This window comes from Paenibacillus algicola (assembly GCF_005577435.1).
Lineage (GTDB): Bacteria > Bacillota > Bacilli > Paenibacillales > Paenibacillaceae > Paenibacillus_AQ > Paenibacillus_AQ algicola.
In genome coordinates this window covers 82501-132500 of record NZ_CP040396.1, presented here as the reverse complement: position 1 = coordinate 132500, position 50000 = coordinate 82501, and the positions used below count along the sequence as shown (strand labels likewise).

The window sequence follows — 50000 nt, the reverse complement described above, 5'->3', positions numbered from 1 at the left end:
CTTTCATATTTAGGACATGAAAAGCCAGGCGGGCGGCCGTTTTGGGCCCCACACCCGGCAAGCGAGTAAACGCCTCGATCAGCTTGGCGATCGGTTCGGGATAGTACAAAGTCGCAACGACTCCTTTTGGGCCTAGTAATTAAAACAAGCCCGGGATTTTCATACCGTTCGTGAATTTGCCCATATCATTGTTCGCCAGCTCATCCGCTTTAGCCAGCGCATCATTCACCGCAGTCAACACCAGGTCCTGCAGCATTTCTACATCATCAGGATCGACCGCTTCCGGTTTGATGGAAATGGATTGAACCTGCTTGTGACCAGAGACGGTTACTGTAACTACACCGCCGCCTGAAGTGCCTTCAACGGTTTTGGACGCGAGCTCCTCCTGGGCTTTCATCATTTGCTCCTGCATTTTTTTCACTTGCTTCATCATTTGGTTCATATTATTCATGATCATCTCTCCTTCAAATATAATTCCTAATCTTTTATGACAATGAGGTCTTCGCCAAAAAGCTGAATCGCCTCATCGATCCACGGGGTTTCTTGTGCTCCATCCTCTTCATGCTCCAGCTTCAGCTCTTCCGCCTGCGGCTTGCCTGCTCCCTCAACTGCTTCGCTCCAGTCACGCAGCATCATGGTCACCAAGCGGTGCGGTATGCCCAGCTGTGATTCGAATACCCCTTCAATAACCTGCTTGTTCGCCGGCTTCTCAGTGGTTTCGCGATGAATGTTGTTCTTAAATGCAACGAGAATGTTGTCTTCCCATACGGATACCGGTTCTCCATCCATAAACCAGGCATGGACGGTAACCTTTTCCTCCTTCACACGCTGCAGAATTTGAGCCCACTGTCGCTGAACGGCCTTGAAGCTCTCCTGAGTGCGTGAAGCAATATACTGATCCATGTGCTGCGGGGTTTTCGCGGCTGAAGAGGCCCGGGGCGCGGGTGTTCGGACTGCAGGCTTGGACACTTCCCGTCCACCCTGTGCAGAAACTCCTTGCTGAAGCAGCTGCTCCAGCTTCTTCTCCACAGCAGCCAGCTGCCCTTTCAGACGCTCTACTTCTCCCGAAGGAGCCGCACCAGTCTCCTGAGTGCCTTGCCCACGACGGTCTGACACACTGCAGAGCTTCAGCAGCGCCACCTCAAACAGTGTCTGCGGCTGGGAAGCATACTTCATATCGCTCTGATAGCGATTTAGAGTATCGATGACCGCAAAAAGCTCCTCTTTAGAGAATGCATCGGCCATTTCCTTGAAATCCTCCGGATTCAGGATCCGGTCTGTCATCTGGTCCGCCTGAGGGACCATCTTGATCATGAGCAAATCGCGGAAATAGTATAGCAAATTCTCCATGCACTTGTCCGCACTCTTGCCCTCCTGCATAAGCTGCTCCACCTGCTCCAGCACAGCCCCGGGCTCATTATTGCGAACGGCACGGGCCAGACGCCCAAACTGCTCCGAGGCCATACCGCCGGTCATTTCCATAACCTGCTGATAGGATACATGTCCCCCGGTAAAAGATGCAATCTGGTCCAAAATGCTCAGCGCATCGCGCATACCACCATCCGAAAGACGCGCAATGTATTGAAGGGCCTCAGCATCCGCTGTAATGCCTTCTTCTTTACTGATCTGCGCCAAACGTTCCTTCTGTTCCTCCAGGGAAACACGCCGAAAATCAAACCGCTGGCACCTTGAAATAATAGTCGCCGGCAGTCTGTGGGGCTCCGTGGTTGCCAGAATGAACATAACATGCTCCGGAGGCTCCTCCAGCGTCTTCAGCAAAGCGTTAAATGCCTCTGTTGTGAGCATGTGTACTTCATCAATAATATAAACCTTGCGGCGAACCTCAGTGGGAGCATATTTCACTTTTTCCCTGAGGTCCCTGATCTCTTCAACTCCCCGGTTGGAAGCAGCATCGATCTCCTGTACGTCCATTACCGCACCGGACGTAATCCGCCGGCAGGCTTCACATTGGTTACAAGGCTCCTTCGCCGGACCTTTTTCACAGTTCACGGCTTTGGCCAGAATCTTGGCGGCACTGGTCTTCCCCGTACCCCGCGGACCGCTGAACAGGTAGGCATGGGAGACCCGCTGTTCACGGATCGCGTTCTGTAGAGTCTGGATAATATGCTGCTGTCCCACCATGTCTCCAAAAGACTGCGGTCTCCAGGCACGATATAACGCAATATGTTCCACTACGCTTAACCTTCTTTCAACTTCCGCCTTCTACGGTGTGCAGGCCGTTTATCACCTGCATCCCTGTACTTATTATACTACATTTCCATCCAATTTCCTTCGCTTTCCGCAAAACCTTTAGGGCTTCTTGACTTTCAAGCCATCAAAAAAAGCGCCCCTGTCACATTGACAGAAACGCTTCTCGCAGTCGGTATTATGTATACCGTGCACCTGTTATTGATAATTGCGATCCGAGCGGCCACCCTGAGCTACAACTCGGGCTAGGCTACCCTCCGGCACAAGAGCGCTCCTGCTTATGGCTGCTTCCTTCCGGACCTGACCAGGTTCACAGGTGCTCATTGCGGAGGACCCAGCCGTCAACATCGAGCTCAGGGACCAGCCTCACATCGACAATACCTCTAACAGGAATTCAACCTCGCTACAGCGGATTGCGAGTTACAGGGCACCGCTACCTCCCCGTCTAGCACGGCGAAATTAAGTATAGCGCATGCCTGTCCAAAATGCAACCGAAGGCAAAATTTGCACTTCCGTCCGCCGTCTCTTGGGCGAACAGCCTTCATTTATGACATTGACCTGACATGAAGACTGTACAGCAGCTATCAAAGACACCCGCCCCATTCCACCACGCGCCAGAAGGTGTGCGCGGTGGCCATATAAAAACGGCTGTTTCCGAAGGAGAGAATGGACTCTCTTCAGAAACAGCCGTTGAATAATTACATACCGTATTTCTTCTTGAAGCGATCGACACGGCCGCCGGCATCCAGGAATTTCTGCTTTCCTGTGAAGAATGGATGGCAGCTGGAGCAGATCTCTACGCGAAGGTCAGGCTTAACAGAACCTGTTTCAAACGTATTACCGCAAGCGCAAGTTACCGTAGTAACATGATATTTCGGTTGAATATCTTGTTTCATTAGACTTTCACCTTCTTTCCGCCCTGAGCCTCATGCGGGCACAGAGTAAATGGACACATAATCGGATTATAGCATACTACTCGTCTATATGCAATACATCTAATCCATTCATGTGGTATGTGATGAGAGCATCGTCCTCAGAGATCAGCGGGAGGATAAAGGACGCTTGGCACGGCGCAGGTTCTCCGGCGGCACATGAGTATACGACCCGATCACGACATCCGGCAGCTCCTCCTGAAAAATCTCGATCGCCTGCTTCATCCCCAAAATATCTCCGCGAGCAGGAGGAATCAGCTCCAGATAGCTCTCTGGATCAATATTCAGATTGCGCAGCTGAATCAGACGCAGCCCGGTACGGCGCGCAAATTCCACCATCGCCTCCACCTCTTCCTCCCGATCTGTAACACCCGGGAATATAAGATAGTTGATCGAGGTGTATACTCCTTGGTCTGTAGCATATTTCAAGGACTTCTCTACATGGGACAGATTGTAGCCGCGCGGTTTGTAGTACGCATTATAATGATCATCCAGCGCACTGATCGTGCTGACCCGCATCAAATCAAGGCCAGCATCTACGATTCCCCGGATATGATCTGTAAGCCCGGCATTCGTATTGATATTAATGTAGCCCATATCCGTTATGGAGCGCACCTCACGCATGGCTTCAATAATAATCTTGGCTTGAGTGGAAGGCTCTCCCTCGCACCCTTGGCCAAAGCTGATGATCGACTCCGGCGTCTTCAGATGCTCCAGCATGATCTGCACCAGCTCATCGGTACGGGGACGGAAGTTCATCCGCGTCTGCGGAGCTACGAACCCGCTGTCATCCGGCTGCTCCGAAATACACCCGAAGCATCCGGCATTGCAGGAATACGAAACCGGCACCGCGCCCTCCCATCGGTTCAGGAAGGTATTCGAGGCAGTGAGACACTCATAACCCAGCGCGCAATTGGAGAGATGCTGATATAAACGGTTCTCGGGGTATTTCTCCGTCAGCTTCTTTACCCCCAGCTCCAGTTCCTCCACATCACAGTTCATAGGATTCCATTTCTCAGGGTCATCGCTTAACCTGGCCGCGGTATAGAATGCTCCGTCTTTCCACACTACCGCAGAGTATCCGAACAGAGGCAGCTTATATTCCTTATCTGTCTTCATATAGCCGGGAATACACAGCCGGGTAAACCCTTGCGGCAAAAGGGCGCCGACCGCCGTTTGTCCAATTGGCAGAGCCTTCATGTCTCCGGTAGCCGGATCCATGCCAATGGCACGGGTATTCGGCAGGCCGACCAGCGTAGCTCCTTCCGGCAACGGAATCAGCTCTTCTTCTAGAATTTCTACATACATCTCGCCGCTGCGGGCAAGTCCAAACCACTCTTGATGATCAAAGACGTTGCCCTGTTCATCTGCATACACCAAATACATGTTGTTCTCCTGTTCTTTTCGTGAATTTGGGATTATAGCGAAAGGGCCTTAGCTTTGGGAAGCTGATGCTGCGGACGGACGGGAGGTCCGTCTCGGCGCCGAGGTGCCGGAGGAAGAGCCGCCGCTACCGCCGGAGGAAGCTCCCGAAGCACTGACATCAAAGGAAGCCAAGAATTCGGCATTGGTTTTGCTGTCCCGCATTTTTTTGAGGAAGCCTTCCACAAAGTCTGCACTATCATTCATATTCTTGCGAATCGACCAGATCGTATCAAGCTCCTCTTTGCTCAGAAGCACTTCCTCCCGGCGCGTTCCGGAGCGACGAATGTCGATAGCTGGAAAAATGCGGCGTTCTGCAAATTTACGGTCCAGATGCAGCTCCATATTACCGGTGCCCTTAAATTCTTCGTAAATAATATCATCCATTCTGGAGCCGGTATCCACCAGCGCAGTAGCCAGGATCGTCAGGCTGCCGCCTTCCTCCACGTTACGGGCTGAGCCAAAAAACCGCTTCGGCCGATGAAAGGCCGCCGGATCAATACCACCGCTCAATGTACGTCCCGATGGAGGAATGACCAGATTGTAGGCACGCGCCAATCGTGTGATGCTGTCCAGCAAGATCACTACGTCTTTTTTGTGCTCGACCAGTCTTAATGCCCGCTCCAGCACCAGTTCAGCCACCTTGATGTGGTTCTCAGGTAGCTCATCAAAGGTGGAGGCTACGACTTCACCCTTCACCGAGCGCTGCATGTCCGTCACTTCTTCAGGACGTTCATCGATCAGGAGCACAAACAGTTCAATATCGGGATGGTTGGTTGAGATACTGTTAGCCAATTCTTTCAAGAGGAGAGTCTTTCCTGCTTTGGGCGGAGCCACAATCAAACCGCGTTGTCCCAGGCCAACAGGGGCCAGCAAATCCATAATTCGGGTGGACAACTGATTAGGGGATGTTTCCAGAACCAGCTTATCTTGCGGATAAAGAGGAGTTAAGGCTGGGAAGTGCAGCCGTTCTGAGGCAACTGCCGGGTTCTCGCCATTGACCGCGTTAACCTGCAGCAGCCCGAAATATCTTTCATTCTCTTTCGGCGTCCGGCATTTGCCGGATACCAGGTCTCCGGTTCTCAGATCAAATTTGCGGATCTGCGACGCTGAAATATAAATATCCTCGGTGCTTGGAAGATAGTTGATAGGCCGCAGAAAGCCATAGCCCTCCGGCAGCACCTCGAGTACGCCTTCCATAAACATCAGGCCGCTTTGTTCAGCCTGCGCGCGGAGTATTGCAAAAATCAGTTCTTTTTTCTTCAGTTGACCGTAGTACGGGATTTGATGCTTCTTGGCCAGCTTGTAAAGGTCGGTCAGCTTCATTCCTTCCAAGTCGGATATCTGTAGATCCATTCCATAACCACCTATTCCATTGTGTTCTCAATATACATTGCTTCTATACTAAATCTATCATTCTATGAGGATATCACTAGATAAGGATTACCCAATCTGGAGGGAGATATGCAGACATAAAAGGTTTTTATGGAATATATTTCATTCCTCCTTCCACGATGCCTGCTACTCTCAGCCTCTGAGGGTAATCCTTGCCATGAACCCGCTATTCAGTTTCCCGCCATACGTCAGCGCCAAGCTGCCGGAGATTCGTGACCAAATGGTCATACCCCCGGTCGATAAACTCGACACCGGTAATTTCTGTTACCCCTTCGGACACCGTGAGTCCGGCAATGACTAGCGCCGCACCGGCACGCAAATCAGCAGCCTTCACCTTTGCTGCGTTCAAGGCCGAGCCCTCCACGATGGCAGAGCGGCCTTCAACGCGAATCTTCGCGCCCATGCGAATCAGCTCCGGCACATGCTTGAACCGGCTGCTGTATATAAAATCACTGAGGACGCTTACGCCGTCAGCCTGTGTCAGCAGGCTCGTCATCGGTGACTGCAAATCCGTAGGAAATCCAGGATACACAAGAGCCTTGACGTCTACATGCTCATAACGATCCTTGCCGATGACCCGGATGCTTTCATCATGCTCCTGAATGCCGACGCCCATCTCGATCAGCTTCGCGTTTAGAGCCTCCAGATGCTTCGGAATGACGTTATCCACCAGCACATTTCCGCGCGTGGCCGCTGCTGCAATCATATAGGTCCCTGCTTGAATCCGGTCCGGTATAATAGAATGCCTGCAGCCATGCAGCGAGGACACGCCTTCAATCCGGATTGTCTCTGTGCCCGCTCCTTTAATGACGGCTCCCATGGAATTTAACAATGTTGCTACGTCTATAATTTCAGGCTCTTTGGCCGCATTTTCAATCGTTGTGGAGCCTTTGGCCTTAGCAGCCGCCAGCATGATATTTATGGTTGCCCCAACACTGCTCACGTCCAGGTAAATCTTAGCGCCGCGCAGCTCCTTGGCGTGCAGGTGAATGGCACCGTGCTCATTGGTTACGGTTGCACCCAGCGCTTCAAAGCCCTTGATATGCTGATCAATAGGACGGGGCTCAAAGTTACAGCCGCCCGGCAGACCGATGACAGCCTCATTGAAACGACCCAGCATCGCACCCATCATGTAATAGGAAGCTCTCAGCTTCTTGACAGGCCCGTTGGGCATCGGTATGGACTTAATATCAGAAGGGTTGATGTTCATCTGTTGACCGTCCCAGGATACCTGTCCGCCCAAGGCTTCCAGGATTTCCGCGTAAACGGCAACATCACTAAGTAAAGGCAGATTATCCAGCACGACTTCACTATCCGCCAGGATGGCGGCAGGAATCAAAGCAATTGCACTGTTCTTGGCACCACTGATGGTTACAGTGCCCTGCAGCGGGCGTCCACCGCTGATCATCAATTTTTCCATATGCTTAAGGGTCCCCCTAGATCACATTGCTGCATAAATGGGTCTGATCGCCAACCAGCATGGCGTAAATTGCAGAAGATTGTCACACCTGATTAAAATGGAAAAACACCGGCAAGCGGTGTGAGATTCCAATAAAGACAAGTATTAAAGCAGACGGCCCGGTGGGCCGCCGCTTGATATTACTAAAGCTTACTCATTAAGCCTTGTTGTTGGATCCAAACTCACGCATTTTGCCAATGACGGTTTGCTTGATTGCTTCACGGCCTGGCTTCAGGAATACGCGCGGGTCATAAGCTTCCGGCTTGTCGGCAAGCACCTCACGAACGACCTTGCTGAAGGAGATCTGGTTCTCGGTGTTTACGTTGATCTTGGACGTACCCAGGGAGATGGCCTTCTTGATGTCATGAGTAGGAATGCCTGTCCCGCCATGAAGCACGAGCGGAAGGTTCACAGCATCACGAATTTCTTCCATCTCTTTAAAGCCCAGGTTAGGCTCGCCTTTGTAAGGTCCGTGTACAGATCCAAGAGCCGGCGCCAGCGTGTCGATACCCGTTTCGTTAACGATCCGTACGCAGTCGTCCAGCTTCGCATACATAACGTCACCAATAACGTCATCTTCTTGACCGCCAACCATGCCGACTTCTGCTTCAACAGAAACACCTTTGGCATGTGCGTACTCTACAACTTCCTTCGTAGTAGCAATGTTCTGGTCAATCGGGCTGTGGGAATCGTCAATCATAACGGAAGTGAAGCCAGCATCAATCGCTGCTTTACACTTCTCCACACTGGAGCCGTGGTCGAGGTGAATGGCAACCGGAACGGTAACCTTCAGGTCCTCCATCAAACCTTGAACCATCTTCACGACGGTGTTGAACCCGCCCATATAACGTGCCGCACCTTCAGAAACACCCAGAATGACCGGGGATTGCTCTTCCTGTGCTGCTTCGAGAATAGCATGAGTCCACTCCAGATTGTTAATGTTGTACTGGCCCACGGCGTACTTTCCTTCAAGGGCGTTGTTAAGCATGTCTTTCATTGATACTAATGGCATGGTCCATCCTCCTATTGTAGGTATATCTAATATATAGCCGAAGTTCGCATACACATCGTATTATACCACATTGAAGAATAAATACTAACTCCCCAAATGGTGAAAATCGGGCCTGCATGATGGTAAAAATAATGCTGTCCGCGCGCCTCGCTCCAAACCACCTGAGGAAGCAAGCATTCTGCTACATCGCTTTGGTGCGCAGCTGCATATTCACAGCCATTCGCATTTCATCAATATCAAAAGGCTTCGTAAAATGCATCAAAGCGCCAAGATCGGTCGCTTCCTTGATCATATCCAGTTCCCCGTAGGCGGTCATCATAATGACCTTGATCTCGGGATTCATCTGCTTGATGTGCTTCAGTATTTCAAGACCGTCCATGCCGGGAATTTTCATATCCAGCAGCACCAGGTCAGGAGCCTGACTCTTCACAATGTCGAGCGCAATGCGGCCATTGGCAGCCTGAAAGGTCTCATACCCTTCGCTGCTGAACACCTCCATTAAAAGAATACGGATTCCATTTTGATCATCGACGATCAGGACCTTGTGTTTAATCATGTAACACCTTCCCATTCTGTTTCATGTTTGGCTTATCGACGAACCGGCACTCCCCCTGAACTTTCCGGAACATACTGCATGGTCCTAACAGTATTCGCCCGGAGAAGGTGGAAATCCTGCATTTTAACCAAAAAACACCAAGAAAAATAAGCCTTCACAGAAGGAAACGCTCTCATAGCTTACGCAATGCTGACAGATATTTATATATAAAAAAGCCCCCCATACACGGGAGGCTTAAACGTTATGCCAGATGCTTCAAGGATGCTTTAACAAATTCACGGAACAGCGGCTGTGGACGGTTCGGACGGGAGGTAAACTCCGGATGGAACTGAACAGCCAGGAACCATGGATGGTCTGGAAGCTCAACAATCTCCACCAATCTTCCGTCCGGCGACGTGCCGGAGAAACGGAAGCCGGCCTTTTCCATAGCCTCGCGATATTGATTGTTGAACTCATACCGGTGACGGTGTCTCTCGTAGACGAGCTCATCCTGGTAGCAGGCTTCAGCCAGCGAGCCGGGAACCAGCTTGCAAGGGTACAGTCCCAAACGCATGGTGCCGCCAAGATCCTCAATATCCTTCTGCTCTGGAAGCAGGTCAATGACCGGATATTCCGAAGCCGGGTTAATCTCGGAGCTGTTCGCGCCTTCCATGCCTGCCATCGAGCGAGCATATTCGATGACCGACACCTGCATACCCAGGCAGATGCCGAAGAATGGAATATGGTTTTCCCGCGCATAGCGGATGGCTGAGATTTTGCCCTCGATGCCGCGGTCACCGAAACCGCCGGGAACGAGAATACCGCCTATGCCGCCCAGCATGTCCTTCACGTTCTGATCGGTAATCTCCTCGGCGTTCACCCAGCGGATCTTCACTTCCGCGTTGGCGTCAAAGCCAGCATGGGACAGCGATTCAACCACACTCAAGTAAGCATCATGAAGCGCGACATACTTGCCGACAATGGCAATTTCAACGGTCTTCTCCAGCTTGGACACGCGGTCAACCAAGGCCTCCCACTCCGTCATATCCGGCTCTGGAGTATCCAGCTTCAGATGGTTGACTACGATTTCGTCGAGGCCTTCCTGACGAAGGTTCAGCGGAACCTCATACAGGGTTGAGGCATCGCGGCATTCCACGACTGCATTGGCATCAATGTCACAGAACAGGGCAATCTTCGCCTTCATTTCAGTGGAGAGCTCGTACTCGGTACGGCATACAATCACATTCGGCTGGATGCCGATGCTGCGCAGCTCCTTCACGCTGTGCTGGGTTGGCTTGGTCTTTACCTCACCGGCAGCCTTGATGTAAGGAATGAGCGTCACATGAATGTACATGACATTATCGCGCCCTACCTCGCTCTTGATCTGACGAATCGCTTCCAGGAATGGAAGGCTTTCGATGTCGCCTACCGTGCCGCCGATTTCAGTAATGACAACGTCAGAGCCCGCTTCACGGCCCGCGCGGAATACGCGCTCCTTAATTTCATTCGTAATATGAGGGATAACCTGCACGGTGCCGCCCAAATATTCTCCGCGCCGTTCCTTGCTGATCACAGAGGAATACACTTTACCGGTGGTCACATTGCTGTTCTTCGACAGGTTAATGTCAATGAACCGCTCGTAGTGACCCAGATCGAGGTCCGTTTCGGCGCCGTCATCCGTAACAAACACCTCACCGTGCTGGTAAGGGCTCATGGTGCCGGGATCTATGTTAATGTAAGGATCAAATTTCTGGATCGTCACCTTCAGCCCTCGGTTCTTCAGCAGTCTGCCTAGCGAAGCGGCCGTAATTCCTTTGCCCAGGGAAGACACGACCCCGCCCGTTACGAAAATGTACTTTGTCACAGTAATACCCTCCTAAATAAATTCGAAAAATCAGGCGACATATGATGTTTATGGTAACCCTATTCCTAGAGATTCATCATCAAAAGGACATAAAAATAAACGGTGCCCGCTTTACGGATAAAGCGAGCCGACCGATTTCTCATCTCATCATTTCTTCGTGAAATGACCTCTTTCACCACTAAAAAAACCCAATAAAAACAAAAAAAGTGACCCGCAGTACGGGGCACTTCAATTCTCACTTATAAACCTTGATCATAAGCCCAAGCAATAGTTTACTCCGCAGCTGCTCTCCTTGTCAAGAGAGGAAGAAGGCTTAAATCTCTGAACAAGCGCAGGGCGCAGCGAGGGAGAAAGGACGAGGCTGCAGGCAGCCCTACAGGTCGTCCTCGTCCAGGTCGTCGTCCTCAGAATCGCTCTCTTCCTCTTCGTCCTGGGAATCCTCATCGTCCAGATCCTCATCGTCCAGCTCGACGTCCTCATCCACCTCATCCTCGGAATGATCCTCATCGCCGTACATATCATCCTCGTCATCATCGTGGTCATCTTCATCTGCGCTATCGTAATCTTCATCAGATTCATCACCGCTGTAGGTATCTTCCTCCTCGGTGAAATCATCCTCCAGATCATCATCTTCATCATTGATAATACGCGGACGCTTCGCATTGGCTACTGGATCATCAGAACGCTCCAGCGGATACCAGCGCTTCAAGCCCCACAGGTTCGTGCCCACACAAGCAAAACGACCATCAATGTTAATTTCTGTATATAACTGGGCAATCGTTTCGTTAATTTCTTCTTCGGTGAAGCCGCGAAGCTTAGCGACCTCATTCATTAAGTCACGGTAATAGTACGGCGTATTTGCCGCCTTTAATACCATAAAAGCCAGGTCAACCATGGGAACCTCATGGATTTTTTCCGGGTCGATTTTTAAATTGAGCGGATTACTCACTAACGACACTTCCTCTCATGCAATCTTCGCTTTGCACTGCCATGATTTCAAACATATCCATAACAAACCTAAGTAAAACCTATTTGCTGTCAAAAATCAAGTTTTTATCATGCTGCTCAGCACAGGCTTTTACGAAAAAAGAGAAGGCAGCCTCCGCGATGAAGCCATAAGAAAAAGCGAAGAGCAGGCTGCTCTCCGCTTTCCGACTGTATCCGCCCCAAGGATGAACTCCTTGCTGGATGGTGAGAGAGCGCGTGAGCTCTCTCCACTTATCTTATGTTTCAGGTCAGCATTTGACACGGCCTACACGCCTATTTGAAACAAAAAAGGCTCTCTCCCATTCCGGCTAACGGGATAGCTCATACAATACTGAAGCAACGGTTGATCCGAAAAGGGGGATGCCTGGCATGAATTTCACCCGGATCGTACACACACTGCACCCGCCGTGTCATGGCGACAGGCTTCAGCAGCAAAACACCCGGCATATCCTGACATTTCATGACCCCGGGCTGTATGCAGCACTGCGGCAGCAATGGCTCACCTCAGCACGCGCGGGAGCTGCTTCGCGGGTCTTCTGGGCTCCACTTGCCCAATGCATCATCGCTCCTTCACCACTAGCAGAGCAAATCGAGAAAAAGTGGCGTCATGAGGCTGTCACGGAAGAAGACAGCACTATTCATCTCAGCGGCTTATCCAGCCGTACGGGAGGAGGACCCGGCATTCCATGGGGCGTAAAAGCCATCAAAGCTCCACAGGCCTGGTCTATATCGACGGGATACGGCATCAAGGTCGGCGTCATCGATACCGGCATTGATGTTGGCCATCCCGATTTGCAGCACTCTCTCGGACGGGGGATCAATCTCGTTCACCGGGGCTTGCCGCCCTTTGATGATAACGGGCACGGAACCCATATCTCCGGAACGATCGCTGCCGCAAACAGCACTCGGGGCATGATAGGCGTTGCCCCCAGATCCATCATCTATCCGGTAAAAGCATTCGATGCCAATGGCTCGGCCTATGTATCAGACATCATCGCCGGAATTGACTGGTGTGTCCGGTCAGGGGCAGATCTGATTAATATGAGCTTCGGAATGCAGACCCGCAGCCGGTCTCTGCTGGATATTGTCAACCGAGCAGGCCAGGCTGGCATCGTCGTGGTCGCTTCCTCCGGCAATGACGGCAAACGCCGCGCCATCGACTACCCTGCACGCTACCCCCAGACGATCTCCGTAGGTGCCACAGACCGCAAGCGAAAAATCGCCTCCTTCAGCAACCGCGGCCAGTACGTCGACATCTATGCTCCCGGAGACAAGATTATGTCTGCCTGGCTGCATGGCAAGTACCATGAAATGAGCGGCACCTCCATGGCAACCTCTCATGTGAGCGGTACCATAGCCCTCTTGCTCGCCCAAAGGCCTGGCTTGAAGCCGGCCGCGATTAAAGCGCTGCTCCAGCGAACCGCGGTTCCGCTCCGTCTGCAGCGGGGCATTTCCTCCTCTGAAGGAGAGATCAATACACTAAAATTCATACGCGAAGGCCTGAGGGGCTGAGCCGCTGATGTTCCATGAAGCCATAAGACATGAAGCAGCATATTGTGACACCCTAACCCAAACAGCCGCCTCTACCGAAAGAGAGGGCGGCTGTGATTTCAAATCTTGTGATCCATCTGTGCAGCAGTGACTACATACGCTCCGGCGCCGAAACACCCATCAAGCGCAGTACGTTTGCAATTGTAATGCGGACCGCTGACAGCAGGGCAAACCGGGCCTGCGTCTGATCCTGCTCCTCTGTAATGACACGCTCTGCCTTGTAGTAGCTGTGGAACAGGGAGGAGAGCTCGTAGACATAGCGGATCAGCCGATGCGGCGCATAATGGTCAGCAGCGGTAGCTACCTCCTGCGGGAGCTCACCGATTTTGCGAAGCAGATCATACTCATGCTCGGTCGTAAGCAGGCTCAGGTTCACCTCAGACAGCGGCAGCAGTGCAATAGCCTGCTCCTCTGCCTGACGGAAGACGCTGCAAATCCGCGCATGGGCGTACTGGACATAGAACACCGGGTTCTCATTCGAAGTGGAAACCGCAAGGTCCATGTCAAAGTCGAGATGGGAATCCATGCTTCGCATGGTGAAGAAGTAACGGATCGCATCCACGCCGACCTCATCCATCAAATCCTCCATGGTCACGGCTTTGCCGGTACGCTTGGACATCTTGACCTTCTCGCCGTTCTGGAACAGGCTGACCATCTGGGCAATCAGCACGGTCAGCTTGGCAGGATCATTGCCAAGAGCCTCCATTGCAGCCTTCATGCGCGGTACATACCCGTGATGATCCGCTCCCCAGATGTTAATCATCTCATCGTAGCCGCGCTCATATTTGTTGAGGTGGTAGGCGATATCCGGGGTCAGATAGGTGTAGGAGCCGTCATTTTTCACCAAAACGCGGTCCTTGTCGTCACCATAATCCGTGGTGCGCAGCCAGGTTGCTCCCTCCTGCTCATAGCTTTGTCCCTTCTGATCCAGCGCTTCCAGCGCTTTAATAACGAGACCGTTCTCGTACAGGGAGGTTTCGCTGAACCATTCGTCAAAATTCACCCGGAAACGAGCCAGGTCGCGCTTGATCTTGCCAAGCTCCTTCTGAAGGCCGTAGGTCCGGAAAAAGGCAGTCCGCTCGCCTGGTGTCAGGGACAGCAGAGAGTCTCCTTTTTCAGCTACCAGCTCCTTGGCGAAGCCCTTGATGTCCTCACCGTGGTATCCGTCCTCCGGCATTTCAGCCGGCTGGCCCAGCTCCTGAAGATAACGGGCCTCAATGGATTTGCACAGATTCATAACCTGATTGCCCGCATCATTAATATAGTACTCCCGGGTCACTTCATGTCCGGCAAAATCCAGCACGTTACAGAGCGCATCGCCCACAGCAGCTCCCCGGGCATGTCCAAGGTGAAGGCTTCCGGTGGGATTGGCGCTTACAAACTCCATCTGAATGCGGCGGCTGTCGCCGCGGCTCACGCGGCCATAATTCTCGCCCTGCTCCTGCACGAGGCCAATGACCGGATACAGGTAGCTCTTGTTGAGCGTGAAGTTGATGAAGCCGGGTCCGGCAATCTCTGCCTTCTCAATGGATGCCTTGCCTGTCTCCAGATGGGCTACAATATCCTCGGCAATCTGACGCGGGTTCTTCTTGGCAATACGGGTCAGCTGCATTGCTGCGTTCGTGGCGAGATCGCCATGGGATTTATCCTTCGGCACCTCCAGCGTAATCGCCGGCAGCTCCTCGCGGGTAACCAGGCCGGCCGTGACTGCCGCATCCGCGACCGCCTCTGCAACGAGCTGGTGAATGTGGTCAAGTGGATTCATATTCATGCTTCATGTGCCTCCTGAATAGTCAAACTGATTGCAAAATGTCCTGAGCATTCTTCAAATACATATAAATCATATTCCCAGGCTGCGCAGCCGGACATTCCCTCCAGCTGAAGCTCCATGCGCTGGGTATGCGTTGAAAGCTGAAAGGAAGTGAACGGAGATCGGTAATACCCGGGCATCTGCTGCCCGAGCCGAAACGCCTGCTCCGACTGCACTTCACCGTGGCGGATAATCTTGAACTCGTCCGGCGACAGCTTCACGGTCGCCCGTGTACTGCCCTGGTGCGGACCGAGCTTCGGCTCCTCGTAACGGACGTATAGAGCCTGTCCTTTGGCAAACACCTCTGCCGACAGCTCCTGCACCGTACGCTCTCCCTCATGCTGACTGGAAAGCGTAATGACGGTTTGTATGCGGTGTGACATGATGCGCCCCTTTCCTTACCTATTGTACTACTATATCCAGTATAGAGCGCCAATTCAATTCTCATTTTCAAAAGCAGCCTGATCCGTGGTCAAGGATCAGGCTGCTTTTGTTTACAGCGGTAAAAGCGCTACAGTATCCCGCTTCTCCAGCTCGGCCACCATGTCACTCCAGGCCTGCGGCTTCTGCGGCAGCACCGCATAGTACCGCTTCAGGAAGCTTGCGATCAGCTCTGCCGGGAGCGTGTCCAGTGCATCGTCCGTCGGCATGAAGCAGAAGTCCAGCCCGCTGACGGCCTCCCCGTCGTTATTCCAGGACGGATGCACATACGCCAGATCTGTCCGCTTGTATCCCAGATGTGAGAGCACCTCGCGGCGCACGAACGGATCCATCGGCTTGACGCCGCCAAATGCGTGATCCTCTACGCGGTACGGATCGTATATTTCTGCGAACATGCCCAGCAGCTCCTGACCGCCGTTTCCTTGGGCCAGTGACATCAGGTCCTTCATCCGATTCTGTGCGAGGAAGCGGCCAATGGACAGCCCTTCGCGGCCGATAATGGTGAAGTCTGTCATAGCGACATTCCAGTCCTCGTAGTAGCGGTACTCTGTCGTGCCTACGACCTCCCCTTCATGCAGCGCCACGAAAACGCGAATGCCAGGGTCCTCCAGCGGCTCCTTCCACAGGCTGTATTCCAGCACCTCCTCCGGTGGGAATACCTCCTTCATCAGGTCGTGCATTTTGCGAAACAGCGGGTCCTCAATATGGGTAATACGGATATATTCCATCATGCGTTAAGCCTCCTTTATGGATGGTTTATGTATCTTATGCCTTCAGCCCGTCAGCTCTTAAACGGGTTCTTCCATTCCATTAACACGGCGTACCCGCAGGATTCCTCATCCTCCAGATAATCTGCAGCAATGCCGGCCGGAGTCCGTCCGCACCGCAGCAAAAAGGTGATGACCGGGTCCTTGATTCGCCCCGACACCACTTCATCGACGTACTGGGCAGCCGTCAAGTCTGCGGCATGCTCCTGATAGCCCGGCATCCGCCCGCCGCCGAGCAGGCGGTCCAGGTCCAGCTCCACGGTAACATGATACAGCGCCTGCAGCAGCCATTTGCCGAGACCGAGCTTGCGAAATCTGGGCCGTACACAAATGTCGGCGATATACAGTGTATTGCCTTCACGGCAATGGGTCCGGATATAGCCATGATCCGTGACCTGGCTCCAGGAGCGATGAGCTTCCCCGGGCTTCTCGTTCACAATGAGGGACGTGATGGACCCCGCCAGAACGCCGTCCACCTCTACACAAAGCGCCCCTTCGGGAAAGAGCTCCACATGGTTGTGGAGCTGCTCCTCATTCCACCACTGCTCCGCCGGATACGGCGGCGGAAAGGCCTCAGACTGGATCACAATCAGTTCTTCAAAATCCTCCGGCGTATAGCTTCGGATCAAAGCCGGAACGGGTGTACTGCCGTCAAACACATAAAAGGCTTGACGGTAAGCTGGTTGTGGCATCGTACACTGCACCTCCTGAGCGTGATGAGTATGAGCTTACTATCATGCAATAAAAGCTATTCCCAATCCGGGTAGAGATCCGTGCGGCGATCGCGCCAGGTCGTCACTGACCCTTTTTCCCGCACCTGGTACAGCAGCTCCAGATCCAGATCTGCGGTAATGATCATATCGTTGTTTAGCTCGCCCTCGGCCAGCAGACCCTGCGGCGGGAACGGAATATCATTCGGCGTAATCACGGCAGCCTGGCCGAAATTGGCACGCATTAAATCTACCGTAGGCAGTGATCCCACCGTGCCTGTCAGCACGACATAAACCTGGTTCTCGATCGCGCGGGCGTGGCTCGTATAGCGAACACGGTGGAAGCCATGCCGATCATCAGTACAGGACGGACAGAAGATGACATCAGCCCCCTTCGCTTTCGCCATCCGTACAATTTCCGGGAATTCAATGTCGTAGCAGGTCAGCATCGCAATGGTTCCTTTTTCCGTCTGAAACACCTGCAGTCCCTCGCCTGCACCCATATTCCAGCCCGTCACCTCGGACGGAGTAATATGAAGCTTCGCCTGCTCAGCCACCCTGCCATCAGGGTAGAACAGGTGAGCGACATTGTACAGCCTGCCCTCGCGGCGGATGACATGGGTTCCTCCGATAATGTGAATTCCATATTTCTGCGCGAAGCCCTGAAACAGCTCCCGGTAGCGCTCCGTGAAGCCTGGCAGGTCATTGATGCTTAGTGCCTGGCCCTGCATATCGCCAATGGACATCAGCTGCGTGGTAAAGAATTCGGGAAACAGGACAAAATCAGCCTCAAATTCCTCAGCAGTCCGTATATAATGCTCGCACTGGGCAGCAAACTCATCAAAGGAAGAGATGGTATGTAAATGATATTGAACGGCGGATACACGAAATTTCATAGTGCGCCTCCTTGGGTCTAATGGATTCAGATGTCTTCATTATAGCAATTTCCGCCCTGACCCACGCAAGTTTCCTATCAATGAAAAAAACCAGGCCCCTTCCTTATTCAGCTTGAATCGCTGAATAAGGAAAGGCTTGGTTTTATGAATAAAAGCCTGCGCCTAGCGCACGAATCCGAGCAGCATTTCGCGGATCAGCTTCGCGGCCACAATCTGCGTCTGCTCGCTAGGATCATAAATCGGAGCGACCTCCACCAGGTCACAGCCCACAACGTTCACATCGGAGTTCGCGATCAGGTGCACGGCCTCCAGCAGCTCCTTGGAGGTGATGCCGCCCGCTTCAGCCGTACCGGTGCCCGGCGCAGCCGATGGATCGAGCACGTCAATATCAATGGTCACGTACACGGGACGATTGCCCATGGAAGGCAATGCTTCCTTCAAGGGCTTGGCCACCTCGAACGGATGGAAGTGAATATGCTCACGTCCGTACTGAAACTCTTCACGCGATCCGGAACGAATGCCGAATTGATAAATGCTGCTGCCGCCCATCATCTCGGCCGCCTTGCGTACCGGTGTGGAGTGAGACAGCGGCTCACCCTCATAATGCTCCCGCAGGTCTGCGTGGGCATCAATATGGATGAGAATCAGGTCGGGATATTTCGCGTACATCTTCTGGATGATCGGCCAGGTTACGAGATGCTCGCCGCCGAGACCGACCGGAAACTTGCCGTCATCCAGCAGCTTGCCGATGTAATCTCCAATGACGTCAAGGCTGCGTGCTGCATTGCCGAAGGGCAGCATCAGGTCCCCTGCGTCAAAATAGGTCATGTCCTCGATGCTCTTGTCCAGATAAGGGCTGTACTCCTCCAGGCCGACCGAGGCCTGACGGATTCGCGCCGGGCCGAAGCGGGAGCCGGGACGGTAGCTGACGGTAAAGTCCATCGGCATCCCGTAGATCACCGCTTTGGAGGCCTCATAATTATCGGAGCTCAAAATAAACACATTGCCGGAATATCCTTGTTCCAGTTTCATTCGCTGTGTGCTCCTCTCCTATTTCACCAGGTCTTCCACAAATTTAGGCAGAACGAATGCCGCCTTGTGCAGGCGAGGTGAATAGTACTTGGTATCCAGGTCAGCAATACTGGACTCGTCCACTTCCAGCGGATCATGCTTCTTGCTGCCCATCGTGAAGGTCCACAGACCGCTTGGGTAGGTTGGAATGTTCGCGCCGTACACCCGTACGATCGGGAAAATTTCCTTGACGTCGTTGTTCACCTTTTGGATCAGGTCTGCTTTGAACCAAGGGTTGTCGGTTTGGGCTACGAAAATGCCATCTTCCTTCAATGCCTCATAAATCCCTTGATAAAAGCCGCGCTCAAACAGCGGAGCAGCAGGGCCTACCGGCTCGGTGGAGTCCACCATAATAACATCATATTCATTCTTGTGCTCATGGATATGCATGAAGCCGTCATTAACCAGCACCTCGACCTTCGGGTCATCCAGCTTACCGGCAATTTCCGGCAGGTACTGCTTGGAGTATTCGATAACCTTGCCGTCGATTTCGACGAGCACCGCTTTCTCAACGTCCGGATGCTTGATGACTTCCCGAATGACGCCGCCGTCTCCGCCGCCCACAACGAGCACCTTTTTCGGATTCGGATGCGTATTCAGAGCGGGGTGAGCGACCATCTCATGATAGACGAATTCATCCTTTACCGTCGTCATGACCATACCGTCCAGTACGAGCATCCGCCCGAATTCCTCCGTGTCGATCATATCCAGCTGTTGAAACTCCGTCTTCTCATGTACAAACGTTTCCCGAATCTTCGCTGTAATGCCGAACGTCGGGGTTTGCTTCTCCGTAAACCATAATTCCATCGTCTCTACCTTCTTTCCGCTAGAATAAATGTTCAGCCGTCCAGATCCAGGCCGCAAAACTTGATGCCGGCAGGTGCCGCGTATTGTTGTTTCACATCTTTTTCTATTGTACCAAACAAATTGTATTATATTAAATCAAGCCCAAAATGCAACCAAATTATCTAGCCTTTTCCCCGTCTGCCTCAATGCACTCACGTCCCCATGAATATCCTGCCAAGAGAAGCCCCATAATGAATAACAGGATCGGCCTGGAAAAAGCAGTGGGCAAACGATAAGTGCACTGAAGTCACACCCAGGCATCGTCCGCAAAAATAATGAAGGAGCTTCCGCGATGAACGGTTCGCAGCCTTTTTCCCGTAAACGCCGTAAGCCCTGGCCCCTCCGGCTCGCCATAAGCTTGGCTGTTGTCTGCCTGCTGGCCGTCCTCGCCGGCGCTGGAGTGCTCGGCTATTTGTATATTACACCCTTGCCAGTTGCCAAAACGGAGCGTGCCTCCCGGCTGCTGGACAGCCAGGGCGAGGTCATTGCCACGTTCTCGCCCGATGGACGCACCTCGGACCGGGTGGAGCTGTCTCACATCTCCCCGCTGCTAATTCAGGCCACGCTCGCCGTGGAGGACCGGAAGTTCTACCAGCATCCCGGGTTCGACCTGAAGGGCATGGCCCGTGCCGTGCTGGTGAATCTCCAGCACTGGAACAGCAAGCAGGGAGCCAGCACGCTGACCCAGCAGCTCGCGCGCAATCTGTATCTCTCCCACGAGAAGACGCTGGAGCGCAAGCTAAAAGAAGCTCGTTATACCGTGCAGCTGGAAATGAAATATTCGAAGGACGACATTCTGGAGATGTACCTGAACGAAATTTACTACGGACACGGCGCCTACGGCATTGAATCGGCTGCCCGTCTGTATTTCGACAAGTCCGCGAAGGAGCTGAATCTGGCCGAAAGCGCGATGCTGGCAGGCATTCCGAAGGGGCCTACGTATTACTCTCCATACAATCACCTGGAGAACGCAATGAACCGGCAGAAGCTGGTGCTGCAGGCGATGGTAGAGTCCGGAGACATTACACAGCAGGAAGCAGAGAAGGCTTCTTCCGCACAGCTTGCCCTGCTGCCTCAGGACCGTCAGGAGAACAAGGCGGTCGCCTCTTACTTTCGGGATTATGTCAAAGGCCTGCTGACCAGCACCTTTCAAATTACAGAGCAGCAGCTCCAGCAGGGCGGACTGGATATTTATACGACACTCGATCCCCGCGCTCAGGCAGCCGCAGAGGCGGCGGTGGCAGCGGAGCTGAAGGGGGACACCGAGCTGGAGACGGCCCTGGTGTCGGTCGATCCGCGGAACGGCCACCTGAAAGCGATGGTCGGCGGCCGGAATTACCGCCAGAATCAGTACAACCATGCCCTGGCTCAAACCCGCCAGCCCGGCTCTGCCTTTAAGCCGATTATGTATCTGGCTGCGCTATCCTCGCGGCAGATGACCAGTGTCACCCTGTTCAACAGCCAGCCCACCCTGTTTCATTATGATGATAACCGCAAAACCTACCAGCCCAGCAATTTCGGGGGCAAATATTGGGGCGAGATCAATATGAAGCAGGCGATCGCGGCCTCGGACAATATTTATGCCGTGAATACGATTATGCAGATCGGTACAGATCAAGTGACGGACATGGCGCGCCGGATGGGCATTACGAGCAGCCTGGAAGAGGTGCCCTCGCTCGCTCTGGGCACCTCTCCAGTCAGCCCGCTGGAGATGGCTTCCGCCTTCTCTACACTGGCCGGCGGCGGGCGGCGCATGCCGGTGACCGCCATCCTCAGCATTACGGATGCCGCCGGACGCAAGCTGTACACGGCTCCAGAGGCAGTCGGAGAGCAGGTCGTAGAGCCGGCGGCAGCTTATATACTGACCCGCATGATGGAAAGCGTCTTTGAGGATGGCGGAACCGGCCGAAGAGTATCGGCGCTGATGAAGCGTCCCGTTGCTGGCAAAACCGGCACCACCGACACGGACGCCTGGCTGGTCGGGTACACGCCGGAGCTTGCAACGGCCGTTTGGGTCGGTTATGACAAGGGGCGCGAAATTTCAACGAGTGAGGCGCGGCATGCTGCCCCTATTTTTGCCCAGTTTACGGAAGAGGTGCTGGAGAACGTGCCCCCGAAGATTTTTCCGATCCCGGAAGGAGTCGTCAGCTTGTATATCGATCCCACTACCGGTTTGCGGGCCGGACCGGACTGTCCTGCCAAGACGCTGGAGGTATTTCTGCCCGGCACGGAGCCGTCCGAGTATTGCAGCCATGGCGGTGAACCGGCTTCTGCAGAGAAAGAGGATACCCTTGGAGATGCCGAGAAACAGAAGCAGCAGGAGCATTCCTGGTGGTCTCATTTCAAGCGGTGGTGGGTAGAGTAAAGCGTACAATGGATTGTCAAAAAGGAGCTTCCCTCGGGTTCGGGGAGCTCCTTTTTGGGCGGTGCTATGAGATCAATCAGAATCCTAGTCCGTTAACGATCATGCTCATCAGCGACCTGCCGATGAGCATGTTGGTAACGAGCAGGGCCGCATAGACCAGCAGAATACTGTACAGCACATCCATGTTGCCTCGCCCTGCCTGATTGAAGTACCCTGTGATGATCAGGGCAGGGACCGTGAAATATGCACCGACCAGACCGATGATGAGCAGCATACTGCCCAGGCTGGTTCCCATGGAAATCAGCAGTGATGAGATCATCATGAGGGCGATAAACGGCACGAGCAGCGTTCCGTAACGCGCAATGACTTCTTTAATATGTACGTTTGAAGAGCTGGACAGCTTCACCGCGCCCGCAGTGTACACCGCGCTCAACCCCGTCAGCACGAGCAGCCAGAACCATGGCTTGAGGACAATTTCTGTAAAAGGACTGCGGCCTATGGAGTATTCGATCAAATTCCGTCCGTTACTGCCGATCATAATATAAACCAGCAACGGAATGAGCAGGGTAAATAAAACGATAGAAATGACGCCGTTGACCAGCTGCTCGCTGCCAGTTCTTTGTGCAGCGGCTAACGGACTTTTCAGAACCTCCAGGGCATAGCTTATGTATATTCGAGAGCCGTCCTTGGCCTGATCCAGGTAAGCGGCCGCCTTGGACGGCTCTGGCTCCTGTTTCGACGAGGAAGAAGTATGTACAACGGGCGCTGGCACCGATGAAGAGGGTGAATAATAGGTCTGGCCTGCCGACAGTTCCCGCTCCGGATGCTCGCTGTGCTCAGCATCGCCCCGTATTTCTCACAATACGCTCCTCTGACCTGCTGCTCTTGTCCGCAAATTGGACAATTCATGGTATGCCTCCTTTACCGATTTCTTTGCCCCTCCCTCCAGGCTGTAACCTGACGCTTTGACACGCCGGGCTTTACTTGAAAGCGTAAATTGGGGACGATTCAGGTAATAGTATATAGATGCTTTTCCGGGATGAAAAGTATTTTCTGCCCGGTAAACGATACTTCATTTTATAGGAAAGGAAGGACATTCGTTGATGGACACATTACGCTACAGCAGCCCTGACGGGCCTGAAGATCATGAGCGCGCAGGCAGCGGGACAGCTGCAAATTCCTCAGCTCCCCATGCCCCGGCCTCCCCGCAAGCCTTGCCTCCGGAGCTATACAGCCTTCCGGCACTAGAGGCCGCCCCGCGGCTGCTGAATCAAATTCTGGTGCGGCGCACGGAGGACGGTGAAATCCGCTGCCGTATTGTCGAAACCGAGAGCTACGGCGGGGTGGAGGATAAGGGCTCGCATGCTTATGCCGCCCGCCGAACCCCCCGGACAGAAACGATGTTTCATCCGGGGGGAGAAGCCTACGTGTATTTGATATACGGCATGTACCACTGCCTGAATCTTGTGACGGGGCCAGCGGATGATCCTCAGGCCGTTCTGATCCGTGCGGTGGAGCCGCTCACCCCGCATGATGCTGCCCTGATGCAGCGCTACCGCGCCCGGATTCCCGGCGGTAAAGCCGTGAACGTAAGCAACGGCCCCGGCAAGCTGTGTCTTGCGCTCCGCATTGATAAGAGCCTGAACGGCTGGTCTCTGATACAGCCTGGCGGTCCCTTGCACCTGGAGCAGGGCGGCGACGTATCCTCCCTGAATATTGTGCAGGCACCGCGCATCAACATTCCGTATGCGGAGGAGTATGCGGAAGAGCCGTGGCGTTTTTATATCCAGGACCATCCCTATGTCTCGATCCGGGACAAGAACGCCCGTCCGTTTCATTTTTAACCGCATTTCTCCTTCTCCTGGCCTTTGCGCCCCTGGCGGTCCTGTGATATGTTTAGCTTCAAATGATTCAAACATTGAACTCAAGGCTGGAGGGGCATGAACGTTGAAGCAATGGATGAAGGATTTTAAGAAATTTGCACTGAAGGGCAATATACTGGAGCTGGCGATCGGGGTCATCATCGGCGGAGCTTTTGGCAAAATTGTAACCTCGCTCGTCAATGACCTGCTGATGCCGGTGCTGGGCTTGCTGCTTGGCGGCCTCGACTTGTCGGCACTGCAGTACACGTTTAATGGCGTGGAGCTGAAATACGGAGCTTTTTTACAAACGGTGCTGGATTTCGTCATCGTGGCGTTCTCCATCTTTATGTTCATTAAAGGACTGAGCATGCTGAAACGCAAAGAGGAGGAAGAGGAAGCGAAGCCTCCTGCACCGCCAGAGCCATCCAAGGAGGAGCTGCTGCTGGCCGAAATCCGCGATATCCTTAAAGAGCAGCAGATTCGTCCATAAAGAAGCAGGGGTACTCGGCATGTCGGGTACCCCTTTGCTATGGCCAGCAGTAGGATTCTGCAGGCTTGTATGAGATATCGTGAAACTTTTTCCACTTTCAGGCCGTCTACGTTAATAATGCCAACTATATGACCATTTTATTTGAATGGAGGCCTCCTGCCATGAATATTCCAAAAGCAAGCAAGATCGCCGGCGCAGCCGTGCTGGCCCTCTCGATCGGGTTCACTCCTGCACCTTCCACGCTGACGGGCTTGAACACGCATGCCGCGGCTGCTGCCTCAGAGACCAGCCCATCACCATTCCAGCTGCGGCTGGAGCATTCGCCGTTCAAGCTGAACGGCCAGGTATATGTACCTTTAAAAGAGCTGTCCGCGTCACTAGATCTCCTGGTCACGCCGTCGAATGATAAAAAGAACGTGCTGGCGCTGGGACCAAAGCAGTCCCTGACACTGACACCCGGCCGTTCCAGCGCTGTGAACGCGACAGGGCAGGTGGTAAAGCTGGACGGCGCCGTAATTGTAAAAAAGGGAGTTACCTACGTTCCTGCTTCCCTGCTATCCCGCTACTTTGGGGCTAACGTCCAGTGGAGCGGCGGCACGAGCGTCAAGCTCACCGCCCAAGCCCCGCGTTATGTCGCTGCCCGAACCGGTAATATGATCTTCTGGCTGGACAAGGAGAGTGGCAAGCTGCTCCTGGGCAGCCAAGGAAAAGCCATGTCTCCCGCCGGAAGCATCACCCTGCGGCACCCGGACCTGCTGGATCTGTCAGTCCGTAAAGTGAACAAGGACAGCTACGTCCTGGATCTCCTGAATGCTTACGGCGAGCCGCATATTCATGAAACACGCCATCGGGTGCTTGTTTATCAAGGTCAGACCATCAAGGAAAGCAGCACCTATTATGGCAATTTCAGTGGACGACCCATTTTACCGAGTGTCGGGGGCTTTAAAGGACATATTCCCATGATGGACGGCAGCAAGCTAGAGATCGTACACCCGACAGGCAAAACGGTCAAGACCTACGATTTGGCTCAAAGCACCGGCCTTTCGGGGGATTTCTCGGTGGAAGTCATCGAAGAGAAGTTTCTGCTGGTTCGTCCTTTAAAGGAAGCCGTCCTGTATCTTATTCATCCTGTGACCGGGGAAGCCAAGCTGCTCTACCCTGAGCTGCTCAGTGATCAAGCGATCGAGGTCATTCAGACCTATCCAACAAATGAATCCGATTTTGATGGCGATGGCTTGGCCTATACCGGGTATCGTAACGGAACCCTGACCTTTCAATGGAATTACAGCACATTCCTTCTGAAAGAGAGCGGCACGTTTACGTACAAGCTACCTTTCTAAACGTATGACCATACCAAAAGACGCCGGGCATCCATCACCCCGGCGTCTTGCTGTTATTCCTCGAGAGCCTGCTTCACATACTCCGGTGTAGCATCCCACCACTCTTGATTCTTCTCAATAAGCAGCTGCTTCAGGGCCTGCTTCTCCTGACTTCCCAAGCCTTCGAGCATCACTTTGCGCTTCAGCGAAGCATCCAGCCTGTTCACATGCTCGGCAAGAATTTTCCAGCCGCGCTTGTTCTCCTCGTCAATCAGCATCTCGCAGGCGGTCATGCCGCCGTAGTGCTGTCCTTCCGGCGTCCGGTCTACAGCGACCCATACAATCCACACCTGGCGTCCGTTGGGCACCTCTTCCCGGTCCGTAAAAAATTTAATGCCCCGCTCCACTTTGCTCTTGGCGTGCATGGCCCCGATCTCGATCTTGGCTTCCCCGCGGTCAATAATGACCGGCGACACACTATTAAGGTCAATCGACCCTGCTCCGAATCCTTTATGCTTGCTCTTACTGTTTATGATGTTCAAGGCAATCTGCTTCTTGCCCTGCGGCTCCTGATTGTCCATGCTTCTTTAACCCTCCTGTAGGTACAGTGAAGAACACTGTCTTTAGGCTGCAAGGCTGTCATAGGCCCTGTCCGTAATTAATTTTATTTTAACTAATAATCATCCCATTGCAAACATATACATGCTGTACATGCTTGTCAACGGGAGGTTATTGAAATGGTCCCACCACGTATCCAGGTCTTTCTCTCATCCATGCTCGCGCTCGTCATGCTGGCAGGAGCATTCCTGCTCATTGCCCGGTTCAGCGGTACGGCCGACCCCGCTTTCGGTCCGGAATCCGGGACAGCACCGTCTGCCGTCAAAGCACCGCTGTCCCCGCCCAAGGTGCAGCCCGATCTGCCGGCCCCTGCCCTCAGCAACCGGCTGGTGGAGTATCACATGGATGTGCGCCTGACGCCGGAAGAGAACCAGTTGACCGGAACACAGACCCTGACCTGGACTCATCCGGGAAAAAAAGCCGTCACCGAGCTTTATTTTCACCTTTATCCCAATGCATTTGCTTCCAAAGATACAACCTTTATGAAGGAATCCGGCGGACGTCTCCGTTCGGATACCATGCCACAGGACGGCTTCGGCTCGATGAGCATTACCGAGGTCAAGACGACAGACGGACTCTCACTGCTGCACCGGCTTCAGTACGTACAGCCGGATGACGGCAATATCAACGATCAAACGCTGGTCAAGCTTCGCCTGCCCCGGCCGGTAAAAGGCGGGGAGAGCATCACCCTGCATCTTGGATTTCAAGTGGAGCTGCCTAAAATATTCGCGCGAATGGGAAGCGCGGGGGATTTCACAATGGCCGGGCAGTGGTTTCCGAAGCTCAGTGTCTATGAGCCGGCAGGAACGCGGGGAGCCTCTGAGGAGGGCTGGAACCTTCATCAGTATCATGGAAATTCTGAATTTTATGCCGATTTCGGCATCTACAGCGTACGCATCCGTGTACCGGAGCATTATATCGTCGCCGCGACCGGCTTCCCGACCAAATCCGCAGTCACATCGGACGGCGAAAAAATATATCAGTTTTATGCCGATGATGTCCACGATTTCGCCTGGGTGGCATCCCCTGATTTTATCGCTGCCGAAGAAGCTTTTTCAGCACCCGGGGTGCCGGGAGTCAAGATTAAGCTGTATCTTGATCCGCTGCACAAGCATCTGAAGGACCGCTATTTCGATGCAGCCAAAGCGGCTCTGAAATCCTACAGCAAGTGGTATGGGACGTATCCATACTCCACTCTGTCCATTGTCGTGCCTCCCGAAGAGGGCAATGGCGCCGGCGGCATGGAGTACCCGACACTCATCACAGCCTTCGGGGCCAAGGATGATTCCCCTGGCTATGAGCTGGAGCGCACAGTCATTCATGAGATCGGCCACCAGTATTTCTACGGCATGATTGCCAGCAATGAATTTGAAGAAGCCTGGCTCGATGAAGCCTTCACTTCTTACGCGGAGGAAAAGGTGATGGAGCTGGAATACGGCCTCACTCCGAACACGGCAGCCCAGGCTGCGTCCATTGCCAAGCCCTCCTCCCTGACGCAGGAGGCATGGAAATACGGCTCCCACCAGCATTATGCCCAAAACGTGTATACCCGTGGCAAGCTGGTGCTTCAGGACATACAGCGGCACGTCGGTGCGAAGACGATGGAGAGGATCATGAAAGCCTATGCCCAAAAATATCGCTTCAAGCATCCCACTACAGCGGACTTCCAGCAGGTTGTAGAGCAGATCACCGAATCATCATGGCAAAGCTATTTCGACCACTATGTGTATGGCGCACAGATGATGGATGTTGCCGTGGAAAGTATTGAGGGGGCCTCCACCGGTACAGCAGACCATCCTTCCTATACGACCACAGTGACGCTGAGCAGCCGGGGAGGACCGGTTCACCAGGTGCCCGTGACGTTCGCTTTTGAGAATGGAGAAACGATCCGCCGGGTGTGGGACGGCAGCAGCGAGGCTGCACGCTTCAAGGTGACCTCCTCCTCCCCGCTGATCTGGGCGATGGCTGATCCCGACTACACGATGGTGCTTGAGAACAAGCATGTGAACAACTATTTAAAGGCCGGCATGGAGGCCAAGCAGGTGACACGCTGGAACCTGAGCGTCACCAAGCTGATCGAGACGCTGTACGGAGCGCTGTCATGGTAGGGGGGATTATATGAGAACATACGCGGGTTTAGGATGGGGAAGTGTGAAGGATCAGTTTTATGTCATTATTCTGCTGTTTGTATATCGGCTGCTCTGGGGGTACTGCCTGTATCGCCTCATTTCCTCCATCGTCGTGCCGCTGCTGCTGCGATACCCCGATCCCGCTCCGCATGAGCTGAGCAGACTGCTTTATTTTTTTGAAGGAGAGCTGGCATTGACCCGCGGCGGACTGCTTTCCGGTGCTGTATGGATGCTGATTCTCCTTGCGGCTGTGCATATTCTGCTGACTCCCTGCATTCGGGCCGGAATGATGTATCATCTTCACCGGGAAGCCGAGGGGGAGCGGGGGCTGTTTCTTTTTCAAGGCATGCGGAAGCTGTGGAAGCCCTTGACGCTGTTCTATATCCTGGAGCTGATCCTGCTGGGGCTGCCCTTGTATTGGTTACTTCCGGAGGCCCTGCCTTCCTTCATTGAAGCAGCCCGTCATCCGCAGGCGCTGCTGCAGCCGGGACTCTGGGTGCTGGGATGGCTTCTGTATGTATGGATCATCCGTCTGGCTTTGCTGTACATGCAGTTTGGATATACGTCCGGCACAGGAACTCCCTCAGCCCTGCTCTTGTTCCTGCGCCGCCTCGGCAGCGCGCTTCCGCTCTCCCTGCTCATTGGCGGCCTGGCCCTGCTGTCCTCGTTACTGATCGGCGGGATGTCCTTATGGTGGTCGGGCCTGATCGGCCTATTGCTGCAGCAGGCTTCCTATTTCCTGAAGAGCCTTTTTCAAGTGTGGGGAATGGCCTCACAGTATCACGTATTTAAATCATCATCTACAAAATAAAAAGTTATCGGTCCACTAAAAAAGGAGCTGCCGACAAGATTGAATCTTGTGGCGACAGCTCCTTTTTGCTGCTTCCCGGGACATCCGTTTCTTTTTTTATTAAATATCGTTCCTTTGTTTGCCAAAATGTAAATACTCTGCTAAAATAACGAAAGTGATAGTAACAAATTTGTCATCTTGATGTCATCATTTATGTACCTAGCCATATTGTCGTTGAGTCCAATACTTTAACATTTTTCAGAAAGCCGAATTTCCGAATGTAAGGAAAACGGGGGATCCGTCCTGGGTGAATTGACCTTGTAACAGAGGGGTCATAGGTTAACCTTCTCAACCGAACCCTTAAGCTAACCTCGCAGGCTTGGAAGGAGCTTTTCACGTGAAGAAGAAGTTGGCTGCAGTCTCACTTGGTTTAGCGCTCGCGCTCAGCATTACTGCCGGAAGCGCTTTCGCAGATTCAAAGCTTACCAGCACGATTAAGCCGGTCATGGGCGTAAGCTATAAGATGGGTGGAACAACGACGAAAGGCTTTGATTGTTCCGGATTTACAAGTTATGTGTTCAAGAAGCTCGGTGTCACCTTACCGCGTGTTTCTTCCGCTCAATATAAGGTGGGGACCTCTGTGTCCAAGAGCAGCCTGAAGGCCGGTGATCTCGTATTCTTCAATACGACAGGCCGCGGTGTTTCCCACGTTGGGATTTATGTAGGCAACGGCAAGTTTGCTCATTCCTCCAGCTCCAAAGGAGTCACTATTACCAGCCTCAACTCCAGCTATTTCGCCAAGCGTTATGTCGGAGCCAAGCGGGTCATGAGTGAGAGCAAGTACAAGGCCGTCGCCGTGAATTACAACTAATCCAATTCATGTCATTGACTTGCCTCGAAGCAGATGCGCCAACATCTCTTCGGGGCTTTTGTTTGTGCTATACTTCTATAACGCAGGAAGAAGGCAAAAGGTTTTTCATTTTACAAAAAAATATGTAAAAGCCACAACTTTTTATCTTCTCGTGCGTCTTACTGCTTTAATACCCGTATCCCTGAGTATGAAACACATTTTGGAAAATAATATGTTGTATATTTTCAAAGCGTAAACAACCCTTTGCCGTGAGGTGCCTCCCATGATTGACTCATACCCTTTATTTCGAGCAGTTCCCATGACCTTTGAGCATGCAATCGACGTATGCAGCTGGCGTTATCCAGAGCCCTACAATATTTATGGCTGGCTCCCGTGGGAGCAAATGGTTCAGCTTGGCGTGGAATTCGGCGATCCCCTCATTCGGGAGGAGCAGTATCTTTCTGTAGTGGATGAGCAGGACAGACTATGGGGGTTCGCACAGCTATTTCCCTTGGACCGGGTCATTCGCATCGGTCTCGGGATGCGCCCTGATTGGTGCGGACATGGAATGGGTAAGCGATTTGTGGAGGCCATTGTAGACGAGGCCAAGCGCCGTTATCCAAGCGGCCCCTTAGATCTGGAGGTTCTGGCCTGGAACGAGCGCGCGATCCGCACCTACCGCAAGGCCGGCTTTGGCATTACGGATTCTTATGAGAAGCTTACGCCTTCCGGGATGGCCGAGTTTTATTGTATGGAATATGTGCCGGGCTAAAGACTGCATTTTGTCACGATTCTGTGATATTATAGCTTTCAGATGAGCATGTCTGTGCTTTTTTTGTCACAACTGCTTTGCTGTCCCGACAGGATCGTCTATAATAGGAATACATGCACATACATAGGAAAGGACGATTTGACGATGCAGAAATGGATCATGAGCGGCATTTTCTTCTTCTCATGCGCGTTGGCTCTTGTATTGTTGTTCACGCTTCCAGGTAAAGAAGAGGCTGCAGAAGAAGCGAAGCCGACCATGCCGGAGGTTACTATGGTTGCAGCAGACGCTGAAGCCGTACTGAAGAGCAGCTGTATTACCTGTCATGGAGACCAGCTTCAAGGCGGTGCAGGCCCGGCTCTGAATCAGGTAGGCGCTAAGCTGGATGCTGAAGCCCTCTTCACTGTGATTTCTAAAGGCCGCCCACCAGGCATGCCTGCTTTCAAGGATTCGCTGTCGGAAGAGGAAATTGCTAATGTGGCGATGTACCTCGCCGAGAAGAAATAATAGCTTCACACGAAACACGCTTGGTCTCATGCAGACCCAAGCGTGTTTTTTTAATGTATAGGTGGTGATTGGATCTTCCCCATGGACCCTCGTTATCCGTTCTCTGCGGACCTTCTTTTCTCGTATACCTCGTTAAACTGCTGTGCCTCTTTAATATCGAGTGCGGTAATACCACCCTCATTCCAGGAGGTCAGCCGCAGCGTAACCGTCTTGAAATCAATGGTGATATAAGGATGGTGGTCAAACGCCTCCGAGATCGCTGCTACCTCATCCACAAAGGCAATGCCTTTCATAAAGGAAGGGAACGTATATTTTCTTATAATCCACCGCCCCTGCTCCAGCTCCCATCCCTCCAGCTTCTCCAGATGGGCTTCTACCTCCTGCTGTGTGTACAGCATGCTTATCTTCCTCCCCCGTAATTCCTATTCCAGCAAGCTCTCCTCAGATTAGCGAGACCACATCCAGCTCTTCCTCACCAATCAGTACATTGATGCGATGCTGCTTCGGATCGTGGATAACGACTCCGCTTCCTACCGGGATTACCGGCTCCGTACCCAGCGCATAAAATAAATCCTCTGCCAAGGCCTCATGGACCTCATTCTGCTCGGTCGTGTTCAAATGCTCCCAATCGCTCAGATCCATTTCAAAAAAAACATAGCTGTCCGGAATGCGTCCGACCGATACCGTAAAGTCAGCAAGAATCTCACCGTAATCTCTACCATGCTTCACACCCATTGACTGTTCACTCCTTTGATAAGCCCTCATCATGCACTTAGTTTTCCCCTGTCTCTATTATACCGGAAAATACCGCTAAAAAAAAAAGCCCTTCCTGACGATAAATAGGGTAGTACCCATGCCACCCCTTATAAAGAGGCGGCCAGCGGGTAAACGAATGGATTCGTTACTTATTTTCTCATGGATGAGGTGTGCTATGGAAATCGCAACAGTCATAGGCTTAGTTTTGGGTTTTCTGTCCGTAATCGTCGGTATGTTTTTGAAAGGTGCCCCCGTTACGTCACTGGTGAACCCGGCAGCCTACCTTATTATTTTTGGAGGAACGGCAGCAACCATTTTTATCGGCTTCCCGATGGCCGAGCTGAAGAAGTTCCCCAAGCTGGTCAAGATGACCTTCTCCAAGCAGAATCTGATGGATAAGGCCGAGCTGATCTCCACGTTCATGGACTGGGCTTCCATCACCCGCCGCGAAGGCCTGCTTGCTCTGGAAGCGAAGGTGGAAGAAATAGACGATGCCTTCCTCCGCAATGGAATGCGGATGATTATTGACGGCAACGATCAGGAATTTGTCAGCGATGTGCTGATGGAGGATATTCATGCAACCGAAGAGCGCCACCGTTCGGGGGCTCTGATCTTTTCACAGGCGGGCATGTACGCGCCTTCGCTCGGGGTATTAGGAGCCGTTATCGGCCTGATTGCCGCGCTGTCGGATATGAGCGATATGAACGAGCTGGCCCACGCCATCGGTGCTGCATTTATTGCAACCCTGCTCGGTATTTTTACCGGTTATGTTATTTGTCACCCGCTGGCCAACAAGCTTAAGCGCATGTCCAAGCGGGAGGTCGAAATCCGCATGATGATGGTTGAAGGACTGCTGTCCATTCAATCCGGCGTATCCACTATCGCGATCAATCAGAAGCTGTCTGTGTTCCTGACTCCGACGGAGCGTCTGCAAATGAGCGAAAAGGAGGCGGGGGCTGGTGAGCAAAAAGACTAGGCATGAGCCCCATGAAGAGCATGCCGATGAATCCTGGCTGCTGCCTTACGCCGATCTTCTTACACTGCTGCTTGCGTTGTTCCTCGTGCTTTACGCCATGAGTGCCTCCGATGCCAAGAAGTTTCAGGAGATGAGCGAGGCCTTCAGCTCGGTCCTGAACGGCGGCGCCAGCGTGCTGGAGTACAATAATACGAAGCCGAGCCAGGAGCCTGCAGATGTAGGCAAGTTTAACGCAGTCACCAATGTCAAAACAGAGGCGCCCAAGCCTACCGAGCAGGCTGCCCGCGAAGCGCTCATGAAGAAGGAACAGGAAGAGCTGGAGAAGCTGAAGCAGCAGCTGGATAAATACATCAAAGACAACGGCTTGACGACCGAGCTTAGCACCAAACTGAACCATTCCCAGCTCATGATCACGATTCGTGACAACGCGTTGTTCGCTTCCGGTGAAGCGGTCATTAAAACAGATTCCCGCAAGCTGGCCGAGGAAATTTCAAAAATGCTGCAGCAGGTTCCGGCCTACGATATTATCGTGTCCGGTCATACGGACAACGTCCCGATGAACAGCGCCAAGTACCCTTCCAACTGGGACTTGAGCTCGGACCGCGCCCTGCAGTTCATGAAGATCCTGCTGCTTAATAAATCGCTGGACCCTAAGCGCTTCATGCCGATTGGCTACGGGGAGTACCATCCGATTGCGACCAACGATACATCAGCGGGCCGTGCGAAGAACCGACGCGTTGAGGTGTCCATTATCCGGAAATATCAAGATAATAACGCTTATATTAATGTAACGAATACGAAGGACGAGAAATAATTCCAGGTATAATTGATAAAAGGGGCGACCGGCACATTACAATGCCGATCGCCCCTTTTGGCGATATCGCGTTCATGTATACGGGAAGCAGCGTTCTCAGCTCAGTGAATAGTTCAGCAGCCGTCCCAGCTCTGACTTCTCTTCACCGGTCAGATCCCGCCAGCTGCCGGTTTTCTGGCTGCCCAATTCAATATTCATAATGCGGATGCGCTGCAGCTTTCTGACTTCATAGCCGAAAGCACTGCACATGCGCCGGATCTGGCGGTTCTTGCCTTCAGTCAGAATAATCCGGAAGGTCCGCTCCGTCATTCTTGTCACCGTGCAGGGCAGTGTCATCTCACCCAGAATGCGTACACCGCTCGACATGCCCTTGAGGAATGACTCTGTAATCGGCCGATCCACGGTAACAACATATTCCTTCTCATGCTTGCCTTCCGAACGTAAAATCTTGTTAACAATATCACCGTCGCTGGTCAGCAGAATTAATCCTTCGGAGTCCTTATCCAGCCGTCCGATGGGAAAGATTCGCTCTGAATGACCGACAAAATCAACAATATTACCTTTGATATGCTGCTCGGTCGTACTCGTAATGCCCGTTGGCTTATTCAAGGCAATATATACATGCTTCTCCTTCTTGTCCAGAAGCCGTCGTCCGGAGATACGAACGTCATCGCCTTCCTCCGCCTGGCTGCCCAAGACTGCCTTTACTCCGTTAATCGTGACCTGTCCGCTCTCGACCAGCTTGTCTGCCTCCCGGCGGGAGCAGTATCCGGTCTCGCTAATAAATTTGTTTATTCTCAAGGTTGTATCCTCTCCATTTTAGCTGGTTTCTTCTTCGGTTCCTTCGGGAACAGCCGGAAGCCGAATGGTCACAGTAGTACCGATTCCTTCCTGGCTGTTAATGTCCAGCGTACCCTGATGCGATTGAATAATGCGCTGACTGACCATTAAACCCAGCCCCGTGCCTGTTTCCTTGTTCGTAATAAATGGCTCGCCAATATGCGGAAGCAGCTTCTCCGGAATGCCGATACCGTGATCAGAAATGGTCACAGCCACTTGATTCTGTGCATGCTTGGCAATTTCAATTTCCACGGTTCCGCCGTCCGGCATCGCCTCTACTGCATTTTTCAATACATTGATAAATACCTGCTTCAGCTGATTCTCTTCACAATATACGAGCATTTCCTGGTCCATTTTCTTCAGCGTAAACATAACCCCATAGAGATGGGCTTGGGTTTCCAGAAGCGACAGCACATCTTTAATTATATAACGGAGCGCCTTTTTTTGATAATGGACGGCTTGAGGCTTGGCCAAAATGAGAAATTCACTCACGATCAGGTTGATCCGCTCCAGCTCCGACAGCATTAGATCAATATGCTTGGGATCATGCTTCTTGGTTTGCTGCTGCAGCTGCAAGAAGCCCTTCAGCGTCGTCAACGGATTGCGAATCTCATGCGCCACGCCGGCAGCAAGCTGTCCGACGGTCGTCAGCTTCTCCGATTGCCGTAATAGCTCTTCCATCCGGTTCCGCTCTGTGACATCCCTCGACACACTAACCAGTGCCGTGATTTGCCCCGCTTCATCCCGGATTGGAGAGGTGCTGACGCTGACCTCAATCTGACTGCCATCCTTGCGCCTGCGGACCGTTTCAATCGGTGCCAGCGCTTCTCCATTTAGCAGGCGCCGCTGATGCTCCTCCTCTTCCTCTCGCAGTTGCTCAGGCACCATGGGCAGCCGCCGGCCGACTGCCTCCTCCGCCTCCCAGCCGTAAAGCTGCTCAAAGGCTTTGTTTACACTGAGAATGCGGCCTGCCTGATCTGTCGTGTGAATCGCATCTGCAGTCTGGTTAATGACCGACTCCAGATATTCCTTAACCGATTGGTTCTCATCAATCATTTGCTCCAGCTGGCGGGTATAGTGGCCCAGATTACGGGTCATGGTATTAATCCGTCCCGAAAGTCTGCCGAGCTCGTCCCGGCTTGCCACTTCTAGCCGCCGTTCAAAGTTGCCATCAGCCACCTCATTCACCGTCGCCAGAATCGCTTTGATCGGCTTCGTGAAATATGCGGCCACGATATAGCTGCCAATGACGACAATCTCCAGGAGCACGAGCGAGATCGCCACCAGGCTGATCATCTGCTCGCGAATGACGGACGAAATGACTTCATAATCCATGACCACACTAATAACATAGGATGGTGCGTCCTGGATTTGAATGGGGATAAAGCTTTTCATCACCTTTTTGCCCTCGATCGTACTGACAAATACGACACTATTGCCTGAGCTCTGCGCCTTCCTGACCGCAGCGCGATCCGACGCCAGCGCCCCGTATTGATAGCTGCCAAATTTGATGGGGCGACTATCCAGCTTGAAATGAACGGAGTCTGTACCATCCTCCTCCATTGTCGAACCACCGAACGTCTGTGGGTTAATGCCGGTAATTTCTAAAATATGCTGGCTTGCTGCGATGGTGCGGTCCACAACCCGGTCCGGGCTGGAAATGTTGGAGAAGTCCTTGATATCCACACCCCGAAAATAAGGATTTATAATATAGTTGCGCTTGCCATCATAGTAATTGCCCCATTTGGCTGTTGTCTCGGGACTGGAGGAGGAGAACTCAAAAGGTCCCGACCAGAAATGATTGGCAGTCTGCCCCTGATCCACCGTCCGCACCTGCGTGTACTGAAACAGCTCCTGCAGTGCTGTATGCCAGTAACCCCAGTTTTTTGTAGATAAGCCCAGCTCTTTCGGATCTGAGGAGCGCTCTACGACAATATCATCCTCCGTCTTGACAAGCAGAGATAAATGATGAACGCCCACCTCTTCAGCCACACGGACCAAATCGCCATTCGAAATGTTCTGGATGTCCGGATCCAGCCGTTCCGCTGCTAGTATGGAGGCCTTCCGAAGCAGATCACTGTATACACCCTCAACGTATTTCGTGCTGTACTCCGTCTGCTCTACCGTAATGGCAATCTGAGTCGCGGCAATGACCATTTTGGCCTCGCTGTCTTTACGCAGATTCTCCTGTGTTGTATAGAAGCTCAAGGTAATATTCAGAAGCAGAATGAACAGAACTGATACGGTGATGATGGAGGAAAGCTTTGTTTTTATAGACAAAAGAGATGACACCTACTCTCTCGGAGAAACTCAGGTCTCAGGTACAAATTTCCACAGCCTGTCACTTTTATGATAACTTCTGACTTACGGTTTGGAAAGGAATTTCAGCTCATGCTGCTGCTGCTGCTCATTCATTTCGTGGTTTAGACATATATTGCACTTCTTACAGCCATTCTCTAGAATAAAAAGAGTTCATCTGCAGAATTTTCGCTTGCCAAGCTTGTCCACAGATTGCTAACAATCACACAAGCTTTCTGTGGAAAATGTGTATAAGTCTGTGCATAAGCCGAAACTTATCCACAAATATGTCCACACCATGTTAACAACCGAATGAATGTTCGTAGAACAAGCTGTTATTTTAAAGATGAAGGAGGACTATCCACCTTGTTATTGTCTAATGACCCTTCCTCTACTGTGGATCAAGACGAGCATGAGCACTGGATGCGCGAAGCGATCTTGGAAGCCCAGAAAGCCGAGGCTTTGGGAGAAGTTCCAATCGGTGCGGTGATCGTCCGGCACGGGGAAATCATCGGACGCGGCTACAATCTCCGCGAATCGACCTTTGATGGTACAGCGCACGCAGAGATTATCGCCATCCGCGAAGCGAGCCGCCAGCTGCAGGCCTGGAGACTGTTGGATTGTCGTCTCTATGTGACTCTGGAGCCTTGTCCCATGTGTGCCGGAGCCATTGTACAATCGCGCGTACCCATGGTGATCTACGGTACGACCGATCCAAAAGCCGGATGTGCCGGGACGCTCATGAATCTCCTTCAAGAGCCACGCTTCAATCATCGCACGGAGGTGATCCACGGGGTTCTCCAGCCGGAATGTGCGTCCCTGCTCACACAGTTTTTTCGCAAGCTGCGCGGCCGGAAGGATGCTCCCCCGCTTCCTTAAGTGCTGTGCTGCCGCGCAGATACCTCACTTCTCTCGTAGAGAAAGACCAGGCCATAGCGGCCTGGTCTTTCTTGTCGGTACATCTATACATTTATGATTTCGTATTGAAGATAAAGATTACCAGCCCATTTGCTCCAGCTCATCCAGTGTGACTACATTATCACCTTCTGGAATGCCCACAACAAAGGTCTGTGGCTCGTTGATCTTGCTGTACTGTGTGCTGCCCTTCACAGCAATCTTCATGGACTCATCCGTTTCCGGCTCCGTGATCTCAACATTCATCGCCATGTCTTGATACACCGGGAAGTCATCCTTATTCACTGCTGTGTTGATGTTGAAATTATTGATCTTCAGATATTGCTGCATCTCTGTCATAGCTTCCTCGAACTCGCCTTGATCGACGTTGTTCAATTCTTCTTTAGCGATATCAATATCTTCTTGCGTCAGGCCCAGCAATGTGCGGTACTCTTCCTTAGCGGCAATGTCTAGAATCTTCGGAGCAGCCTGGTTCACCAGGGTATCAATGGCTTCCTTGATATTGTCATTGGTGACGAAGAATTGTACCACTTGCTTCGCTTCTACACCTTCTGGCAGATTGGCATCCTTCACGGCTACTTCCTTGAAATACTTCTCTTGGTCATATTCGCTAAGCAGCGCGTTCATCACTTCTGTTGCGAATTTCTGATTCTTCTCGGTATCCAGCATCGCAGGATCAAACTCTTCACCCGCTTCTTCCGCCAGCTCCTTCAAGTCAATCGCCAGGTACTTCCCAACCAGATCCTCCGGAAGAGGCATTGTTGGAATGTTCGGAACCTTGACATACAGCATATCTGTGGTCATGACCATATCAACATTGAAGGTCATCGCCAAGTCACCCTTAAGATTAATGCCCATACGCATTTCCGTTTGCTGCGGTTCTGCCTGATATACTCCGCTCAACGTGAGCTCGGCATTCTTCAGCATCGTCATCGCTTGCGTCATCGTCGGGTCATCCTCAACCATGCCTACGTTCATCTGCAGATCTTCAATGATGAAGCTGCTCTTCATTTCATAAGATTCCATGCTCATCGCTTGCTGTGCTGCCTTAGTCATCGCCGCCTTCGGCTCTTCGTTCTTTGCACAGCCGGCGAGTACCACTGTCATCACCATCAGCACGGCCAGCATAAGTGACATAAACTTTCTGTTCATTCGTTTCGCTCCCCTCGGTTCTTCCAAACCAAAAATTACCTCGAAAAAATAACCGACCCTTTCATCATAAACCATTTACACGAAATGAGAAACACTTTATTACATTTTTGTAAATGATGCTGCCCATTCCGTGACATGACCAATCCCCGTGCTATACCGATGTGCATGATCCTATCTCATTAGCACTGCATTCTAACACTGGTTGAATCCCAAGGCTTCCGATATCTTTGTTCGAGTCTTACTTCATGCTCCTCTTCTACGGAGAAGGCTGGAGGAAGTTTCGTCTTTATGAATATTTTACATCCCTATTGTTATAGACGTTTTAACCTTTCAAAAAGTTTTATGTACATTCATTTTCATTTCACAAATAGCGTTTTCCATGAAAAAAGCCTCCGCCTGTGCGGAAGCTTCCATTCACGGTTTAATGAAGCGTGCTAGCCTTCCGGGTTAAAATGACCCGATTGCTTCGCAATTTTTGCACGATGTGAGCCTGTATTCGGCTCTTGATTGCCGCCATGGTCATTATCCTTACGCTGTCTGCGAGGCTCTTGCGCCTCTGGCACAGGAATCGCTTTTGGCTTGCTCATGGAAAGGCCTCCTTTTCAAAGCGTTTAGTACGCTTCTGAGATGACTGCATCTGTATACAGATTGCAGCAGCACAGCCGATTACGGATGCGTGATCTGCTGCAGTGCTTGAGCGCATTCATGGATGTGCCGGGTATAATCGCCTGCCATGCCTTGCACATTCTCATTTCGCTCATCCACCACCACACCTGCGCGCTCCACGTCTACCAGCTTGACCTGAACCTCCCGTGAATCCACATAACGGCACTCAAAATCAAATGAATAATCCTGCCTGCCCGCCGCTTCAATGTGAATACGCAGTCCCTGCGGATTCGCCAGATCGGCCGCTACCTGTGCCCGGTCGCCTGGCTTCAGAATGGTTGGCAGACGCTCCTGCCATGCACCAACCAGCACCTCTTGTCCTACATTCAGCTCTGAGTTCATGTTTGCTACACCCCCCTGATCCTTAAGGTGCGGCGACGAACCCTTTTTTATGACATGTAATATATACAAAAAAACGCAACTTGCCCTAACCAGCAGCCGATGCGTTAGCTGAAGACACGCCATTCACGATATGACTTCTATCATACGAATCGCTGATGTCGTAAAATAAAGGAATAGCGTTCACTGTTTAAAACAGCTATTTCAATGACCTGTTGTGTTGATAACGTATTGGTATGAGGCATATCTGTTTAGTTAGTACTCATATGGAGATGATAAATTGAGAGTAGGATATTCTATTTTAAAAGAAATTCACAACAATGAATTTACCCCAGAGGCTAAGGATTATGGACTTGAGGACCATGAATTTATCAGGATGGTTAAACTTTTAGAGAAGAAAGGCTATCTAGAGAACATTTTAATTGTTGGAGATTTTTTCTCGTTAAAACAAACAAAGCTCACAATCAAAGGTATTCATTTCTTAGCAGAACACTCTGATTTAGACATCCATTACCCTACAAGTAGATCTGAACGAATTGCTTGGATTCAAGAAGACAAGAGAATGTACTCTAACGGTGCAGAGTGATACCGTAAGTACCGATGTTCGTCAGGATACAAGGGAACTCATAACGAAAAGGTTTACTTGTGTTAATACATGGCTAACGGTCACAAACACAAAAAAACGCACCCGACCGCTGTTAACAGTCAATTGCGTTTCCGTCATAATTGCCGCAAATCCCTGCGACAAAGATTTAAGTATGTATGGCGGAGAGGATGGGATTCGAACCCATGTGGAGTTGCCCCCTAACGGTTTTCAAGACCGCCCCGTTATGACCGCTTCGGTACCTCTCCAAAAAGATACAACAATTAATCACGTGCATTAATTATTGTATCACACACAGATCCTTTAAATCAACTTAATTCTACTTTCCTTCGCCGCCGATCACGCTCCGGTTGCCCATATAAGGTCTTAATGCCTCAGGAATCACGATGGTGCCATCCTCCTGCTGATAATTCTCCAGAATGGCTGCGACCGTTCTGCCAACGGCCAGTCCGGAACCGTTCAGCGTGTGCACAAACTCTGGCTTTGCCTTCGCTTCCGGACGGAACCGGATGTTGGCACGGCGAGCCTGGAAATCACCGATGTTGGAGCAGGACGAAATCTCGCGGTACATGCCGCTTTCCGGCAGCCACACTTCCAGGTCATAGGTTTTCATCGATCCAAAGCCCATATCGCCTGTACACAGAGCCATTACGCGATAGGGAAGCTCCAGCAGCTGCAGCACGCGCTCGGCATCCTGCGTCATGCTCTCCAGCTCTGCAAAGGATTGATCCGGATGAACCACCTTTACCATCTCGACTTTATTGAACTGATGCTGACGGATCAGACCCCGGGTATCCCGGCCGGCTGCACCCGCTTCCGAGCGAAAGCAGGAGCTGTAAGCGACATATTTCTTTGGAAGCTCCTCGGAGCTAAGAATTTCTTCACGGTGATAATTCGTGACCGGCACCTCTGCCGTAGGGATCAGATAATAATCCGTATCGCTGATCTTAAACAAGTCCTCTTCAAATTTAGGAAGCTGACCGGTACCGTAGAGGCTGTCCCGATTCACGATATACGGAGGTAGCATTTCCTCATAGCCATGATCACTGTGCAGATCCATCATCAGGTTAATAAGAGCACGCTCCAGCCTGGCTCCCAGTCCCTTATAGAACGTAAAGCGAGAGCCCGTAACCTTCGCTCCAGCTTCAAAATCCAGGATCCCCAGCTCCTGCGCCAAGTCCCAGTGCGCCTTCGGTGTAAACTCAAAGCTTCTCGGCTCAGACCAGCGGCGCAGCTCTACATTCTCCTCTTCAGAAGATCCGACAGGCACACTTTCATGCGGTATATTGGGAATAGCGAGCGTGAGCTCGGCAATGTCAGCTTCAACGAGCCGGACCTCTTCATCCAGGCTCTTGATCCGGTCCGACACCTCTCGCATTTCCAGAATGAGATCATCGGCATTCTCCCGGTTCTTCTTCAGCCTGGCAACCTCGGCGGACACCGTGTTGCGTCGGTTCTTCAGCGTTTCGCTCTCCTGCAGCAGCTCCCTGCGGCGTGTGTCCAGCTTGGGGAAATCAGCGATCAAATCCAGGGATTTGCCGCGGTTCTTCAAAGCTTCCTCCACACGTCCGAACTCGCTGCGCAATATCTTCACGTCTAACACAGTAACCCTCCTAAGTAAAAAAACATCGTATCCACGTCATTCTACTTATTTTATTGAATATTTGCCAAAAAAACAACAATCCTGGCCCTTAAAAAGAGCCAAGATTGTAATTTTAGCCTATTTATAGCTTTACCGCAGCCTGAGCGTCCTTTACCATGTCGGCAAAGTACTGATGCAGTGCGTAATCCTCAGTCAGCTCCGGGTGGTAGGAGGCCGCGAGCAAATGGCCCTGACGAGCTGTAACGATCTCATCCTTATATGTGGACAGCACCTCTACGCCCTCGCCGGTTTCCAGAATCAGCGGCGCTCGAATGAACACTGCCCGCACCGGCTTCTCCATCCCCTTCACCGGCAGATCGGTTTCAAAGCTCTCCCGCTGCCGTCCAAAAGCATTCCGTGCCACCTGAATGTCCATCAGCGCGAGATGTGGCTCCTCGCCGCCTGCGATGTCCTTCGCCAGCACGATCAAGCCGGCACAGGTTCCAAATATCGGCTTGCCTTGTGCTGAGAAATTACGAATGGGGTCGATGAAGCTGTATTTTCTCATCAGCTTGCCAATCGTTGTACTCTCGCCACCCGGAATTATCAGTCCGTCGAGCTCCTCAAGCTGCTCCACCTTCTTGACGGGAACGCCCTCTGCCCCCGTCTGATTAATGCTCCGAATGTGCTCAGCTACAGCGCCCTGCAGCGCCAATACTCCGATCTTCATGAAGCTTTCCTTCTCTCTTACCAGCCGCGATCCGACATCCGCTCGGCCGCAGTCAGCTTGGAAATTTCGATGCCTTTCATCGGGGTGCCCAGGTTCTTCGACACTTCCGCAATCAGCTTGTAATCTTCAAAATGGGTCGTTGCCTCTACAATAGCGCGCGCAAACTTCTCCGGATTGTCAGATTTGAAAATACCGGAGCCGACGAATACGCCGTCAGCACCCAGGTGCATCATCAACGCTGCGTCAGATGGGGTAGCGATACCGCCGGCTGCAAAGTTTACTACCGGAAGCTTGCCGGTTTCCTGAATCCCTTTCAGCAGCTCATACGAAACACCCAGGTTCTTGGCTTCAGCATACAGCTCGTCCTTGGAAAGGTTCTGGACCTTCCGAATCTGGCTGTTGATCAGACGCATATGGCGAACCGCTTCGACAATGTTGCCGGTTCCCGGCTCACCCTTCGTGCGAAGCATGGAAGCTCCTTCACCAATACGGCGCAGCGCTTCTCCCAGATCCTTGGCTCCGCAGACAAAAGGAACCGTGAACTGCCATTTATCAATATGGAACACTTCATCAGCTGGCGTAAGCACTTCACTCTCGTCCAGGTAGTCTACACCCAGAGACTCCAGTACCTTAGCTTCTACATAGTGTCCAATACGAGCCTTCGCCATAACAGGAATGGAAACCACCTTCATGACTTCCTCAATAATGGTCGGATCTGCCATACGGGCAACGCCGCCGGCTGCACGAATATCGGAAGGCACGCGCTCCAGCGCCATGACTGCAGTAGCTCCGGCCGCTTCAGCGACTTTAGCCTGTTCTGCGTTCATGACGTCCATAATGACGCCGCCTTTTTGCATTTCTGCCATGCCTCTTTTTACTCTGGATGTTCCCGTTTCCATGTTAATTAGCCTCCCGATCAATATCAAAATATGTTAATCCGTCATCAATTACGGTATGATTCTAACTTCAAATTTTACTCTACACCCGGGAAATATACAACCCATTTACTCGGGATTTCAATGATTTAGAACAGATTCTTGATGGATTGAAACAAATCTGCAAAAAATTGCTGAATTGCTCGCAAAAACAGCTTGAACCAGCCGGCCTTTTCCGCTTCCTCTGCTGCAATGAGATCGACAGTGGCCTTTTGGATATTCTTTACGCCATCAATGTGATAGCTATACGTCACTGTCCCTACCTTGGTGCCCTTCTGGACCGGAGCGGTCAGCGTCGGGTTATCCAGCTTCGCTTCCACGGTGTAGCTCTTGCCCTCCGAATTCTTTGGCACCATGAAGGATACCGACTTGTCGATGGCAAGCGGAAGAGACTGCTCCTTGCCCTTGCTCACCGGAATGGTTTCGAAGCCTTCAATGGTTGAGCCTGCATCAATGACCTGCTTCACCTCGAAGTTGTTAAAGCCGTAATCCAGCACCTTCCGGGTTTCTGTAAAACGGGACGCCTTCGTTTCTGCACCCATTACGACACTAATGAGACGCAATCCATCACGCTCGGCCGTCCCGGCGAACGTATTCAAAGCCTCTTCCGTAAAGCCGGTCTTCATACCGTCCAGACCCTCATACGCGAAGGCGCGGAAGTTCGGCACGTCCTTATTGGCTTCCAGCATCCAGTTCAGGTTCACGATTGGCGCCTGATCACGCTCGCGGAATTGATACGTTTGAATCGTTGTATACTTTGAGAAGTCCGGATGCTCCTGGACGATGTACTTTACGAGCTTGGCTGTATCCATAGCGGACAGCACCGTTTCCCGAGGATCTGCAGGACGGTATTTCTCGGGCATATCCTTGATGCTCAGACCCGTCGCATTGGCAAAATAAGCGGTTTCCATCCCCATTTTTTGCGCATAGTCGTTCATCATCTTTACAAACTCTTCTTCAGAGCCAGCAATATACTCCGCCAGCGCGACCGTCGCGTCATTCGCCGAGCCTACGGCCATCGCAATATAAAGCTCCTCTACAGTATGCTGGTCCCCTTGGGCCAAAAATATCCGGGAGCCTTGATTTAAAGACGCATTCTCCTGCACCGTAACCATCGTGTCCCACGTCAGATTGCCCTGCTTGATCTCATGCTGGACGATATACTCCGTCATCATCTTGGTCATGCTTGCCGGAGGGAGCGCATTATCGGAATTAAGAGACATCAACACTTGTCCCGTAGTTGGCTCCATGAGCACGGCTGATCTGACCTGCAGGCCCAGTGAATCTACACCCGCCACTTTATCAAGCTTCTCGGGTTTTGCTGTTTCTGCCGGACTAGCCGTCGTTTCTGTCGTTGTAGCCGCCGGTGCAGGTTCAGCTAGTGCAGCCGCGGCCGGTATAGCCGAGAAGCATAATATATTCAGTAACATGACCGATGCCAGCGTTCTCTGAATGATCGGACGTTTGGTTACAGGCTTTACGTTGTGTTTCATCTTATAGGAGATTTGCTCTTTCATTTTGGACTCTTTCAAGGTAATACTCCTCTCTCGCACTCTTTTTGCTTGTTCTATTCTATCAGAAAAAAGACAAGCCGGATACCTTTCAACCGGCTTGTCTCTGTAAGCATGATTAGAGTCGAGAATGTGCCCCGAATCTTCCCCTTACAGGGAGTAGTTTGGTGCTTCCTTCGTAATTTGGATATCATGTGGATGGCTCTCGCGCAGGCCTGCCCCTGTAATCCGGATAAACTGGGTGTCGTTGCGGAGCTCTTCCAGGTTACCTGTCCCGCAATAGCCCATACCGGAGCGAAGTCCGCCAATCAGCTGATGAATAGTATCCGCCAAAGGACCTTTGTAAGCAACACGGCCCTCGATGCCTTCGGGAACCAGCTTCTTGTCATCGTCCTGGAAGTAACGGTCTTTACTGCCTTGCTTCATGGCCGCCATGGAGCCCATACCGCGGTATGCTTTGAAACGTCGTCCCTGATAAATCTCGGATTCGCCCGGGCTCTCTTCCGTTCCGGCAAACATGCTGCCCAGCATGACTGCGCTGGCACCTGCCGCAAGAGCTTTCGTAATTTCTCCGGAGTATTTAATGCCGCCGTCTGCAATAATCGGAACATTATATTCTTTAGCGACGCTGGCGCAATCGTACACCGCAGTAACCTGTGGTACGCCGATCCCGGCGATCACGCGAGTTGTACAGATCGAGCCTGGGCCGATACCGACCTTGACTACAGATGCACCGGCTTCGATCAGATCACGGGTAGCTTCTCCTGTAGCCACGTTGCCCGCGATGATGGTGAGGTCCGGGTAAAGCTTGCGCAGCTTGCTGACCGCTTCAATAATGTTAATATGATGTCCATGGGCAGAGTCTACAGTAATAACGTCTACACCCGCTTTGACAAGCGCCTCTGCACGATCAAAGGTATCCTTTGAGATCCCAATCGCTGCGCCGACCAGAAGGCGTCCTTGCTTGTCCTTGGCTGCGTTAGGGAATTGAATCGCTTTCTCAATATCTTTAATGGTAATAAGACCCTTTAGGACATTATTCTCATCCACCAATGGCAGCTTCTCAATTTTATGCTTCTGCAGGATGGTTTCTGCATCTGTCAGCGTCGTGCCCACTGGAGCAGTAACGAGGTTCTCGCTAGTCATGACTTCGCTGATTGGAGTAGAATAGTCATGAACAAAACGAAGATCCCGATTTGTCAAAATCCCGATCAGCTTATGCTGCTCGTCCACAATTGGAACACCGGAAATCCGGAATTTAGACATTACCTTCTCCGCGTCAGACACCAAATGATCTGCCTGTAAGGAGAATGGATTAGTAATAACGCCGCTTTCCGAACGTTTCACACGGTCAACCTCTTCTGCCTGCTGCTCTACACTCATATTTTTATGAATAATGCCGATTCCGCCTTCTCTGGCAATAGCAATGGCCAAAGGTGCTTCCGTGACCGTATCCATCCCCGCACTGATCAGAGGGATATTCAGCTTTACGGACTCACTCAATTTTGTGGAAACATCCACTTCCTTCGGCAGAACTGCCGATTTTCTAGGAACCAACAGTACATCGTCAAATGTGAAGCCCTCTTTACTAAATTTATCTTCCCACACTCGGGTTATTCCTCCTTTTGTCGTCTTCCTGCGGACTACATACAAGCTGTCTGAGCGGCGCGGGACGGCGTTTACATATGATTTTCAGAAATATATTATTGCAATCTTAGCAAAGGGCATATGGGCTGTCAAGGCGCAAGCTTACCTTTTTACGCGGCCTCGTTTAACGTGCTCTTAAATCCTTAACCCGTGTATATCTGTCCTTATAGGGTGGACAAGAACCTCTAAAATTTTATGCTATATAAATAAATAGAGTCACAATGGGTATCCATTGTGACTCTATAGGTTGTTCGCTTGGCGGCGTCCTACTCTCCCGGGACCCTGCGGTCCAAGTACCATCGGCGCTGGAAGGCTTAACGTTCGTGTTCGGGATGGGTACGCGTGGAACCCTTCCGCCATCACCACCAAACATGATTTTTCGGAGCACAGCTCTTCAAAATCGCTGCGAGAAAATATCAAACCTTGATATTCACCCTCAGTGTGCTCAGATGTTTGATCACCTGAAAACTAGATACGAAACGAATGTGCGTTGTTAGTTTGATCATTAGCGTAATGCTTCCGAAGCTAGCTTTACTCCGCAAAGCTCTGCGGATGCTTTCGTAGCTAGCTTTACTTCGTAAAGCTTATAGGATAAGCCCTCGACCGATTAGTATTGGTCAGCTCCATGCATTGCTGCACTTCCACCTCCAACCTATCTACCTCGTGGTCTTCAAGGGGTCTTACATACTGGGAAATCTCATCTTGAGGGGGGCTTCACGCTTAGATGCTTTCAGCGCTTATCCCTTCCGTACGTAGCTACCCAGCCATGCTCCTGGCGGAACAACTGGTGCACCAGCGGTACGTCCATCCCGGTCCTCTCGTACTAAGGACAGCTCCTCTCAAATTTCCTACGCCCACGACAGATAGGGACCGAACTGTCTCACGACGTTCTGAACCCAGCTCGCGTACCGCTTTAATGGGCGAACAGCCCAACCCTTGGGACCTACTTCAGCCCCAGGATGCGATGAGCCGACATCGAGGTGCCAAACCTCCCCGTCGATGTGGACTCTTGGGGGAGATAAGCCTGTTATCCCCAGGGTAGCTTTTATCCGTTGAGCGATGGCCCTTCCATGCGGTACCACCGGATCACTAAGCCCGACTTTCGTCCCTGCTCGACGTGTAGGTCTCGCAGTCAAGCTCCCTTATGCCTTTGCACTCTTCGAATGATTTCCAACCATTCTGAGGGAACCTTGGGGCGCCTCCGTTACTCTTTAGGAGGCGACCGCCCCAGTCAAACTGCCCGCCTGACACTGTCCTCGCACCGGATCACGGTACCAAGTTAGAACCTAGATACGATCAGGGTGGTATCCCAACGGCGCCTCCACAGAAGCTGGCGCTCCTGCTTCAACGGCTCCCACCTATCCTGTACAGATCGTACCCAAATCCAATATCAAGCTGCAGTAAAGCTCCATGGGGTCTTTCCGTCTTGTCGCGGGTAACCTGCATCTTCACAGGTATTAAAATTTCACCGGATCTCTCGTTGAGACAGCGCCCAAGTCGTTACGCCATTCGTGCGGGTCAGAATTTACCTGACAAGGAATTTCGCTACCTTAGGACCGTTATAGTTACGGCCGCCGTTTACTGGGGCTTCGGTTCACAGCTTCGGATTGCTCCTAACCGCTCCCCTTAACCTTCCAGCACCGGGCAGGCGTCAGCCCGTATACTTCGCCTTACGGCTTCGCACAGACCTGTGTTTTTGCTAAACAGTCGCTTGGGCCTTTTCACTGCGGCCCCCTCGTGCTATTCACACTACCGGGGCACCCCTTCTCCCGAAGTTACGGGGTCATTTTGCCGAGTTCCTTAACGAGAGTTCTTCCGCGCGCCTTAGAATTCTCTTCTCGCCTACCTGTGTCGGTTTGCGGTACGGGCACCTTCACCTGACTAGAGGCTTTTCTTGGCAGTGTGAGATCATGACCTTCGCTACTGTAATTTTCGCTCCCCATCACAGCCCAGCCTTATACAGTGTGCGGATTTGCCTACACACCAGCCTCACTGCTTAGACGGACATCCATCAGTCCGCGTCACTACCCTCCTGCGTCACCCCATCGTTCATAACGGTTTACGGTGGTACAGGAATTTCAACCTGTTGTCCTTCGACTACGCCTTTCGGCCTCGCCTTAGGTCCCGACTTACCCTGAGCGGACGAGCCTTCCTCAGGAAACCTTGGGCTTTCGGCGGATCAGATTCTCACTGATCTTTTCGTTACTCATACCGGCATTCTCACTTGTATGCTGTCCAGCGCTCCTTCCGGTACACCTTCAACCTGCATACAACGCTCCCCTACCCCTGATGCAATGCATCAAGCCATAGCTTCGGTGGTGTGTTTAGCCCCGTTACATTTTCGGCGCAGAGTCACTCGACCAGTGAGCTATTACGCACTCTTTAAATGGTGGCTGCTTCTAAGCCAACATCCTGGTTGTCTGTGCAACTCCACATCCTTTCCCACTTAACACACACTTGGGGACCTTAGCTGATGGTCTGGGCTGTTTCCCTTTTGACAATGGATCTTAGCACTCACTGTCTGACTCCCGGATAATCAGTCTATGGCATTCGGAGTTTGACTGAGCTTGGTAACCCTTGCGGGCCCCGCACCCAATCAGTGCTCTACCTCCACGACTGTCAATTTCCGA

At 52.0% G+C, this 50000-nt stretch carries 46 protein-coding genes, 1 tRNA gene, 2 rRNA genes, 1 other RNA gene and 1 riboswitch (2 of these 51 only partly in view); of the genes, 14 read left to right on the top strand and 36 right to left on the bottom strand.

Translation table 11 applies throughout. The features are described 5' to 3' along the window. The 12 genes from recR to rpoE all read right to left on the bottom strand — a co-directional run. Positions 1-109, bottom strand: the 5' portion of a protein-coding gene (recR, locus tag E6C60_RS00640; protein WP_138223999.1) for a recombination mediator RecR. It extends 488 nt beyond the left edge of the window; only the first 109 of its 597 coding nucleotides appear in the window; the start codon lies at positions 107-109; the stop codon falls past the left edge of the window. A 30-nt stretch (positions 110-139) separates the two neighbouring features. Beyond that, a complete protein-coding gene (locus E6C60_RS00635; RefSeq protein ID WP_217496362.1) occupies positions 140-451 on the bottom strand; it encodes a YbaB/EbfC family nucleoid-associated protein in 312 nt (103 codons plus the stop codon). A 26-nt stretch (positions 452-477) separates the two neighbouring features. Continuing rightward, positions 478-2193 carry a DNA polymerase III subunit gamma/tau gene (dnaX, locus tag E6C60_RS00630; protein WP_138223997.1) on the bottom strand — a complete coding sequence of 572 codons (1716 nt, stop codon included), beginning with the start codon at positions 2191-2193 and terminating at the stop codon, positions 478-480. Between the two features lie 202 nt (positions 2194-2395). Then, positions 2396-2662, bottom strand: an RNA gene (ffs, locus tag E6C60_RS00625) — signal recognition particle sRNA large type. 244 nt (positions 2663-2906) lie between these two features. Continuing rightward, the gene (gene rpmE / locus E6C60_RS00620; protein WP_138223996.1) at positions 2907-3104 is read right to left on the bottom strand and encodes a 50S ribosomal protein L31; all 198 of its coding nucleotides are present in this window, start codon (positions 3102-3104) and stop codon (positions 2907-2909) included. 144 nt (positions 3105-3248) lie between these two features. After that, positions 3249-4526: a radical SAM family protein gene (locus E6C60_RS00615; RefSeq protein WP_138223995.1), complete on the bottom strand. Its 1278-nt coding sequence runs from the start codon at positions 4524-4526 to the stop codon at positions 3249-3251. Positions 4527-4574: 48 nt separating this feature from the next. Further along, the gene (gene rho / locus E6C60_RS00610; protein ID WP_138223994.1) at positions 4575-5918 is read right to left on the bottom strand and encodes a transcription termination factor Rho; all 1344 of its coding nucleotides are present in this window, start codon (positions 5916-5918) and stop codon (positions 4575-4577) included. A 205-nt stretch (positions 5919-6123) separates the two neighbouring features. Continuing rightward, a complete protein-coding gene (locus tag E6C60_RS00605; RefSeq protein WP_138223993.1) occupies positions 6124-7377 on the bottom strand; it encodes a UDP-N-acetylglucosamine 1-carboxyvinyltransferase in 1254 nt (417 codons plus the stop codon). A 196-nt stretch (positions 7378-7573) separates the two neighbouring features. Further along, positions 7574-8428 (bottom strand): class II fructose-1,6-bisphosphate aldolase, encoded by an 855-nt coding sequence (fba, locus tag E6C60_RS00600; protein WP_138223992.1) that lies wholly within the window; start codon positions 8426-8428, stop codon positions 7574-7576. Positions 8429-8609: 181 nt separating this feature from the next. Continuing rightward, positions 8610-8984: a response regulator gene (locus E6C60_RS00595; protein ID WP_138223991.1), complete on the bottom strand. Its 375-nt coding sequence runs from the start codon at positions 8982-8984 to the stop codon at positions 8610-8612. A 241-nt stretch (positions 8985-9225) separates the two neighbouring features. Continuing rightward, positions 9226-10827, bottom strand: coding sequence for a CTP synthase (locus tag E6C60_RS00590; RefSeq protein ID WP_138223990.1), 1602 nt, complete (start codon positions 10825-10827; stop codon positions 9226-9228). Between the two features lie 373 nt (positions 10828-11200). Then, on the bottom strand, positions 11201-11776 hold the full coding sequence (gene rpoE, locus E6C60_RS00585) for a DNA-directed RNA polymerase subunit delta (protein WP_138223989.1): 576 nt from the start codon (positions 11774-11776) through the stop codon (positions 11201-11203). 407 nt (positions 11777-12183) lie between these two features. Between rpoE and E6C60_RS00580 the strand changes: the two genes are divergently transcribed. Beyond that, positions 12184-13326 (top strand): S8 family serine peptidase, encoded by a 1143-nt coding sequence (locus tag E6C60_RS00580; RefSeq protein WP_138223988.1) that lies wholly within the window; start codon positions 12184-12186, stop codon positions 13324-13326. A gap of 130 nt (positions 13327-13456) precedes the next feature. Here the strand turns inward: E6C60_RS00580 and argS are convergent, their stop codons facing one another. From argS to speE, 7 genes are all read right to left on the bottom strand, one after another. After that, positions 13457-15136 carry an arginine--tRNA ligase gene (argS, locus tag E6C60_RS00575; protein ID WP_138223987.1) on the bottom strand — a complete coding sequence of 560 codons (1680 nt, stop codon included), beginning with the start codon at positions 15134-15136 and terminating at the stop codon, positions 13457-13459. After that, positions 15133-15558, bottom strand: coding sequence for a YwiB family protein (locus E6C60_RS00570; protein WP_138223986.1), 426 nt, complete (start codon positions 15556-15558; stop codon positions 15133-15135). Before E6C60_RS00570 ends, argS begins: the two co-directional genes overlap by 4 nt. 111 nt (positions 15559-15669) lie before the next feature. Then, a complete protein-coding gene (locus E6C60_RS00565) occupies positions 15670-16344 on the bottom strand; it encodes a GNAT family N-acetyltransferase (RefSeq protein ID WP_138227556.1) in 675 nt (224 codons plus the stop codon). A gap of 53 nt (positions 16345-16397) precedes the next feature. Beyond that, positions 16398-17075, bottom strand: a complete 678-nt coding sequence (locus E6C60_RS00560) for a GNAT family N-acetyltransferase (RefSeq protein WP_138223985.1) — start codon at positions 17073-17075, stop codon at positions 16398-16400. A gap of 56 nt (positions 17076-17131) precedes the next feature. Beyond that, positions 17132-17989: a carbon-nitrogen hydrolase family protein gene (locus E6C60_RS00555; RefSeq protein WP_138223984.1), complete on the bottom strand. Its 858-nt coding sequence runs from the start codon at positions 17987-17989 to the stop codon at positions 17132-17134. Between the two features lie 162 nt (positions 17990-18151). Further along, complete coding sequence (gene speB, locus E6C60_RS00550) at positions 18152-19021, bottom strand: agmatinase (RefSeq protein WP_138223983.1); 870 nt, start codon at positions 19019-19021, stop codon at positions 18152-18154. An 18-nt stretch (positions 19022-19039) separates the two neighbouring features. Continuing rightward, positions 19040-19867 (bottom strand): polyamine aminopropyltransferase, encoded by an 828-nt coding sequence (gene speE, locus E6C60_RS00545; protein WP_138223982.1) that lies wholly within the window; start codon positions 19865-19867, stop codon positions 19040-19042. A gap of 331 nt (positions 19868-20198) precedes the next feature. Here speE and E6C60_RS00540 point away from each other — a divergent pair, with 331 nt between their 5' ends. Next, positions 20199-22271, top strand: coding sequence for a transglycosylase domain-containing protein (locus E6C60_RS00540; protein ID WP_138223981.1), 2073 nt, complete (start codon positions 20199-20201; stop codon positions 22269-22271). A 76-nt stretch (positions 22272-22347) separates the two neighbouring features. Here E6C60_RS00540 and E6C60_RS00535 read toward each other — a convergent pair whose 3' ends face one another. Next, entirely contained in the window at positions 22348-23043 is a 696-nt protein-coding gene (locus E6C60_RS00535) for a hypothetical protein (protein WP_138223980.1), read from the bottom strand. 331 nt (positions 23044-23374) lie between these two features. On the opposite strand from E6C60_RS00535, the gene E6C60_RS00530 reads away from it, so the two are divergent. The 3 genes from E6C60_RS00530 to E6C60_RS00520 all read left to right on the top strand — a co-directional run bounded on the left by E6C60_RS00530 (position 23375) and on the right by E6C60_RS00520 (position 25963). Continuing rightward, positions 23375-24115 (top strand): DNA-3-methyladenine glycosylase, encoded by a 741-nt coding sequence (locus tag E6C60_RS00530; RefSeq protein ID WP_138227555.1) that lies wholly within the window; start codon positions 23375-23377, stop codon positions 24113-24115. Positions 24116-24230: 115 nt separating this feature from the next. Beyond that, entirely contained in the window at positions 24231-24623 is a 393-nt protein-coding gene (gene mscL / locus E6C60_RS00525) for a large-conductance mechanosensitive channel protein MscL (protein WP_138227554.1), read from the top strand. A gap of 161 nt (positions 24624-24784) precedes the next feature. Next, positions 24785-25963: a copper amine oxidase N-terminal domain-containing protein gene (locus tag E6C60_RS00520; protein WP_175415118.1), complete on the top strand. Its 1179-nt coding sequence runs from the start codon at positions 24785-24787 to the stop codon at positions 25961-25963. A gap of 53 nt (positions 25964-26016) precedes the next feature. Here E6C60_RS00520 and E6C60_RS00515 read toward each other — a convergent pair whose 3' ends face one another. Continuing rightward, the gene (locus E6C60_RS00515) at positions 26017-26523 is read right to left on the bottom strand and encodes a YwhD family protein (RefSeq protein ID WP_138223978.1); all 507 of its coding nucleotides are present in this window, start codon (positions 26521-26523) and stop codon (positions 26017-26019) included. A gap of 156 nt (positions 26524-26679) precedes the next feature. On the opposite strand from E6C60_RS00515, the gene E6C60_RS00510 reads away from it, so the two are divergent. The 5 genes from E6C60_RS00510 to E6C60_RS00490 all read left to right on the top strand — a co-directional run bounded on the left by E6C60_RS00510 (position 26680) and on the right by E6C60_RS00490 (position 31605). Beyond that, positions 26680-28668, top strand: coding sequence for a M1 family metallopeptidase (locus E6C60_RS00510; protein ID WP_138223977.1), 1989 nt, complete (start codon positions 26680-26682; stop codon positions 28666-28668). A 10-nt stretch (positions 28669-28678) separates the two neighbouring features. After that, positions 28679-29500 carry a hypothetical protein gene (locus E6C60_RS00505; RefSeq protein WP_138223976.1) on the top strand — a complete coding sequence of 274 codons (822 nt, stop codon included), beginning with the start codon at positions 28679-28681 and terminating at the stop codon, positions 29498-29500. 233 nt (positions 29501-29733) lie between these two features. Continuing rightward, positions 29734-29873, top strand: a riboswitch (cyclic di-AMP (ydaO/yuaA leader). A 3-nt stretch (positions 29874-29876) separates the two neighbouring features. Then, positions 29877-30350, top strand: a complete 474-nt coding sequence (locus E6C60_RS00500) for a C40 family peptidase (RefSeq protein ID WP_138223975.1) — start codon at positions 29877-29879, stop codon at positions 30348-30350. Between the two features lie 262 nt (positions 30351-30612). Further along, complete coding sequence (locus E6C60_RS00495) at positions 30613-31101, top strand: GNAT family N-acetyltransferase (RefSeq protein ID WP_175415117.1); 489 nt, start codon at positions 30613-30615, stop codon at positions 31099-31101. 144 nt (positions 31102-31245) lie between these two features. Beyond that, positions 31246-31605 carry a c-type cytochrome gene (locus tag E6C60_RS00490; RefSeq protein WP_138223974.1) on the top strand — a complete coding sequence of 120 codons (360 nt, stop codon included), beginning with the start codon at positions 31246-31248 and terminating at the stop codon, positions 31603-31605. A 92-nt stretch (positions 31606-31697) separates the two neighbouring features. Here E6C60_RS00490 and E6C60_RS00485 read toward each other — a convergent pair whose 3' ends face one another. Together E6C60_RS00485 and E6C60_RS00480 are read right to left on the bottom strand one after the other, a co-directional pair. Next, positions 31698-32003 carry a 4a-hydroxytetrahydrobiopterin dehydratase gene (locus E6C60_RS00485; protein ID WP_138223973.1) on the bottom strand — a complete coding sequence of 102 codons (306 nt, stop codon included), beginning with the start codon at positions 32001-32003 and terminating at the stop codon, positions 31698-31700. 43 nt (positions 32004-32046) lie between these two features. Then, on the bottom strand, positions 32047-32340 hold the full coding sequence (locus E6C60_RS00480) for a hypothetical protein (protein ID WP_138223972.1): 294 nt from the start codon (positions 32338-32340) through the stop codon (positions 32047-32049). 196 nt (positions 32341-32536) lie between these two features. On the opposite strand from E6C60_RS00480, the gene motA reads away from it, so the two are divergent. Together motA and motB are read left to right on the top strand one after the other, a co-directional pair. Further along, positions 32537-33337 (top strand): flagellar motor stator protein MotA, encoded by an 801-nt coding sequence (motA, locus tag E6C60_RS00475; protein WP_138223971.1) that lies wholly within the window; start codon positions 32537-32539, stop codon positions 33335-33337. Beyond that, positions 33321-34151 (top strand): flagellar motor protein MotB, encoded by an 831-nt coding sequence (motB, locus tag E6C60_RS00470; RefSeq protein ID WP_138223970.1) that lies wholly within the window; start codon positions 33321-33323, stop codon positions 34149-34151. The genes motA and motB overlap by 17 nt, the downstream gene beginning before the upstream one ends. 96 nt (positions 34152-34247) lie before the next feature. Here motB and rluF read toward each other — a convergent pair whose 3' ends face one another. Together rluF and E6C60_RS00460 are read right to left on the bottom strand one after the other, a co-directional pair. Then, positions 34248-34952 (bottom strand): 23S rRNA pseudouridine(2604) synthase RluF, encoded by a 705-nt coding sequence (rluF, locus tag E6C60_RS00465; RefSeq protein ID WP_138223969.1) that lies wholly within the window; start codon positions 34950-34952, stop codon positions 34248-34250. 18 nt (positions 34953-34970) lie between these two features. Next, positions 34971-37271 carry a PAS domain S-box protein gene (locus E6C60_RS00460; RefSeq protein ID WP_138223968.1) on the bottom strand — a complete coding sequence of 767 codons (2301 nt, stop codon included), beginning with the start codon at positions 37269-37271 and terminating at the stop codon, positions 34971-34973. A gap of 384 nt (positions 37272-37655) precedes the next feature. Here E6C60_RS00460 and tadA point away from each other — a divergent pair, with 384 nt between their 5' ends. Then, a complete protein-coding gene (tadA, locus tag E6C60_RS00455) occupies positions 37656-38168 on the top strand; it encodes a tRNA adenosine(34) deaminase TadA (RefSeq protein WP_407669123.1) in 513 nt (170 codons plus the stop codon). A gap of 117 nt (positions 38169-38285) precedes the next feature. Here the strand turns inward: tadA and E6C60_RS00450 are convergent, their stop codons facing one another. The 3 genes from E6C60_RS00450 to E6C60_RS00440 form a co-directional block, all read right to left on the bottom strand. Next, a complete protein-coding gene (locus E6C60_RS00450) occupies positions 38286-39356 on the bottom strand; it encodes a hypothetical protein (protein ID WP_138223966.1) in 1071 nt (356 codons plus the stop codon). Between the two features lie 434 nt (positions 39357-39790). After that, positions 39791-39943: a small acid-soluble spore protein P gene (locus E6C60_RS00445; RefSeq protein WP_138223965.1), complete on the bottom strand. Its 153-nt coding sequence runs from the start codon at positions 39941-39943 to the stop codon at positions 39791-39793. 79 nt (positions 39944-40022) lie between these two features. Continuing rightward, positions 40023-40364, bottom strand: a complete 342-nt coding sequence (locus E6C60_RS00440; protein ID WP_138223964.1) for a hypothetical protein — start codon at positions 40362-40364, stop codon at positions 40023-40025. A gap of 277 nt (positions 40365-40641) precedes the next feature. On the opposite strand from E6C60_RS00440, the gene E6C60_RS00435 reads away from it, so the two are divergent. Further along, positions 40642-40947: a hypothetical protein gene (locus E6C60_RS00435; RefSeq protein ID WP_138223963.1), complete on the top strand. Its 306-nt coding sequence runs from the start codon at positions 40642-40644 to the stop codon at positions 40945-40947. A 177-nt stretch (positions 40948-41124) separates the two neighbouring features. On the opposite strand, the gene E6C60_RS00430 is transcribed toward E6C60_RS00435, so the two are convergent. The 8 genes from E6C60_RS00430 to E6C60_RS00395 all read right to left on the bottom strand — a co-directional run. Further along, positions 41125-41213: transfer RNA gene (locus E6C60_RS00430), tRNA-Ser, on the bottom strand. A 71-nt stretch (positions 41214-41284) separates the two neighbouring features. Next, entirely contained in the window at positions 41285-42568 is a 1284-nt protein-coding gene (serS, locus tag E6C60_RS00425; protein WP_138223962.1) for a serine--tRNA ligase, read from the bottom strand. 121 nt (positions 42569-42689) lie between these two features. Beyond that, a complete protein-coding gene (pdxT, locus tag E6C60_RS00420; RefSeq protein ID WP_138223961.1) occupies positions 42690-43277 on the bottom strand; it encodes a pyridoxal 5'-phosphate synthase glutaminase subunit PdxT in 588 nt (195 codons plus the stop codon). 17 nt (positions 43278-43294) lie between these two features. Continuing rightward, positions 43295-44176 (bottom strand): pyridoxal 5'-phosphate synthase lyase subunit PdxS, encoded by an 882-nt coding sequence (gene pdxS, locus E6C60_RS00415; RefSeq protein ID WP_138223960.1) that lies wholly within the window; start codon positions 44174-44176, stop codon positions 43295-43297. Positions 44177-44301: 125 nt separating this feature from the next. Then, positions 44302-45705 carry a D-alanyl-D-alanine carboxypeptidase family protein gene (locus E6C60_RS00410; RefSeq protein WP_233281085.1) on the bottom strand — a complete coding sequence of 468 codons (1404 nt, stop codon included), beginning with the start codon at positions 45703-45705 and terminating at the stop codon, positions 44302-44304. 168 nt (positions 45706-45873) lie between these two features. Then, entirely contained in the window at positions 45874-47331 is a 1458-nt protein-coding gene (gene guaB, locus E6C60_RS00405) for an IMP dehydrogenase (protein WP_138223959.1), read from the bottom strand. 292 nt (positions 47332-47623) lie between these two features. Then, positions 47624-47740 (bottom strand): 5S ribosomal RNA (gene rrf / locus E6C60_RS00400). A gap of 217 nt (positions 47741-47957) precedes the next feature. After that, positions 47958-50000, bottom strand: a 23S ribosomal RNA gene (locus E6C60_RS00395) (it continues 891 nt past the right edge of the window).

Bases quoted from the DNA above. Each gene is read 5' to 3' on its own strand.
- E6C60_RS00635 (WP_217496362.1), bottom strand. From the start codon at position 451: ATGAATAATATGAACCAAATGATGAAGCAAGTGAAAAAAATGCAGGAG.
- E6C60_RS00520 (WP_175415118.1), top strand. From the start codon at position 24,785: ATGAATATTCCAAAAGCAAGCAAGATCGCCGGCGCAGCCGTGCTGGCC.
- E6C60_RS00490 (WP_138223974.1), top strand. From the start codon at position 31,246: ATGCAGAAATGGATCATGAGCGGCATTTTCTTCTTCTCATGCGCGTTG.
- E6C60_RS00440 (WP_138223964.1), bottom strand. From the start codon at position 40,364: ATGAACTCAGAGCTGAATGTAGGACAAGAGGTGCTGGTTGGTGCATGG.
- E6C60_RS00580 (WP_138223988.1), top strand. From the start codon at position 12,184: ATGAATTTCACCCGGATCGTACACACACTGCACCCGCCGTGTCATGGC.
- pdxT (WP_138223961.1), bottom strand. From the start codon at position 43,277: ATGAAGATCGGAGTATTGGCGCTGCAGGGCGCTGTAGCTGAGCACATT.
- E6C60_RS00445 (WP_138223965.1), bottom strand. From the start codon at position 39,943: ATGAGCAAGCCAAAAGCGATTCCTGTGCCAGAGGCGCAAGAGCCTCGC.
- pdxS (WP_138223960.1), bottom strand. From the start codon at position 44,176: ATGGAAACGGGAACATCCAGAGTAAAAAGAGGCATGGCAGAAATGCAA.
- argS (WP_138223987.1), bottom strand. From the start codon at position 15,136: ATGAATATGAATCCACTTGACCACATTCACCAGCTCGTTGCAGAGGCG.
- E6C60_RS00560 (WP_138223985.1), bottom strand. From the start codon at position 17,075: ATGCCACAACCAGCTTACCGTCAAGCCTTTTATGTGTTTGACGGCAGT.
- E6C60_RS00555 (WP_138223984.1), bottom strand. From the start codon at position 17,989: ATGAAATTTCGTGTATCCGCCGTTCAATATCATTTACATACCATCTCT.
- speB (WP_138223983.1), bottom strand. From the start codon at position 19,021: ATGAAACTGGAACAAGGATATTCCGGCAATGTGTTTATTTTGAGCTCC.
- E6C60_RS00505 (WP_138223976.1), top strand. From the start codon at position 28,679: ATGAGAACATACGCGGGTTTAGGATGGGGAAGTGTGAAGGATCAGTTT.
- E6C60_RS00595 (WP_138223991.1), bottom strand. From the start codon at position 8,984: ATGATTAAACACAAGGTCCTGATCGTCGATGATCAAAATGGAATCCGT.
- E6C60_RS00510 (WP_138223977.1), top strand. From the start codon at position 26,680: ATGGTCCCACCACGTATCCAGGTCTTTCTCTCATCCATGCTCGCGCTC.
- E6C60_RS00540 (WP_138223981.1), top strand. From the start codon at position 20,199: ATGAACGGTTCGCAGCCTTTTTCCCGTAAACGCCGTAAGCCCTGGCCC.
- E6C60_RS00495 (WP_175415117.1), top strand. From the start codon at position 30,613: ATGATTGACTCATACCCTTTATTTCGAGCAGTTCCCATGACCTTTGAG.
- speE (WP_138223982.1), bottom strand. From the start codon at position 19,867: ATGGAATTATGGTTTACGGAGAAGCAAACCCCGACGTTCGGCATTACA.
- motA (WP_138223971.1), top strand. From the start codon at position 32,537: ATGGAAATCGCAACAGTCATAGGCTTAGTTTTGGGTTTTCTGTCCGTA.
- rpmE (WP_138223996.1), bottom strand. From the start codon at position 3,104: ATGAAACAAGATATTCAACCGAAATATCATGTTACTACGGTAACTTGC.
- fba (WP_138223992.1), bottom strand. From the start codon at position 8,428: ATGCCATTAGTATCAATGAAAGACATGCTTAACAACGCCCTTGAAGGA.
- E6C60_RS00530 (WP_138227555.1), top strand. From the start codon at position 23,375: ATGGACACATTACGCTACAGCAGCCCTGACGGGCCTGAAGATCATGAG.
- E6C60_RS00565 (WP_138227556.1), bottom strand. From the start codon at position 16,344: ATGGAATATATCCGTATTACCCATATTGAGGACCCGCTGTTTCGCAAA.
- rho (WP_138223994.1), bottom strand. From the start codon at position 5,918: ATGGATCTACAGATATCCGACTTGGAAGGAATGAAGCTGACCGACCTT.
- E6C60_RS00450 (WP_138223966.1), bottom strand. From the start codon at position 39,356: ATGAACAGAAAGTTTATGTCACTTATGCTGGCCGTGCTGATGGTGATG.
- E6C60_RS00570 (WP_138223986.1), bottom strand. From the start codon at position 15,558: ATGTCACACCGCATACAAACCGTCATTACGCTTTCCAGTCAGCATGAG.
- mscL (WP_138227554.1), top strand. From the start codon at position 24,231: ATGAAGGATTTTAAGAAATTTGCACTGAAGGGCAATATACTGGAGCTG.
- E6C60_RS00410 (WP_233281085.1), bottom strand. From the start codon at position 45,705: ATGAAACACAACGTAAAGCCTGTAACCAAACGTCCGATCATTCAGAGA.
- E6C60_RS00605 (WP_138223993.1), bottom strand. From the start codon at position 7,377: ATGGAAAAATTGATGATCAGCGGTGGACGCCCGCTGCAGGGCACTGTA.
- E6C60_RS00515 (WP_138223978.1), bottom strand. From the start codon at position 26,523: ATGGACAATCAGGAGCCGCAGGGCAAGAAGCAGATTGCCTTGAACATC.
- E6C60_RS00480 (WP_138223972.1), bottom strand. From the start codon at position 32,340: ATGGGTGTGAAGCATGGTAGAGATTACGGTGAGATTCTTGCTGACTTT.
- E6C60_RS00485 (WP_138223973.1), bottom strand. From the start codon at position 32,003: ATGCTGTACACACAGCAGGAGGTAGAAGCCCATCTGGAGAAGCTGGAG.
- E6C60_RS00615 (WP_138223995.1), bottom strand. From the start codon at position 4,526: ATGTATTTGGTGTATGCAGATGAACAGGGCAACGTCTTTGATCATCAA.